Origin of the sequence: Amycolatopsis sp. SB7-3 (assembly GCF_041021335.1) — a bacterium.
GTDB lineage: Bacteria > Actinomycetota > Actinomycetes > Mycobacteriales > Pseudonocardiaceae > Amycolatopsis > Amycolatopsis japonica.
In genome coordinates this window covers 223,641-280,179 of sequence record NZ_JBFPJQ010000003.1, presented here as the reverse complement: position 1 = coordinate 280,179, position 56,539 = coordinate 223,641, and the positions used below count along the sequence as shown (strand labels likewise).

At 67.5% G+C, this 56,539-nt stretch carries 52 protein-coding genes, 1 tRNA gene and 1 pseudogene (2 of these 54 only partly in view); 23 read left to right on the top strand and 31 right to left on the bottom strand.

Annotation, left to right across the window (positions count from 1 at the left end; translation table 11 throughout):
- Positions 1–591, bottom strand: partial view of an Lrp/AsnC family transcriptional regulator gene (locus tag AB8M46_RS25920; protein WP_394361913.1) — the 5' portion only. The gene continues 315 nt to the left of window position 1, outside the view; 591 of the gene's 906 nt are visible here — the first part of the coding sequence; it begins with the start codon at positions 589–591; the stop codon falls past the left edge of the window.
- Positions 592–802: 211 nt separating this feature from the next.
- On the opposite strand from AB8M46_RS25920, the gene AB8M46_RS25915 reads away from it, so the two are divergent.
- Positions 803–2,464 carry an amidohydrolase gene (locus tag AB8M46_RS25915; protein ID WP_394361912.1) on the top strand — a complete coding sequence of 554 codons (1,662 nt, stop codon included), beginning with the start codon at positions 803–805 and terminating at the stop codon, positions 2,462–2,464.
- The gene (locus tag AB8M46_RS25910) at positions 2,461–3,741 is read left to right on the top strand and encodes an MFS transporter (RefSeq protein WP_394361911.1); all 1,281 of its coding nucleotides are present in this window, start codon (positions 2,461–2,463) and stop codon (positions 3,739–3,741) included. Before AB8M46_RS25915 ends, AB8M46_RS25910 begins: the two co-directional genes overlap by 4 nt.
- Here the strand turns inward: AB8M46_RS25910 and AB8M46_RS25905 are convergent.
- The 5 genes from AB8M46_RS25905 to AB8M46_RS25885 all read right to left on the bottom strand — a co-directional run bounded on the left by AB8M46_RS25905 (position 3,738) and on the right by AB8M46_RS25885 (position 10,276).
- Positions 3,738–5,312, bottom strand: a complete 1,575-nt coding sequence (locus tag AB8M46_RS25905) for a succinic semialdehyde dehydrogenase (protein ID WP_394361910.1) — start codon at positions 5,310–5,312, stop codon at positions 3,738–3,740. The two genes, AB8M46_RS25910 and AB8M46_RS25905, sit on opposite strands and share 4 nt — an antisense overlap.
- A 14-nt stretch (positions 5,313–5,326) precedes the next feature.
- Entirely contained in the window at positions 5,327–6,955 is a 1,629-nt protein-coding gene (locus AB8M46_RS25900; protein ID WP_125737151.1) for a GMC family oxidoreductase, read from the bottom strand.
- A 116-nt stretch (positions 6,956–7,071) separates the two neighbouring features.
- On the bottom strand, positions 7,072–7,911 hold the full coding sequence (locus AB8M46_RS25895) for an LLM class F420-dependent oxidoreductase (protein WP_394361909.1): 840 nt from the start codon (positions 7,909–7,911) through the stop codon (positions 7,072–7,074).
- Between the two features lie 44 nt (positions 7,912–7,955).
- Positions 7,956–9,122 (bottom strand): CaiB/BaiF CoA transferase family protein, encoded by a 1,167-nt coding sequence (locus tag AB8M46_RS25890; protein ID WP_394361908.1) that lies wholly within the window; start codon positions 9,120–9,122, stop codon positions 7,956–7,958.
- Complete coding sequence (locus tag AB8M46_RS25885) at positions 9,119–10,276, bottom strand: acyl-CoA dehydrogenase family protein (protein ID WP_394361907.1); 1,158 nt, start codon at positions 10,274–10,276, stop codon at positions 9,119–9,121. The genes AB8M46_RS25890 and AB8M46_RS25885 overlap by 4 nt, the downstream gene beginning before the upstream one ends.
- Before the next feature lie 101 nt (positions 10,277–10,377).
- Here AB8M46_RS25885 and AB8M46_RS25880 point away from each other — a divergent pair, with 101 nt between their 5' ends.
- Both AB8M46_RS25880 and AB8M46_RS25875 read left to right on the top strand, forming a co-directional pair.
- A complete protein-coding gene (locus AB8M46_RS25880; RefSeq protein WP_038514918.1) occupies positions 10,378–10,722 on the top strand; it encodes a hypothetical protein in 345 nt (114 codons plus the stop codon).
- Positions 10,723–10,783: 61 nt separating this feature from the next.
- Positions 10,784–12,157 (top strand): DUF6351 family protein, encoded by a 1,374-nt coding sequence (locus AB8M46_RS25875; protein WP_394361906.1) that lies wholly within the window; start codon positions 10,784–10,786, stop codon positions 12,155–12,157.
- Here AB8M46_RS25875 and AB8M46_RS25870 read toward each other — a convergent pair.
- Positions 12,154–12,813, bottom strand: coding sequence for a S1 family peptidase (locus AB8M46_RS25870; RefSeq protein WP_378422622.1), 660 nt, complete (start codon positions 12,811–12,813; stop codon positions 12,154–12,156). The genes AB8M46_RS25875 and AB8M46_RS25870 overlap by 4 nt on opposite strands.
- A gap of 76 nt (positions 12,814–12,889) precedes the next feature.
- Positions 12,890–13,912, bottom strand: coding sequence for an LLM class flavin-dependent oxidoreductase (locus tag AB8M46_RS25865; RefSeq protein ID WP_037336569.1), 1,023 nt, complete (start codon positions 13,910–13,912; stop codon positions 12,890–12,892).
- A 220-nt stretch (positions 13,913–14,132) separates the two neighbouring features.
- Here AB8M46_RS25865 and AB8M46_RS25860 point away from each other — a divergent pair.
- Positions 14,133–14,216, top strand: a tRNA-Leu gene (locus AB8M46_RS25860).
- Here the strand turns inward: AB8M46_RS25860 and AB8M46_RS25855 are convergent.
- The 3 genes from AB8M46_RS25855 to AB8M46_RS25845 form a co-directional block, all read right to left on the bottom strand.
- On the bottom strand, positions 14,198–14,698 hold the full coding sequence (locus AB8M46_RS25855) for a hypothetical protein (RefSeq protein WP_394361905.1): 501 nt from the start codon (positions 14,696–14,698) through the stop codon (positions 14,198–14,200). The genes AB8M46_RS25860 and AB8M46_RS25855 overlap by 19 nt on opposite strands.
- A gap of 1,000 nt (positions 14,699–15,698) precedes the next feature.
- Complete coding sequence (locus tag AB8M46_RS25850; protein ID WP_394361904.1) at positions 15,699–20,315, bottom strand: caspase family protein; 4,617 nt, start codon at positions 20,313–20,315, stop codon at positions 15,699–15,701.
- A complete protein-coding gene (locus AB8M46_RS25845; RefSeq protein WP_394361903.1) occupies positions 20,312–20,647 on the bottom strand; it encodes a hypothetical protein in 336 nt (111 codons plus the stop codon). The genes AB8M46_RS25850 and AB8M46_RS25845 overlap by 4 nt, the downstream gene beginning before the upstream one ends.
- Positions 20,648–20,948: 301 nt before the next feature.
- On the opposite strand from AB8M46_RS25845, the gene AB8M46_RS25840 reads away from it, so the two are divergent.
- Entirely contained in the window at positions 20,949–21,098 is a 150-nt protein-coding gene (locus AB8M46_RS25840; protein WP_394361902.1) for a 3-deoxy-7-phosphoheptulonate synthase, read from the top strand.
- 17 nt (positions 21,099–21,115) lie between these two features.
- On the opposite strand, the gene AB8M46_RS25835 is transcribed toward AB8M46_RS25840, so the two are convergent.
- Complete coding sequence (locus AB8M46_RS25835) at positions 21,116–21,679, bottom strand: MarR family winged helix-turn-helix transcriptional regulator (protein WP_394361901.1); 564 nt, start codon at positions 21,677–21,679, stop codon at positions 21,116–21,118.
- Positions 21,680–21,773: 94 nt separating this feature from the next.
- Here AB8M46_RS25835 and AB8M46_RS25830 point away from each other — a divergent pair.
- Both AB8M46_RS25830 and AB8M46_RS25825 read left to right on the top strand, forming a co-directional pair.
- Positions 21,774–22,499 (top strand): annotated as a pseudogene (locus tag AB8M46_RS25830) (SDR family NAD(P)-dependent oxidoreductase).
- A gap of 75 nt (positions 22,500–22,574) precedes the next feature.
- The gene (locus tag AB8M46_RS25825; protein ID WP_394361900.1) at positions 22,575–23,504 is read left to right on the top strand and encodes an MFS transporter; all 930 of its coding nucleotides are present in this window, start codon (positions 22,575–22,577) and stop codon (positions 23,502–23,504) included.
- 62 nt (positions 23,505–23,566) lie between these two features.
- Here the strand turns inward: AB8M46_RS25825 and AB8M46_RS25820 are convergent, their stop codons facing one another.
- The 9 genes from AB8M46_RS25820 to AB8M46_RS25780 are packed head-to-tail and all read right to left on the bottom strand — an operon-like array spanning position 23,567 to position 29,165.
- The gene (locus AB8M46_RS25820) at positions 23,567–23,935 is read right to left on the bottom strand and encodes a holo-ACP synthase (RefSeq protein WP_394361899.1); all 369 of its coding nucleotides are present in this window, start codon (positions 23,933–23,935) and stop codon (positions 23,567–23,569) included.
- A 4-nt stretch (positions 23,936–23,939) separates the two neighbouring features.
- Positions 23,940–24,734, bottom strand: coding sequence for a hypothetical protein (locus tag AB8M46_RS25815; RefSeq protein ID WP_394361898.1), 795 nt, complete (start codon positions 24,732–24,734; stop codon positions 23,940–23,942).
- Entirely contained in the window at positions 24,731–25,000 is a 270-nt protein-coding gene (locus AB8M46_RS25810; protein WP_394361897.1) for an acyl carrier protein, read from the bottom strand. Before AB8M46_RS25810 ends, AB8M46_RS25815 begins: the two co-directional genes overlap by 4 nt.
- Positions 24,997–25,956: a 3-oxoacyl-[acyl-carrier-protein] synthase III C-terminal domain-containing protein gene (locus tag AB8M46_RS25805; RefSeq protein WP_394361896.1), complete on the bottom strand. Its 960-nt coding sequence runs from the start codon at positions 25,954–25,956 to the stop codon at positions 24,997–24,999. Before AB8M46_RS25805 ends, AB8M46_RS25810 begins: the two co-directional genes overlap by 4 nt.
- Positions 25,956–26,780 (bottom strand): SAM-dependent methyltransferase, encoded by an 825-nt coding sequence (locus tag AB8M46_RS25800; protein WP_037348319.1) that lies wholly within the window; start codon positions 26,778–26,780, stop codon positions 25,956–25,958. The genes AB8M46_RS25805 and AB8M46_RS25800 overlap by 1 nt, the downstream gene beginning before the upstream one ends.
- Positions 26,780–27,028, bottom strand: a complete 249-nt coding sequence (locus AB8M46_RS25795) for a hypothetical protein (RefSeq protein WP_037348320.1) — start codon at positions 27,026–27,028, stop codon at positions 26,780–26,782. The genes AB8M46_RS25800 and AB8M46_RS25795 overlap by 1 nt, the downstream gene beginning before the upstream one ends.
- 27 nt (positions 27,029–27,055) lie before the next feature.
- Positions 27,056–27,439: a holo-ACP synthase gene (locus AB8M46_RS25790; RefSeq protein ID WP_125737616.1), complete on the bottom strand. Its 384-nt coding sequence runs from the start codon at positions 27,437–27,439 to the stop codon at positions 27,056–27,058.
- A gap of 2 nt (positions 27,440–27,441) precedes the next feature.
- Positions 27,442–28,284, bottom strand: a complete 843-nt coding sequence (locus AB8M46_RS25785; RefSeq protein WP_037348323.1) for a hypothetical protein — start codon at positions 28,282–28,284, stop codon at positions 27,442–27,444.
- Complete coding sequence (locus AB8M46_RS25780) at positions 28,281–29,165, bottom strand: diiron oxygenase (RefSeq protein ID WP_394361895.1); 885 nt, start codon at positions 29,163–29,165, stop codon at positions 28,281–28,283. Before AB8M46_RS25780 ends, AB8M46_RS25785 begins: the two co-directional genes overlap by 4 nt.
- Positions 29,166–29,345: 180 nt before the next feature.
- On the opposite strand from AB8M46_RS25780, the gene AB8M46_RS25775 reads away from it, so the two are divergent.
- Positions 29,346–29,711: a holo-ACP synthase gene (locus tag AB8M46_RS25775; RefSeq protein WP_394361894.1), complete on the top strand. Its 366-nt coding sequence runs from the start codon at positions 29,346–29,348 to the stop codon at positions 29,709–29,711.
- Between the two features lie 3 nt (positions 29,712–29,714).
- Here the strand turns inward: AB8M46_RS25775 and AB8M46_RS25770 are convergent, their stop codons facing one another.
- Positions 29,715–32,945 carry a BTAD domain-containing putative transcriptional regulator gene (locus AB8M46_RS25770; RefSeq protein ID WP_394361893.1) on the bottom strand — a complete coding sequence of 1,077 codons (3,231 nt, stop codon included), beginning with the start codon at positions 32,943–32,945 and terminating at the stop codon, positions 29,715–29,717.
- A gap of 251 nt (positions 32,946–33,196) precedes the next feature.
- Here AB8M46_RS25770 and AB8M46_RS25765 point away from each other — a divergent pair, with 251 nt between their 5' ends.
- The 8 genes from AB8M46_RS25765 (at position 33,197) to AB8M46_RS25730 (ending at position 42,571) form a co-directional block, all read left to right on the top strand.
- Positions 33,197–33,754: a helix-turn-helix transcriptional regulator gene (locus AB8M46_RS25765; protein WP_052121340.1), complete on the top strand. Its 558-nt coding sequence runs from the start codon at positions 33,197–33,199 to the stop codon at positions 33,752–33,754.
- 186 nt (positions 33,755–33,940) lie between these two features.
- A complete protein-coding gene (locus AB8M46_RS25760; RefSeq protein WP_394361892.1) occupies positions 33,941–35,644 on the top strand; it encodes a hypothetical protein in 1,704 nt (567 codons plus the stop codon).
- A complete protein-coding gene (locus AB8M46_RS25755; protein WP_394361891.1) occupies positions 35,641–36,435 on the top strand; it encodes a protein phosphatase 2C domain-containing protein in 795 nt (264 codons plus the stop codon). The genes AB8M46_RS25760 and AB8M46_RS25755 overlap by 4 nt, the downstream gene beginning before the upstream one ends.
- Positions 36,432–38,153, top strand: coding sequence for a condensation domain-containing protein (locus AB8M46_RS25750; protein ID WP_394361890.1), 1,722 nt, complete (start codon positions 36,432–36,434; stop codon positions 38,151–38,153). The genes AB8M46_RS25755 and AB8M46_RS25750 overlap by 4 nt, the downstream gene beginning before the upstream one ends.
- Positions 38,150–39,388, top strand: a complete 1,239-nt coding sequence (locus tag AB8M46_RS25745; protein ID WP_037348328.1) for an MFS transporter — start codon at positions 38,150–38,152, stop codon at positions 39,386–39,388. Before AB8M46_RS25750 ends, AB8M46_RS25745 begins: the two co-directional genes overlap by 4 nt.
- Positions 39,389–39,432: 44 nt before the next feature.
- Complete coding sequence (locus AB8M46_RS25740) at positions 39,433–40,656, top strand: glycoside hydrolase family 18 protein (protein WP_394361889.1); 1,224 nt, start codon at positions 39,433–39,435, stop codon at positions 40,654–40,656.
- A gap of 158 nt (positions 40,657–40,814) precedes the next feature.
- Positions 40,815–41,618, top strand: coding sequence for an SDR family oxidoreductase (locus AB8M46_RS25735; protein WP_394361888.1), 804 nt, complete (start codon positions 40,815–40,817; stop codon positions 41,616–41,618).
- Positions 41,619–41,671: 53 nt separating this feature from the next.
- Entirely contained in the window at positions 41,672–42,571 is a 900-nt protein-coding gene (locus AB8M46_RS25730; protein ID WP_394361887.1) for a helix-turn-helix transcriptional regulator, read from the top strand.
- Here the strand turns inward: AB8M46_RS25730 and AB8M46_RS25725 are convergent.
- Entirely contained in the window at positions 42,540–42,947 is a 408-nt protein-coding gene (locus AB8M46_RS25725) for an SRPBCC family protein (RefSeq protein WP_125737628.1), read from the bottom strand. The two genes, AB8M46_RS25730 and AB8M46_RS25725, sit on opposite strands and share 32 nt — an antisense overlap.
- Before the next feature lie 82 nt (positions 42,948–43,029).
- Here AB8M46_RS25725 and AB8M46_RS25720 point away from each other — a divergent pair, with 82 nt between their 5' ends.
- The gene (locus AB8M46_RS25720) at positions 43,030–43,857 is read left to right on the top strand and encodes a helix-turn-helix transcriptional regulator (protein WP_394361886.1); all 828 of its coding nucleotides are present in this window, start codon (positions 43,030–43,032) and stop codon (positions 43,855–43,857) included.
- Between the two features lie 244 nt (positions 43,858–44,101).
- Complete coding sequence (locus tag AB8M46_RS25715) at positions 44,102–45,163, top strand: family 43 glycosylhydrolase (protein WP_233629981.1); 1,062 nt, start codon at positions 44,102–44,104, stop codon at positions 45,161–45,163.
- 111 nt (positions 45,164–45,274) lie between these two features.
- Here the strand turns inward: AB8M46_RS25715 and AB8M46_RS25710 are convergent, their stop codons facing one another.
- A complete protein-coding gene (locus AB8M46_RS25710; protein WP_037348338.1) occupies positions 45,275–45,919 on the bottom strand; it encodes a lytic polysaccharide monooxygenase in 645 nt (214 codons plus the stop codon).
- A 211-nt stretch (positions 45,920–46,130) separates the two neighbouring features.
- Between AB8M46_RS25710 and AB8M46_RS25705 the strand changes: the two genes are divergently transcribed.
- Positions 46,131–46,994: an aminoglycoside phosphotransferase family protein gene (locus AB8M46_RS25705; RefSeq protein WP_394362147.1), complete on the top strand. Its 864-nt coding sequence runs from the start codon at positions 46,131–46,133 to the stop codon at positions 46,992–46,994.
- Here AB8M46_RS25705 and AB8M46_RS25700 read toward each other — a convergent pair.
- Genes AB8M46_RS25700 through AB8M46_RS25690 form a run of 3 tightly spaced genes read right to left on the bottom strand, consistent with a single transcriptional unit; the run spans position 46,972 to position 50,188 of the window.
- Positions 46,972–47,709 (bottom strand): SDR family NAD(P)-dependent oxidoreductase, encoded by a 738-nt coding sequence (locus tag AB8M46_RS25700; protein ID WP_394361885.1) that lies wholly within the window; start codon positions 47,707–47,709, stop codon positions 46,972–46,974. The two genes, AB8M46_RS25705 and AB8M46_RS25700, sit on opposite strands and share 23 nt — an antisense overlap.
- Positions 47,706–48,845, bottom strand: a complete 1,140-nt coding sequence (locus AB8M46_RS25695; protein ID WP_394361884.1) for an ROK family protein — start codon at positions 48,843–48,845, stop codon at positions 47,706–47,708. Before AB8M46_RS25695 ends, AB8M46_RS25700 begins: the two co-directional genes overlap by 4 nt.
- Positions 48,842–50,188: an MFS transporter gene (locus AB8M46_RS25690; protein WP_394361883.1), complete on the bottom strand. Its 1,347-nt coding sequence runs from the start codon at positions 50,186–50,188 to the stop codon at positions 48,842–48,844. Before AB8M46_RS25690 ends, AB8M46_RS25695 begins: the two co-directional genes overlap by 4 nt.
- Before the next feature lie 216 nt (positions 50,189–50,404).
- Here AB8M46_RS25690 and AB8M46_RS25685 point away from each other — a divergent pair, with 216 nt between their 5' ends.
- Complete coding sequence (locus AB8M46_RS25685) at positions 50,405–50,770, top strand: hypothetical protein (RefSeq protein WP_037348342.1); 366 nt, start codon at positions 50,405–50,407, stop codon at positions 50,768–50,770.
- Between the two features lie 135 nt (positions 50,771–50,905).
- Here the strand turns inward: AB8M46_RS25685 and AB8M46_RS25680 are convergent, their stop codons facing one another.
- Positions 50,906–51,043, bottom strand: coding sequence for a hypothetical protein (locus tag AB8M46_RS25680; protein WP_394361882.1), 138 nt, complete (start codon positions 51,041–51,043; stop codon positions 50,906–50,908).
- A 271-nt stretch (positions 51,044–51,314) separates the two neighbouring features.
- Positions 51,315–52,406 (bottom strand): FAD-dependent oxidoreductase, encoded by a 1,092-nt coding sequence (locus AB8M46_RS25675; protein WP_394361881.1) that lies wholly within the window; start codon positions 52,404–52,406, stop codon positions 51,315–51,317.
- 83 nt (positions 52,407–52,489) lie between these two features.
- Here AB8M46_RS25675 and AB8M46_RS25670 point away from each other — a divergent pair, with 83 nt between their 5' ends.
- Complete coding sequence (locus AB8M46_RS25670; RefSeq protein WP_394361880.1) at positions 52,490–53,089, top strand: TetR/AcrR family transcriptional regulator; 600 nt, start codon at positions 52,490–52,492, stop codon at positions 53,087–53,089.
- A 99-nt stretch (positions 53,090–53,188) separates the two neighbouring features.
- Here AB8M46_RS25670 and AB8M46_RS25665 read toward each other — a convergent pair whose 3' ends face one another.
- Positions 53,189–54,526 (bottom strand): MFS transporter, encoded by a 1,338-nt coding sequence (locus AB8M46_RS25665; protein ID WP_378421777.1) that lies wholly within the window; start codon positions 54,524–54,526, stop codon positions 53,189–53,191.
- Positions 54,523–55,749 carry a M20 family metallopeptidase gene (locus AB8M46_RS25660; protein ID WP_394361879.1) on the bottom strand — a complete coding sequence of 409 codons (1,227 nt, stop codon included), beginning with the start codon at positions 55,747–55,749 and terminating at the stop codon, positions 54,523–54,525. Before AB8M46_RS25660 ends, AB8M46_RS25665 begins: the two co-directional genes overlap by 4 nt.
- A gap of 116 nt (positions 55,750–55,865) precedes the next feature.
- Here AB8M46_RS25660 and AB8M46_RS25655 point away from each other — a divergent pair, with 116 nt between their 5' ends.
- Positions 55,866–56,539: the 5' portion of an Lrp/AsnC family transcriptional regulator gene (locus tag AB8M46_RS25655; protein ID WP_037348353.1), read on the top strand. It continues 358 nt past the right edge of the window; only the first 674 of its 1,032 coding nucleotides appear in the window; its start codon is at positions 55,866–55,868; the stop codon falls past the right edge of the window.

Genomic DNA, 56,539 nt, shown 5'->3' with positions numbered 1-56,539 from the left:
GATGCGGATGACGTCGTGTTCGACCAGGAAGCGCACGCGGGTGCGGGTGGCCGACGGCGACAGCCCGACGTGCTCGGCGATACGCGCGTAGGCTTCCCGCCCGTCGGCCTGCAGCCGCAGCATGATCGCGAGATCGCGATCGTCGAGCCGCAACCAGGGCGGCAGCGGGCGGCCGGGCATGAACAGGCCTTTGACCACGTCCACGTAGACGAGCGTGTTGACCTGCTCCACCTCCGGCAGGCCGCGGATGTCGGCCACCGTGCGATAGAGCTCGGGCGAGTCGGGCAGGCGCAGTTCGGCGACGGTCTGGTGATCCCCGCTCACCGCGGAGACGAACGCCGCGGCGGGCAAGGCCGCGATGGCGTCCGTCGTCGCCTGCGAGCGGCCCGAAGTGCGGATCGCGAGATGCGCGTACGCGGTCAGGCCGAGGAACTCGGGGTGGACCGCCGCGACCACGTTCAGCGAGCCGTCGGCCTTCAGTTGCTCCAGCCGGGCCGACACGGCCGACCTCGAAGCCCCGACGCGTTTGGCCAGATCGGCGACGCTCATCCGGCCGTCCGTGCGCAAAGCCGCGACCAGCGCGTCGTCCACGACGATTCTCCTCTGCTGAATTTCCGACGGCGAGACGCACCATATCACCAGCGGAAACCCGGCAAAGACAGCCGAGATTGCGCGTTGTGTTCATGATCGCGCGCAGATCGATCGTGAACACCATCCGTACACGACCGATCTGATTGCGCCGACGGTTTTCGTCGCTTACCTTCGCCCCACTTCACCGTCGAAAACCCCAGGAGTCCGCCCGATGCGCCTGTTGCCCCTCGATCGTTCAGTCCTCGACGCGCGAGCGACGATCCTGCTTCCCGATGAGCTGGTGACCGTCGACGACGCCACCGAAGGCGCCGAAGCGGTCCTCGTGTTCGGCGAGGAGATCGCCGCGGTCGGTTCGGTGGACGAATGCCGTGCCCGCGCCGCGAGCCTCGGCCGTCCCGATCCGGAGGTGCGGCGGCTGCCGGGCACGCTCCTGCCGGGATTCGTCGATCCGCACGCGCATCCCTTGATGTACGGGCAGATGATGACCTGGGTCGACTGCGGCCCCGAACGCGCGTCGACCATTCCCGCCATCGTCGCGCTGCTGCGTGAGGCGGCCGAAAGCACCCCGGCGGGAAGGCCCGTCCGCGGTTACGGCTACGAACACCGCAACCTCGCCGAGAAACGCCATCCCCGCAAAGAGGAACTCGACGCGGTCGCCGGCGATCGCGAGGTCTACCTCATGAACGCCAGCGGGCACGGCGGCGTGGTGAACAGCTTCACGTTGCGGCGCAACGGCGTCACCCGGGACACCCCGGATCCCGACGGCGGGGTGTTCTTCCGCGACGAGCACGGCGAACTGACCGGGGAGCTCTCGGACGCCGCGTGCAACATCCTCACCGGGGTCACCGGGGTGAAGGTCGGACGGCACGGGCCGAACTTCCACCTCGAGGACGAGCCGGAGGAGCACGCGCGGCAGCTGGCCGCGGCGCAGGAGAAGTTCCTCGCCGCCGGGGTCACCGCGATCGGCGACGCCCAGGTCACGCGCCGCGAGTTCGACATGTACCTGCGACTGGACGAGGCCGGGCGGCTCAAGACGCGCGTCCACATGTACCTGCTGTCCCATCTGCTCGACCAGGCCTTGGAAATGGGGCTGCACGGCGCTTTCGGCACCACCCGCCTCGCTTTCGCGGGGATCAAGTTCTACGCCGACGGCACGCTCGGCGGCTGGACCGCGTACTTCCCGGACGGCTACGTCGGCGATCCCTGCCGCACCGGGCAGCTCTACCACGACCCGAAGGACTACGCCGCGCTCATCGGCAAGGCCCACGAAGCCGGGCTCCAGACCGCGACCCACGCCCAGTCCCCCGACGCGATCGCCATGGTGCTCGACGCCATCGACGACGCGCAGCAGCGCAATCCCCGGCCGGACGCGCGGCACCGCATCGAGCACTGCGGGCTGCCGTCCCCGGAGCAGATCGAGCGGATGGCCGCGCTCGGCGTCCATCCGGTCAACCAGCCACAGCACTACTACAACTGGGGCGAAGGCGTCACCGACGCCGTCGGGACCCCCGGCGAGCGGTTCAATCCGCTCGGCGAGTTCCAGGCCGCGGGCGTGCCGGTCACGCTGAGCTCGGACGCCCCGGTCGCGGAACCGAATCCACTCGAAGCCATCCAGACCGCGGTGACCAGGACGACCCGCCGCGGCCACCGGCTCGGCGGGGACGACCTGCTGATCGACGTCCGGTCGGCCGTCGCCGCGCATACGATCGCCGGAGCCCGGGTGCTCGGCAGGGAACGCGACCTCGGCTCGATCACCCCTGGCAAACGCGCGGATTTCGTGCTGCTGGACGAGAATCCCCTGACCTGCGACCCGAGCCGGATCGCGGGCATCGGCGTGCTGGAAACCTGGATCGACGGCGAGGTGGCCCGATGACCGTCCGAACCGACACACAGTCGCTCCGCCGGGCCCGCCGGGCCGGGCTCGCGGCCTTCGTCGGCACCACGATCGAGTGGTACGACTTCTACATCTACGCCACGGCCGCGAGCCTCGTCTTCGGCACCGTGTTCTTCCCCGCCACCGGCGACCGGCTGACCGGTGTCGCGGCGGCCTTCGCGACGTACGCCGTCGGGTTCTTCGCGCGGCCGCTCGGCGGCATCGTGTTCGGGCACGTCGGCGACCGGGTCGGCCGCAAGACCGCGCTCGTGGTCACGCTGACCATGATGGGCGCGGCGACGTTCCTGGTCGGCTGCCTCCCCGGCTACGGCCAGATCGGCACGTGGGCGCCGATCCTGCTCGTGGTGCTCAGGTTCGTCCAAGGCCTCGCCGTCGGCGGTGAGTGGGGCGGCGCCGTGCTCATGGCCGTCGAACACGCGCCACCGGACAAGAAGACGTTCTACGGCGCGTTCGCGCAGGCGGGCAACCCCGCGGGCGCGCTGCTGGCCACCGGCCTGTTCAGTCTCCTGAGCACCGGCGGCACGGAATGGCTCGCCACCTGGGGCTGGCGGATCCCCTTCTTCGCGTCCGTCCTGCTCATCGGCGTCGGCCTCATCGTGCGGCTGAAGGTCGAAGAGTCACCGGTCTTCGAGGAAACCGTCGAAGAAACCGGCGTGCCCATCCTGTACGCGGTGCGGACGAACTGGAAGCCGATCCTGCTGGGCATCTGTGTGCTGCCCGTCGCGGTCGGCGGCTACTACCTCGTCACCACCTTCGCGACGGCGTACGCGACCGATCCGGCCGTCGGCGTCTCCGAATCGCTGGTGCTCAACGCGCTCACCATCGCCGCCTTCGTCGAACTGGTCGTCAGTTTCGGCGCGGCCTGGCTCGGCGATCGCTTCGGCCGGGTGCGGGTGGTCGTCATCGGCCTGGTCGGGGTCGCCGTGCTCGCGGCGCCGCAGTTCCTGGTGCTCTCGACCAAGAACGCGGTGCTGATCATCGCGGCGTTCGTCGCGATGCGCCTGGCGATGACGGCGACCTACAGCCCGATCGCCGCCATCCTGTCGCAGATGTTCCGCCCACGGGCGCGCTACACCAGCATCTCGCTGTCCTATCAGCTCGCGGGCGCGCTGTTCGGCGGCCTCTCGCCGTTGGTGTCGACGCTGCTGTTCCAGGCGACCGGCAGTGTCTGGCCGGCGATCGGCCTGCTGATCGGGATGTGCGTGCTGAGCATCGCCTGTGTGCTGGCCGCGCCTCAGCACACAGACGAGGTTTAGCGGATGCGCAGCCGCCGCATGAGTTTCAGCCCGGAAAGCATCCCTTCGACGTACTTCTCGTAGGTCTGGCCGCCGCGGGGGCCCATGACCTGCTTCTTGAGCACCGCGACGTTCTTCACGTCCGTGTACTTGAGCAGGCCCTGGTCCCCGTGGCGGGCACCGACGCCGGAGTTCTTGACCCCGCCGGACGGCGTCCCCTTCGAGGCGTACGCGGTGGCCAGGATGTCGTTGATGTTGACGTTGCCGGACTCGATCCGCGCGGCCACGGCCCGGGCGGCGCCGATGTCACCGCCCCAGACGGAGGCGTTGAGGCCGTACTCGGTGTCGTTGGCGAGCGCGACGGCCTCGTCGACCGTACGGTACTTGTGCAGTGCGACAACGGGTCCGAAGGTTTCGGTGACGCCGCAGAGCATGTCCTTCGTGACACCTTCGAGGACCGTCGGCTCGAAGAACGCCGGACCGAGATCCGGCCGCGGCTTTCCTCCACAAAGGACGGTCGCGCCTTTGGCGACGGCGTCGTCCACATGGGATTTGACCCGGCTCATGTGGTCGACGGAGACGAGCGAGCCCATGTCCGGGCCGAAGTCGTACGCGGCGCGGACGTCGAGGGCCTTGGTCTTGGCCACGTACGCCTTCTTGAACTCCTCGTAGCGGGACTCCGGCAGGTAGATCCGCTCGATGTGCATGCAGATCTGCCCGGTGTTGCCGAAAGCGCCGAAGATCGCGCCCTGCACGGTCTCGTCCAGATCGGCGTCTTCGAGCACGATCATCGGGTTCTTTCCGCCGAGTTCGAGACAGCAGCCGATGAGGTTGCGGCCCGCCTGTTCGCCGATCACCCGGCCGGTGGCGGTGGAACCGGTGAACATCACGTAGTTCGCTTGGCCGATGAGCGTGGGGCCGACGTCGGGGCCCTCACCGCACACCACCTGGAACAGCCCCTTCGGCAGCCCGGCCTGCTCCAGCAGCTCGACACCGTAGAGCGGGGAGAGCGCGGTCTTGTTGTCGGGTTTCAGCACCACCGCGTTCCCGGCCATCAGCGCCGGGACTGCGTCGGAAATGCCGGTGGCGAACGGGAAGTTCCACGGCGCGATGATCCCGACCACGCCCTTGGGCTGCCGGATCTCCGTTGACGTCGTCAGGAACGGGACCGGTCCCCCACGTTTCGCCGGCGCCAGCAGTTTGGCGGCCCGCGTGAGGTAATGGCTCATCACCATCGCCGGATCGCAGGTCTCCTCGATCGCCATCCGGCGGTTCTTGCCGCTCTCGACCTGGATGAGGTCGGTGACGGCCGGCGCGTTGTCGACGAAGAGCGTGTGCGCGCGTTTGAACACCTCCAGGCGCTGTTTGAGCGGGGTGGCGGCCCACTTCTCCTGCGCGGCGCGAGCCGTGGTGAACGCCTGCTCGATGTCGGCGGGGGTCGACTGGGGCAGCTCGACGAGCACCTCGCCGGTGTAGACCTCGGTGAGTTTCCAGGTCGCGCCGGACGAGCCCGGCACGCGGGCGACGAGCCGTCGGAGGAACGCGTCGGTCACCGACGCCGGACGGGTGAGCGCGAGCGGTGTGACGGTCATGGCCCTCTTCTCCGTCAGTTGTCCGACAAGACCAGCTGCGCACCCATCTCGCCGATCATGATGGCGGGCGCGTTGGTGTTGCCGCCGGTGATCGACGGCATGATCGAGGCGTCGCAGACCCGCAGGCCCTCGACCCCGCGAACCTTGAGGTCGGGACTCACGACCGCGAGCTCGTCCACGCCCATCCGGCAGGTGCCGACGCCGTGGTACACCGAGGTCGCCCGGTTCAGGATCGCGTCGCGCAGTTCCTGTCCCTGCAACGCTTTGCCGGGGTGCAGCTCCTCCTTGATCGAGCCGTTGAACGCCTTCGACGCGAAGATCTCGCGGACCATTTCCGAACCCTCGCCGAGCACCTCGAGATCGCCCGGATCGGACAGGTACTGCGGATCGATGAGCGGCGCCGCCGTGGGATCGGCCGAAGCGAGGCGCAGTGTGCCGCGGCTCCTCGGGTAGATCAGCGTCGTGAGCACGGTGAGCGCGGGCCGTTTGTCGACGTCGTGCCGGATGGGCGCGTCCTGGTTCGGCGTCACGTACGCCCACGGCAGGAGATGCAGCTGGAGGTCGGGCACTTCGGCGGCCTGGGAGGTCTTGAGGAAGGCGACGGCCTCGAACACCGAGTTCGCCAGGAACGTCGTGCCGGGCCGCATCAGTTCGCTGACGAGGCCACGCGCGAAGTACGGCGGCGTGCCCCTGTTCTTGCTCGACGACGCGCGGAAGGTCAGCGCGTGGAACATGTGGTCGTGCAGGTTGTCCCCGACCGGCAGATCCGCGACGACGTCGATGCCGTGTTCCTTCAGGTGCTCGGCGTGCCCGATCCCGGACAGCATCAGCAGCTGCGCGGATCCGACGAAGCCCGCCGAGAGGATGACCTCCTTGCCCGCCCGCAGGATGCGCTGGCCGCCGTTCGCGTCGACGACCTCGACACCGACCGCGCGGCCGTTCTCGATGACCACCTTCTTCGCCAGCACGCCGGACTGGACCTGCAGCGTGGCGGGCGCGAGATGGTGGATGTAGCCGCGTGAGGCGCTGTAGCGCAGGCCGTCCGCGGCGTTCTGCTGCATCCGGCTGACGCCCTCTTGGGACTCGGCGTTGTAGTCGTCGAGGATGTCGCAGCCGATCGCGTCGGCGGTCGCCTGGAGGAACTGGAGCGTGCCCTCCTGCGGGGTCTTGTTGCGGGTGACCCGGATCGGCCCGCCCGCACCGCGGAAGTCGTTCTCGCCGTCCTCGAAGTCCTCCATCCGCTTGTACGCGGCGTTGACACTGTCGGCGTCCCAGCCCTTGTTGCCCTCGGCGGCCCAGGAGTCGAAGTTGGCGCGGTTGCCGCGCACGTAGACCATCCCGTTGATGGAGCTGGAACCGCCGACCACCTTGCCGCGCGGCACCGGCATCCGGCGATCGAGAACGTGTTTCTGCGGCACCGAGTAGTAGCCCCAGTCGAAGGGCTTCTTGAGCTGCGGCACCGCGTGCATCGGGCCGACCAGCCCCGGCTTCTTGACGAGCATCTTCTCGTCCGTCTTACCCGCTTCGAGGACGATCACGCTGGCCCCGGCCTCCGCCAGCCTGCCGGCGATCGCGGCGCCCGAGCTGCCCGATCCGACGACCACGTAGTCGGCCTCGTCGCCGCGCGCAGCCCTGTTCGCCATGTCCGCTCCTCGGTCGCCCACCGTGCAGAACTGTAACCTGTTCTAGTTCTGTCACCGTATAGCGAGACCGGCCGGTTCCGCAACGGGCCATCGCTCCCCGGCCGGCCTCCGAGACCTCAGCGCAGCGATTCGAGCGCCTTCGCGAGCGGCTCCAGCACGGCGGGGGTGTGCGGCGGCGGCAGGTAGATGATCGCCAGGTCGAGCCCCACTTCACCGAGTGCTTCGGCCTCTGCGGCAACCTTCGCGTAGTCGCCGTCCGCGCCGAGGCGGACGTGCGAGGACAGCGTGATCTCCTTCGGATCCCGGCCGATGTCCGCGCAGTGCCGGTGCAGCACCTCGCGCTTGTGCGCGAACTCCTCCGGCGTGCCTCCGACGAAGTTCCAGTGCTGGGCGTACTTCGCGGTCGTGCGCAGGGTGCGCTTCTCGCCGCTGCCACCGATACAGATCGGCGGATGCGGCTTCTGCACGCCCTTGGGTTCACAGCGGGCGTCGGTCAGCTGGTAGTGCGCACCCTGGAAGGTGGTGGTCTCCTGGGTCAGCAGGCCGACGAGGACCTCACAGGCCTCCTCGAACCGGTCGCTGCGCTCCTTGACGGTGCCCAGTTCCATGCCGTACGCGCCGGATTCCTCTTCGTTCCAGCCCGCGCCGACACCGATCTCCAGCCGTCCACCGGAAACGATGTCCAGTGTCGCGGCCATGTTCGCGAGCAGCGCGGGGTGGCGGTAGTGGATCCCGCTGACCAGCGTGCCCACCCGGAGCCGTTTCGTGGCCTGCGCGAGCGCGGTGAGGGTCACCCACCCTTCCAGGCAGGGGCCGGTCGAATCCGAGAAAATGGGATAGAAGTGATCGAAGGTCCAGCCCGATTCGAAGAGTTCGATCTCGTCGGCGGCCTGCCAGACGGCGAGCATGTCGGACCAAACGGTGTCCTGCGGCGAAGTCTTGATGGCGAATCGCATGATCTTGATCGTAAACCTGGAGTTCCTCCAGTCGCTTCCGAAATTCAGCGGGCGATGCCACGGCGAAGATAATCGTCGGCGTCCACTCCGGACTCGACGAGCAACGCGTGCGTGTGCTCTCCCAACGCCGGGACGTCGCCCATGCACGCCTCGAAATCGTCGAACGTCACCGGCGGCAGCAGCGCGTCGATCCGGGCGAATTCGGTGCCGACCTTGCGCCAGCGATCGCGCGCCCGGAGCTGAGGATGGTCGGCGACCTGGCCGACGTCCTTGAGTTGGGCGGCGGGCACCCCGGCCGCGGCGAGCCGGTCGTCGAGTTCGCTGTTGGACCACAGCGAGGTCTTCGCGGCGACGGCGGCGTCGCATTCCGCGCGGTGGGCGACCCGCTGGACGTTGGTGATGAAGCGCGGATCGTCGGCGAGTTCGGGCGCATCGAGGACGTCGGTGACGAGCGTGCGCCAACCCGAGTCGTTCTGGACGCCGATGAGCATCTGACCGTCGCGCGTGGGGAAGGCGTCGTACGGCGCGATCGAACTGTGGCTCAGTCCCATCCGCTCGGGCTCGGTGCCGGCGTACATCCGGGTGTTGAGCGCATATCCCATCCATTCGACGGTGGCTTCCAGCATCGAGACCTCGATCGTCGCGCCCTCGCCGGTGCGCCAGCGGCGCAGCAACGCCGCCAGCACCGCCTGCGCGCAGTACATGCCCGACGCGATGTCAGCGGTCGGGATACCGGTCTTCGCCGGAGCGTCCGGGGTGCCGGTGATCGCGATGAGCCCGGCCTCGGCCTGGATCAGCATGTCGTAAGCCTTGCGCCGCTCCATCGGCCCGCCCGCGCCGAACCCGGACAGGTTCACCACGACCAGCTCGGGATGATCCGCCCGCAGATCACCGAAACCGAGCCGCTCCGCCGCGCCGGGCGCGAGGTTCTGCACGAACACGTCGGCCTTCGCGGCCAGCCGCTGGACGACGTCACGGCCCTCGTCGGTCTTGAGGTCGACGGCGAGCGATTCCTTGCCCCGGTTGAGCCAGACGAAATGCGCGCCGCTGCCGTGGACGGCGTGGTCGTACGCGCGGGCGAAATCCCCGCCGTCGACGCGTTCGACCTTGATCACCCGCGCGCCGAGGTCGGCGAGGTTGCGGGTGGCCAGCGGTACGGCCACGGCCTGTTCTACGGCGACGACGGTGACCCCGTCGAGTGGCCGCGTCACGCTTTCTTCTTCTCGGCCCGCACCAGCCCGCCGCCGATGATCAACCGCTGGATCTCGCTCGTGCCCTCGTACAGCCGCATCAACCGGACGTCCCGGTAGATCCGCTCGACCGCGACCTCGCGCAGGTAGCCGCTCCCGCCGTGGACCTGCACCGCGAGATCCGCGGCCTTGCCCGCCATCTCGGTGCAGAACAGCTTCGCCGCCGACGGCGCGATCCGCCGGTCCTCCCCCGTCACATACGCCCGCGCCGCCTCACGGGCGAGCGCGCGACCGGCGAGCACACCGGTCTGCTGATCGGCCAGCATCGCTTGCACCAGCTGGAAATCCCCGATCGGCGTGCCACCCTGGGTCGCCGACGCGGCATACGCGACGGACTCGTCCAGCGCCCGCTGCGCCGTCCCGACGGCGAGGCCCGCCATGTGGATCCGGCCGCGCGCCAACGACGTCATCGCCGCCTTGTAGCCGACATCGCCGTCTCCGCCGACCAGCGCCTCGGGCCCGACGCGGACCTGCGAGAACGTCACGTCCGCGGTCCGCGAACCTTCCTGTCCCATCTTCGCGTCCTTCGCCCCGACCGTGATGCCCGGCGCGTCGGCGGGCACGAGGAACACCGCGATCCCGGTGTCCGTCCGCGCGAACACCACGAACAGTCCGGCCTCGGTGGCATTGGTGATGAACTGCTTCCCACCGTCGATCACCCAGCCGTCACCGTCCGGCTTCGCGCTGGTCCGCAAGCCAGCGGGATTCGACCCCGCGCCCGGCTCGGTCAGCGCGAACGACGCGACGACCTCACCCGACGCGATCCCCGGCAACCACCGGGCCTGTTGTTCCTGCGTGCCGAAACCGACCAGCACCTGCCCGGCGATCCCGTTGTTCGTGCCGAACATCGACCGCAACGCCAGCGACGTGTACCCCAGCGCCATCGCGACCTCGACGTCCTGCACCAGGTCGAGGCCGAGCCCGCCCCACTCCTGGGGGATCGCGTACCCGAACAGTCCCATCTCCGCGGCCTGCGCCCGCAGATCGGCCGGAATGGCGTCCGTGTTCATGATCTCCAGCTCCCGGGGCATCACCCGGGTGCGCACGAAATCGTCGATCTGGCCGAGAACGTCCGCGAACACGTCGTCGGGGACGTCGGGGTTGCCGGTGTACATGCCCTCACTATCGATCACCGTCCGGACTCCGGTCCACTCCCCCGAGTGGATTTGACCGCGAGACCTACCGGCGATGTTGATCACCGTCCTAACGTCGAAGCATGCGTACACGAACCGCTTTCCTTTCCCTTGTCAGCGCCGTCGCCCTGTGCTTCACGATTCCGGCGGTGGCCTCAGCGGCCGACGGCGAATTCACCTACCGCTACTACGACGAAGACGAAGAAATCCAGGTCGGCACCCTGGTGGATCCGGACGACGGCGAATGCATCGAAATACCCGAAATAGCCGACTGGGACGTCGACGCGTTCCGTCCGCGGAACGACACCGACTCGACCGCCGTGGTGTTCCTGGACGACGACTGCTCGAGTGACTCCTACTTCTCGCTTCGCCCGAACGGCGGCCGGGGCTCGGACAGACTTCTCTTCCGCTCGGTCATCTTCAGTTAGGCCGAGCAGCCGTCGACAGCGCGATCCGCGCGGCGAAAGATGAGCCGCGGGGGTGGTCGTCGTGGCACGACGTGGACTTGTCTTCCTGGCCCTGCTCACGATCTTTCTGGGGCTGATGGTCCCTCGTGCCTCGGCCGACGGCCCGGTCGCCAGGTACGAGGGCGACCTCGAAGGCGCACGCTATCTGGTGCTGGTGCCGGAAAACTGGAACGGCACGCTCGTGCTGTGGAGCCACGGGATGTACTCCGTGGCGTATCCGGAACCCGATCGGATCGCGCTGACGTCACAGCCCGCGACCGAGTCTTTCCTGCTGGAGCACGGATACGCCTTGGCCGCGTCCCAGTATCGGACCGTGCGTGGCTGGTCGATCGAGGAGGCCCTGACCGACCAGACCCGGTTGCACGACTGGTTCACCCACACGATCGGCCCGCCGCGACGCACCATCGCGGCGGGCGAATCGGTGGGCGCGATCACCGCGACCCTGCTCGCCGAACGGAACCCGCGCCGGTTCGACGGCCTGATGACCTTCTGCGGCACCCTCGCCGGCGGGGCCGCGCACTGGAATTCGTCGCTCGATGTCGGGTACGCGCTGAACACGCTGCTCGACGCACGGCTGCAACTGGTGCGGATCACCGATCCCGCGGCCAACGTGGGCAGATTCGTCGACGTGGTGCAGGCCGCCACCGCGAATCCGGGAGGCAGGGCGCGGCTCGCGCTGGCGAACGCGCTGGCCGAGATCCCAGGCTGGCTGGACGCCACGCAACCACGTCCGCCGGACGTCGCGGATCAGGTTTTCTGGCAGGGCGTCTGGGATCGCTTCTACCGCGCCGGCGCGTTCGGTGTCGACCGGGTCGCGCTGGAACAGCGAGCGGGCGGCAACCCGAGCTGGAACGTGGGCGTCGACTACCGGCGGATCCTGGCGAAGTCCGGCGAACGGACGCTGGTGGAACGCGCCTACGCGGAGGCGGGGCTCGACCTCGGTGCGGACCTCGACCGGCTCGCGAAGGCGCCCCGAATCGCTCCGGATCCGGCCGCGTCCGCCTATCTGGCCCGCTTCGGGCTGCCGTTGGGTCGCACGCCGGTCCCGGTGCTGACCATGCACACCGTCGCGGACGGCACCGCGCCCGCGGCGCACGAACGCGCCTACGCCGACCGAGTGGGGCCGGGCGACGAACTCCGTCAGCTGTTCGTGAACCGCGCAGGTCACTGTGTGTTCACCGCGTCCGAGGAGATCACCGCGCTGCGCACGCTGGAGCGGCGGCTGGACCGCGGGCGCTGGCCGTCGACCGGTGCCACCGCGCTGAACTCCGAAGCAGGCTCGCTCACCCCGGAACACCAGACGATCTTCGACATCGTCCGGGAAACCCGCGTGACGACCACGCCGGCGTTCGCGCGGCATTCCCCTCCCCCGTATCCGAGGGCGCTGCCGTTCTAGGCGCCGGCGAGGATCGTCAGCCCGTAGGCCGACAGGATCCGGTTGACCGGGACGAAGTAGGTGGAGCCGCCGCTCGAGCAGTTGCCGCTGCCACCGACCAGCACGCCCTGCGCCTGCGTCCCGCTGACGAACGGCCCACCGTTGTCCCCCGGCTCGGCGCAGACGGAAGTCCGGGTCAAACCGGTCAGTGTTCCGTCCGGGAAGGTGATCGACACGTTCTTCGCCTGGATGGTGCCGCAGTGCCAGCCAGTGGTCGCGCCGTACCTGCACACCGACGCGCCGACCGGGGCTTCGACCGACCCGGTGATCGTCACGCGGGGTGCGGTGGGCGGGATCGAGCCCACCAGCCGCCAGTCGGTCGTGTTGGTCACCCGGATGACGATCGCGCCCGTCGGCGGGGTCTGGGCGCCCACGACCACGCCGACCACCCGGCCGGCGCTGCGGATCGTGTCACCGGGCTTGCCGCAAGCCGAACTCGCGATCAGGTAGCCAGTATTCCCCGAGACGGCGGCGAACCCGGCCGTGCACCGCGTCGCGGCGCCGCTCTGCAACACGCTCCCGCCGCCGAGCGGAGCGGGAGCGCTCGCTTGCGCGGTCGACGGCAGGGCCAGGCCGAGGGCCAGGACCAGGCAGGACAGGGATCGGGGCAGTCTCACGGGATCCTCCGATGGCCGGGGATGTCCCGATCGTAACGAGCGGAACACCCCGGCCCATCCGCCGAACCGCGCATTCTCAGCGCCAGCCGAGCTCCGGCGCCACATGGGTGAGGATGCTCTCCAGCACGTGCGCGTTGTACTCGACGCCGAGCTGGTTCGGGATGGTGAGCAGCAGGGTGTCCGCGGCCTCGATCGCCTCGTCCTCCTTGAGCGCCCGCACCAGCTCGTCCGGCTCGGCGGCGTACGACCGGCCGAAGATCGCCCTGGTCGTCTCGTCGATCATGCCGACCTGGTCCCGCGAGTCCCGGTCACGGCCGAAATACGCCCGGTCCAGGTCGTTGGTCAACGCGAAGATGCTGCGGCTGACCGACACCCGCGGCTCACGCGAGTGTCCGGCCTCCTTCCAGGCTTCGCGATAGGCCTCGATCTGCTTGCGCTGCTGGACGTGCAGCGGCTCACCCGTCTCGTCGTCCTTGAGCGTGGAACTCTGCAGGTTCATGCCCTGCTCCGCCGCCCACACCGCGGTCGCGTTGGAGCTGGATCCCCACCAGATCCGCTCGCGCAACCCCTCCGAATACGGCTCGAGCCGCAGCAACCCCGGCGGATTGGCGAACATCGGCCGCGGGTTCGGCTGCGCGAACCCCTCGCCCTCGAGCAGCTTGAGGAAGACCTCGGTGCGCTGACGGGCCATGTCCGCCGCGGTCTGCCCCTCCGCCGGCCCGTACCCGAAGTACCGCCAGCCATCGATGACCTGCTCCGGGGATCCCCGGCTGACCCCGAGCTGAAGCCTGCCGCGGGAGATGAGGTCGGCGGCGCCCGCCTCCTCGGCCATGTACATCGGGTTCTCGTACCGCATGTCGATCACGCCGGTACCGATCTCGATCTTCGACGTCCGGGCCCCGATCGCCGACAGCAACGGGAACGGACTCCCCGCCTGCCGCGCGAAGTGATGCACCCGGAAGTACGCGCCGTCCACGCCGAGCTCCTCGGCCGCGACCGCCAAGTCGATCGACTGATGCAGGAAGTCGGCCGCGGACCGCGTCTCGGAGTGCGCGCTCGGTGACCAATGGCCGAAGGACAGGAAACCAATCTTCTTCACGCCCGTGTAAGCGCCCCGCCCCCGACTTTGATTCCCCACCCTCCGTAGCCGCCGGTCACACTACGCACTTTCAGCCTTCGACCTGGGGGAACGCGCCCCTCTGACACCGCGGGAGCTGTCGGAGGGTAACCGATCATCGTCTCAATGTAGGTCTGCGTGACTATACGTACCCCCCTGATTGAGGCCCTTCAGGCGACGTATACTCTTCTCACATCAGCAAGTCCGAGTGGCGGAATGGCAGACGCGCTAGCTTGAGGTGCTAGTGTCCTTAACGGACGTGGGGGTTCAAGTCCCCCCTCGGACACCCGCATTAACCCTACGGGGTGGGCGGATGGTCACATCGACCGTCCGCTCTTTTGCGTTATAGACCATCTCCAGGCCGATCTCGCCGTAGAGCTCCTGAAGTCTTCCCGGGCTCGCGTTCCCGACCTGACGTCCCAGTTCGCCGAACGCATCGACCATCGCTTCGAGTTCGGCTCTGCCGATCGACTCCTCAGCCGGAGCACGCGCCAGATCCTCCTCAGCGGCGTCGCGCTCCTCCTTCGCCCGGTTCAACGGTTCGATCAGCGCTCCAGGGTCCGCAACCGCTTCGATCGCCTCCCGAAGTCTTGTGAGTCGCGTCTTGGCCTGGGAGAGCGGCCGCCGCGCTTCCTCCGATCGCTCCGGATTCACAGCAACCTCACCAGCCACTCCGAGCATCGCAAGCACTGTCTTCTCGCGTTGCTCTGGGGAGAAGACCTGGCTGATGTACCCGTTGACCGGCTCGATGACGGCGGCCTCGGGCATGTACCCGTTCTTTGGGTGCTCCGCAAGAGCCGGCGAGCCTGGTACGAGTGTCCGCGCCGCGCACCGGTCGTAGATCCGGCTCTCGCGGGGCGTCCCTTCCATCTCGCGTAGACAGTGCCCGCATCGAACCCGACCGCGGAACGCATACACCCACTTCGTGGCCGCGGTCCGCGCTCCAGCTTTCGGCGAGCAACCAGGCCGCCCGCCGCCCGTCACCGCCTGAGCAACAGGACTTCAATGAAATAGTGACGCGCAGCAAGCGCAACTTACGGCCACCCCGCCTCCACGTTTGCTGGTATCGCTGCGTAGCTGACGGTCGGCCGCCGAACCAAGTTTCGCCTCACCGCATTTGGAGTCGGCAGACCGACCGGGCACGTCACGCACTCCAGAACGTCGCCGCCGCAGCCGTCCAGCTCGTCGACGCACAGCGCGCCGACCTCTGCCCGTCGCTGTGACGGCGTCTCGCCGACAACACAAACTGGCCTCCCGACGACTGTTCGCGACAGCTGCGCCAGGTTCCAACTCAAGCCGTCACAACCTTCATGCACGATCTATTCCCAGGTCAAGACCACGTCTCAGGTGTCACAGCACCCCTAAGGGTGTGACGGCACGCAAGACAAGGTGTGACGGGTAGCTCCATGCCGAATTTCGTAACGGCAGGCACGCCCGCGGCCAAGTCCCGAAATACGCGATGAAGTCTTCGGAGGTACCGAGTGGCCGGACCGACCTGCGGAACGGTGCTGGCCCGTCCCCGCGGGCACGGACCTACACTGGCCTACCACGGCATGGTACGCCGTCAACGCGCCGCCGTGCCCGGCTGACTGCTGGTCCCCCTCTCGCCAACCTCTCACCTTGCTAGACCAGGAAAGTCAAGCCGTAGCTACTGCTCGCCGGTCCGTCGTCTTCGGCAACGATCCGGTGGACGCGCTTGCAGAGTTGACAGCTCCCGTCGAACTGGCAAACGCCAGTCAAACGACATCAGGCCGTTCCTCCAGAAGAGCTAAATATTCTGCTTATTCAGTACCTCAAGAAAAGGTGGCAGCTGGAACCCGAGTTTCACAAGGCGACTAGCGACCTGCCCCACTGGTCGGCCCAATAGAGTCGAAATCAGAAGAATATGCCTAGCGGAAACTGCATGTTCGGCGGATAGCCAGCGAGAATCCGAATTGACTTCCACTGAAGCCAGCAGTCGAATATCACTCCGTTCCACAGGAACGGATACCTTAATTGGAGCAACCTCAAATCCAAATCGAGACAGGCGACGCCTGACATCTTCCGGCGAATATCCCAGCTCCGCAGCCGCAGCAAGAACATGCCCCGCAGAAACCGGCTCATCAAGTTCAAGCCAGGGGCTAGTACGATCCAAATTCCTGCTGATCAAAAGTGCATCATTACGATCAAAATCTTGCCACCAAGTGTATTCGGGTACGTTCATCCCTAGGTCGGCGAGAAGCCCTGCTACACGTTCGGGTGAGCTTCCAAGCTCACCGGCCGCAGCAAAAACGTGGCCAATTTCCACCGACTCGGCGGGCCTTAACCAAGGCCCAGAACGATCGAGGTCGCGACTCAGAATCGTTGCGAGTTCCTGTTGACTTAACGAGAGGCTTACCAGGCTCGGGACGGCGAACCCAAGCTCCACTAAACGGTCTCGAACCTTTTCAGGCGTCCAGTCGAGCTGGAAGGATAGGAGGAAGATGCTACTCAATCGAATGTTCTCACCTGGTGTCAACCAGGGCCTCGCTCGATCGAGATCTTTACTGAAAAGCATGATATCATCGCGGTCAAATACTAGCGACCAATCAAAATCAGCTACCGCTAAATCAAAACTCGTCAGACGGTCGATAATCTCTTTGACGGGCCGATCCATCTGGAGCGCTGCTGCTATTACATGTCCGGCCGGGACCAAATTACTTGCGACCAGCCACGGTGGCTTGTTATCCAGGTTCTCGCTAAGTATCGTGGTGTCCGTGCGATCAAAATCGCGAGACCAGTCAAACTCAGTAACGGTAAAGCCGAATTCAACCAGTCGTCGAACAATGTCAACAGGAGAACACTGAAGATCTTCGGCGGCCGCCACAATGTGCCCAATCGGAACAATTTTGCTTGAATCGAGCCACGGGGAATTTCGATTTAGATTCTTGCTAAGTAAGGTAGCATCCGTGCGATCAAAATCGCGAGACCAGTCAAACTCAGTAACAGTAAAGCCGAATTCAGTCAACCGAGCGACAATATCACGTGGTGACCATTGAAGTTGTTCCGCGGCCGCCAGCACGTGGCCGAGCGGCACGGGTCTATCCAACGCTAGCCAAGAAACAATCCCAGGCGGAAGATCGTCATCGATTTCGATCGTATCCAGCCTTTTGGGCCCGTCCCGCGAGTAGCTTCGAGTCAGTAAATAGAGGTCTGACGGGCGGGCTACTGGAAACGAATCGCTCGAACTAGACGTCACACCTGTGAGCAACCCGGCGCTTGCCCAGGCGTTCAAGCGCCACCCGAAGATCCAGTCTGGTCCACGTTCCCTTAATCTCATCCAGGCCTGTCTGCTTCCGGACTTATCCCTTCCAAATATCGCGTTATCAAGAGGAAAATAGCCAATCGTCGGCAACCCTACTTGACTGTCGGCGATAAACCACTTAACCGTATCATCTGCAGTAGCTCGCTCGATGATCTCATCTGCAATTTCAGGGTTATCCTTCGCGACTTTCCAAATCCATGGATGAGTTCGTAATGCACCTTCTTCGTCATTAAAGAGCCTATCGATCTCACCGGCAAGCAACCGGTTCACTTCTCGAGTGTCGTAGTCGACGATCTGGCGGCGATCCACGGTAAGTTTCGGGGCAACGTCTCCGGTAAGATTAACAATTGCACCAAATAGTTGCTTCCCAACCCAGAGACCGTCGGCGAGGATCCCTCCTGTCGAATTGCACCACCATACTGCCGGCGTCGAAGTGCTCAGCGCCGATGCTGAAGACTTTCGTTGCGCGTCGGGCTCAAACGGATTTCGAGAACCAATGGGAGCAACAGGTGATAATTTGTTTGGCTCCCAAACTGCGCGCTCCTCATTATCTCTGGCGACAACCTCATACTCGGATATCCACAGCACTCGAGAAAGTATGCGCACGCACGAAACAGAAAGATCGTCATCGCGAAGTATTAGACGGACAACTGTTCCAGCACTATTGCTAGGTCCAAGGTCTTGGATCCGGCTAACGGCTCCGGGGCCAGGTATATTTACCTTGAGCTGCCTGCCAGGTTGTCCAGTTCGAGTCAACCGGCAAGTGGTAACGACAATCTCGTCAGCAATCATGAAGTAGCTAAGAACGCCAACACCGAAGGCACTGTTTTCATGAAAGGAAATGCCAAGTTCTTTCCACTTCGCTTTCTCTTCAATAAATTCTGGAAGATCCGCAAAACGGACACCGGCATTCGAAAAGACGTCGGTAAGTTCGCGACGCCCCATTCCTATCCCATTATCGATGCAATCCAGGTAGCGCCGACCGGAAATATCTGTTCCTTGTTCAAAAGCGATCTCGCCATGCCACTCAGGCAGTTGCACGTTGGTTCGCCTAAGATACTCGGTTCTCGCGGTGCGGTACCTACATGCATCAAGCGCGTTCTGATACAGCTCACGGACAGCTAGGGCCGGATCACCATATAGCTGTTCACCCATAAGCAACTCTTGGATGCGGTCGTCAGCTAGCCGAAAACGAAATCCTTGACCATCATAAATGGCCCCACCTCCTGGCTTAAACGCTGATCGAACTTCGTCTGCCGATGCGTGCGTTGGAAGATCGGACAGTGGGGCCAAGTCAGCAATTTCGGATGCGAGAGTGTCAATTTGCTGTAGAACATTTGTTACCTCGATGGCGTGTTCGTTGAGAGCGACATCAACAGCTTGATGCGTACATTCAGCATTTAATACTCGGGTGCGTCCACGCGGTCGCCACGACGCTCGACGGATTGTTTCGAGAAGGTCCTCTAAATTGACCGGGTCGGCGATTCCGATATGTTCGGCCACAACGACTGAGATGCTTGCCGGCTCAATCGCGAGTAGATGGGAAATTATTAGAAGCAGCCCGATAACCTGCTCACGCAGCTCTTGCTCCTGGGGAGTTGCCATTGCAATGGATCTTGATAACGCTAAGGCGCGAGGGTTGTCAGATCTAGTTGCCTCAATGGCCGTCATTCGCATGCTGCGAATAAGGGACCCTAGGTGTTGTGCATCGAAGACCTCAGCCAAGAATCGACTGCCGTGTTCTACATCGTCTAACAGCAAGCTATCTAACTTAAGAAGCATTTTGACTGTTTGAGTTTCATAAAGAGATATTCTCCGGATTTGCCATCGATGAAACAGCCACCAACGAATATCTCTGGAGGCACGACTGTTATTCGCATAGACACTAGCTTGATTTAGTCTTCCAGCTCGACGAGCCAGTCGAGGATATCTCTGGGTAAATCTTTCAAAGTCCGCGCTCGCAGCTGCATCTCCTACCACTTTCTCGTCGACGACTTCACGAAGTTTCACAGTTGCTCGCGCCCAAAATGTGGCGTGAACAACCGGGAATGCGGCCAGCAATGCTGCCTCGCTGGCAGTCAAAGCTGGCCCCCCAGGTTCCTGAGCTAGCTTTTCACTGTTTAATACACGGGTAAGCAACCAGTTCAGACGATCATTGGTTCGAGTTGCCAACTGCTCGTCCCACCATGGGTCATCGGCGAGGTTATCCTTGCAATCTTCAACTAGTTCTGCGCAATGCTTTACAAGCCTAACAGCATCTTGCTTTAGCGCAGCGTCGTCGACAGCTAGTTTCCAGGCTTCATGTTCATTAACGGCACGTATCCATGAGTGCTCCGCACTGTTCGCTGAATTATTGCCCTTTCGCTTTCCGAATAGAGTAACTTCTTTTGTCTGTGATACATCACCGACTAGTTGTATTCGCTGGCGCGGAAGGGAGTTTTGGGACGTTATATCCTCCACGTTGATTCTGACTGCAGCCACTACAGAATCTAACGTACTAGGGCCGGATTCGTCCATGGCAACCATATTGAATGCTCTTGAGAGCACACTATATGATCCAATTTCAGACTTGACATACCGAGCCCATTCTCCTTCAGAGCAGGCATACAGATAGGACACTATCCGATTTCCAACGTAGGCCTGCTTTTGGCGGGACCAGCCAATCGAATACGAACCCTTTTCTTGCAGATGAACACCTTCTCGGCAGGCGTCCACAACTATTAGCACATTGCCGCACGTGCTATCTTCGATATATTCCTTGAACCCGATTTCGAGACATCGGCTCGCAAAACGCTTGCTTCTAGTGTCAGCACTGGACGGAATCAGGTAGTCGACGCCGTTTCGGTGCATTCCATGTCCACTCAAGAATATGAGTAGAAGCTGGCCAGCTTCAGCGGACCTGCAGAAATTCTCAATTGCCCGATCAATTCGATCCCGGTCGGTTTGATGCTGGTCATGTAACTCGACCTCATATCCCGCGCCGACAAGCGTCCGATTTAGCTCAGTTAAATCGCTCTCAATAAAAGGCAAGTTGTCAATGTTGACGTCGTCATAGTAGGGGACACCAATAAGGAGCGCTCGGAAGCGTGCCACCGGCGTCACCGCCCGAACAGAATCTTGATGCCGCCTTTGCCGGCAGTTTCGGCGCTAGTTCCAAGTAGGGCGACTCTTCCTTTAGCTGTCACCTCGAAGGAAATTTCTACCTCCTTAAGAGGTAGATCCGTGCCTACCTGTGTAATGCCTTCAAACAGCTCCGCTAGGCCGTTCAAAGTATCTTGGAGATTGCGTCTCAGGATAGCTAGATTTACCGACTTTGCGACCGGTTCGGTCTTGACTGAGCCGAAGATTCCTTTCTCATTTCTATCAGTCAAGTCTTCGTCAATCGCAACGATGAACGTCAAGGTCTGATTTTCAGAGGTCTTGGGACCAGTCATCGGATTCCTCTATGCTTGCGGGTCGTCACGTGGCCAGTGCTGTTAGCAGATCGCCTTATTCCGGCTCAGCGTTACGCCGCACCTGCGGCACACAGACAACTCCGGGGCCATCCCTACTCAAACCACCTTTCAGCGACATATACATAACGGTTTGGTTACGTTTTCGAGTCCATGGCGGTGTGACCTATTTGGCGCACCACTTCAGTGCTACCGAGCAGCGCTGCTATGTCGGGCTGCAGAACAGCTACGAGTGTCTCAGCTTGTGACGAATACGAACGGTCTCGCCTGACTCCACCTCGACGTGAGCCCCGACCCGGTGACCGAATGCGTGGACACGGTGGCGGAGTTGTCCGGCGCCCTCGACTTGAACAGGTACGAGTCGGCCTGCGACCCCCGGCTGACCCCGGAGCAGGCGCAGCGGGTCGTCCTGCATTTCACCCGATCGCTCTGATCCGCCCGCGGCGGGGTTCAGAGCACCGAACCGACATCACCGACATGCGAAACACCGTGATCGTTGCAGCGGCCCTGGACCTCGCCGAGGAGCACCCGGAGCAGTGAGGAGAGCTGGGCGCGCTGCTCGTCGCTCAGCCCGGAGATCAGTTCGAGTTCCCGCTCCAGCACGCGATCGACCGTCTGCTCCACCAGGGCGTGCCCGGCCGGGGTCAGGGTCACGTACACGCTGCGGCCGCGCGGTTCGGTGTGCCGCTCGACCAGCCCCTCGCGTTCCGCGCGGGCCACCCGCTGCGAGATCGCCCCCGCGGTGACCAGGGTCAGCCTCGCCAGTTCCCTGGTCGTCAGTGAGTACGGCGGTGAGCTGCGCCGGAGCATGCTGAGCAGGTCCAGCGTGGCCGAATCGACGTCGGAATCCAGCAGGACGCGGCGCCGGTCCTCACCGAACAGCTTCGCCAGCTGCCACACCCGGGTCACGATGCCGATGGACTCGGTCGACGTGCCGGGCCGTTCGCGCTGCCATGCCGCCTCGATCTCGTCCGCGGCGTCCGGCGTGGGGTCCTTTTCGGACGCTGCACTCATCCCAGACCTCCACCGCGGTTGTCGGCTGCACGACGCACAGCCTATCATTTAGGCCTAAACGTGAGTTAGGACCGGCGAACACGAAGGAGGCTAGATGACCCGGACGATCCTGGTCACCGGCGGGGGCACCGGCATCGGCAGGGCCGTGGCGGCGAGATTCGCGGCGTCCGACGCCGTCGTACACATCACCGGCCGCCGCAAGGACGTACTGGTCTAGGCGGCGGCCGACCTCGGCTCGTCGGTCCGGCCGCTCGTCTGCGACGCCACCGATCCCGAACAGGTGACCGCCGCGCTGGACTCGCTGGACGGGCCGATCGACGTACTGGTCAACAACGCGGGCGGCAACACCGACTTCGACCTCCCCGAGCAGGACGGGCTCGCCGGGGTCCTCGCGCGCTGGCGGGCCAACCTGGACGCCAATCTGATCAGCGCGGTGCTGACCACCACCGCTGCCCAGGACAAGCTGGCCGAAGGCGGATCGGTGATCCACATCGGATCCATCGCCGCGGACCAGGGCGCCGGATCGTACGGCGCGGCCAAGGCGGGACTCGCGTCGTGGAACGTCGACCTGGCCAAGCAGCTCGGGGCCCGCAAGATCACCGCGAACGTGGTTTCGCCGGGCTACATCCGCGAGACCGAGTTCTTCCGGGACAAGCTCCCCGCCGAGCGGGCCGAGCAGCTGATCGGCGCGACCAGCACCGGCCGCGCCGGGATTCCCGCCGACATCGCCGAAACGGTGTACTTCCTCGCTTCCGCCGGCGCCCGGCACATCTCCGGGCAGACCTTCGGTGTCAACGGCGGCGCCCACCCGACCAGGTAAGGACGAGAATGGTTGCCGTCGCGGAAACATCGCCCTCGACCGTGCCCGGTCCTCCGTGACTGGGCGGGGATTGGGGTGGTGCTGCTGGCCACGTTCATGGGCCAGATCGACATGTTCATCGTGAACGTGGCCAGCCCGCCGATCCAAGCGGATCTGGGCGCAAGCTTCGGCCAGATCCAGTTCGTCATCGACGGCTACGTGATCGCCTACGCGGCGGGCATGGTGACCGGCGGCAAGCTCGGCGACCGGTTCGGCCGCAAGAAGGTGTTCCAGTACGGGGTGGCGGCGTTCACCGTCGCCTCGTTGCTGTGCGCGCTGTGTCCCACGGCGAATCTGCTGATCGTGGCGCGGGTCGTGCAGGGCGCTGCGGCGGCCGTCCTGATGCCGCAGGTGCTGTCGATCATCCAGGGCACCTTCGCCCGGCCGCGGGACCGGCAGCGCGCGATCGGCGCGTACGGCTCGGTGATCGGGCTCGGGGTCGTCGCCGGGCTGATCGGCGGCGGGCTGCTCCTGAACATGGACGTCGCCGGGCTGGAATGGCGGACGGTCTTCCTGATCAACGTCCCGATCGGGTTGCTCATCCTGCTGACCGCGCCGTCGACGGTCCGGGAGAGCCGGAGCGAGGTCACCGCGCCGCTGGACATGGTGGGCACGGTGCTCACCGCGTCCGTGCTGCCGATCCTGCTGATCCCGTTGTCGCTCGGGCCGGAACACGGCTGGCCACCGTGGATCTGGGGCTGCTGCGCCGCCGCGGCGCTGCTGACGGCGGGTCTGTTCCGGTACGAGAACAGGCTCGCCGCACGCGGCGGGGATCCACTGCTGCCGGCCCGGGTCCTGCGCAGGCGCGGTTTCCCGGCCAGCATGGCGACGGTGACGGTGTTCTTCGCCGGCAACGCGGGCTACTTCCTGGTGCTGACCTACTACCTCCAGTCCGCGCTGCACCTGGACCCGCTGGCCACCGGTGTGGTGTTCGTGCCGCTGGCCTCGGCGTCGCGCTGGAATTGATCGTTCTCGCCCTCATCCTCCGGTACGCCTGGACCTGGCCCCGCACCGCGCGGTGATCTCGTCTACGCCGCGAGCGCGACCGCCAGGACCAGGTCCGCCTTGTGCGTGATCGACACCTGAACCTCCACGACCCCGAGCGCGGCGGCGCGCGCGGCCGCCGCGTCGGTGAGCGTCACCAGTGCCGCGCCGGAATCGGCTCGTTCGACGGCGATCTGGCGCGGCGCGACGCCGTCGGCGAAACCGGTGCCGAGAGCCTTCGCGACGGCTTCCTTCGCGGCGAAGCGGCCCGCCAGGAATTCGCGGCATCGATCGGGGCCGAACCCGGCTGCGGTGGCGAGTTCGGACTCGGCGTAGACGTAGGCACGGAACCACGGCCGTGCCAGCAGCCGGTCCAGTTCGCCGACGTACAGCAGGTCGGCCCCGATCCGCATCGGGCTACCCCGCCGGGAAGGTGAAGACCGCGGCGTGACTGCGACCGCTCACCGGATCGGTGTCGCAGAGCACGACCTTCCGGTACGTCTCCTGCCACGCCGGCCAGTTTCCCGCCAGGGCGAGCCACACACTGGTGCAGTACGAGCCGGGCGCGACCCGGTGGACGTCCTCCGCCTCGACGGTTTCCGTCACCCACGGGCCGAGGACCACGAGCGTGCCGGGCTCCCGATGGGGTTCGAGCAGCTCCCCCACCGACCCGCCGGACGACACCGACGCCAGCCGTGGTCCTGGACCGGTGCCGAGGACCAGGGCGGCACCCGAGTCGACCAGCCCACCGTCGTCGACCAGCGGATGCGGGGTCGGGAGCGTCGTCTGCTCCAGTACCGCGACGACCGCCTCCTCGCATCGTCCCGACCGCTGATACGCCGCCACGATGCGCAGGGCCGTGAAAGGCGCGGCCAAACCCTGCTGGGCCACGGAGAACGTGGTCGCCGTGACGTCGAGCCGGTGGGCGAGATACGGCGCCACGGCGGTGAACGGCAGGACGTCGGGAAGGGCGTGGGTCACGATGATCAGCTGCGGGCGACTCGTGCGCACGCCCTCGGCTTCCAGCAACCGGTCGGTCAGCGCCTTGTGCGAGACGTGCGCGCCGCGTTGCCAGCGTTCTTCGTCCACTTTGGACCCGAACGGTTCGACGAGATCCGCGAGGAACCTCGAGACCGCTGCGTCCTCCTGGTAGCCGGGACCCGGCGGTGAGATCACCGCGCTCGTGCCGCGCAGGGTCGGTTCACCGCTCATGACACTCCTTCCCCGATGGCCTGCCTGGATTCGACGTAGTCGGCGAACGAACGGACGGTGCGGAGGCGATCGATGTCGAGATCGTCCGGATCCACCGTGATGTCGACGGCCATCTCCACCAGCATCAGCAGTTCCAAGACCTTCGACGAGTCCAGCCGCAGGTCGTCGAACAGCCGCGTGTCTTCGGTCAGCCCGGTGATCTCCCGTTCCAGGACGTCCCCGAGCGCGTCCGCTATGGCCGACACCACTTCGTCGCGACCCGTCACGTCCCGCTCCCCCGCGTCCGATGGGTGATCACCATGGCGCCGAACGTCGCACCGAGACCGACCGTCACGAGCACGTAGCGGGCACCGTCGACGAGCCGGCCGCTCTCCCGCAAGGTCGTGTAGTTCAGGAACACGTCCGACGAGAAGCAATGGCTGAGCTTGGGGATGTTCTCCAGGAAGAACTTCTCCGACGGCGCCTCCAGCGCCTTCACCGTCTGCCGCCAGGCGAGGGCGTTGACGTTGTGCGGGATCACCAGCTCGATGTCGTCGAACCCGCATCCCGCCTCGGCCACCGCCGCCAGGATCACCTCGGCCAGCCGCGGCCCGTAGAGCTCGCCGAATTCGGTGTTCTGTTCCGGGGTCAGCGCCAGCCATTCCGCGTACTGCCCCAGCGTCTTCGTGACGAAGGAATGCACGACGTCGCCGTCGCCGTCCACCGCCAGCAGGCACGCCGAGGCCGCGTCCGCCATGATCGCGGTGTTGGGGATCAGCTGCACGATCGGCGAGAACGCCCGCTCGCCGGTCACCATCAGCGCGTAACCGCCGGTCCCGCCCTCGGCCCGCAGCAGTTCGGCCGCGACGTCGATGGCACCCAGGCTGCTCACACACGCCTGGTGGGACAACGCGAACGCCTCGACGTCCACCAGTCCCAGCCGCCGCACGAGCTCCTGGGCGATGTCGACGTCGGCCGGCGCGAGCGCCTGGGTCGTATGCGCGAACACCAGCCTGTCGATCCTCCGGCCGGCGGGCAGCGCCGCCAGCGCCCGCTTCGCGGCGGGCAACAGCAGGTCGAACAGGTCCATCCCGGGATCGAACCGGAGGGTGTCGAGGCCGTAGAACTTCCGGAACACGCCGAGTTCCGCCCGGCGCAGCCCGAGGTGCTCGCCGAGCTCCTCGATGCGGACGCTGCGCTCGGGTACGAACGATTCGACGCGTTCCAGGGTGGTCGCGCCCATCAGCCCTCCAGGTATTCGGCCTGCAACAGCCAGAGCCGGTTGGCGCCGCGGCGTTCCGGCGGCTGTACCTCGTACGGCCAGCGGCCCTCACCCGCGCCGGGCTGGCCAGGTTCCTTGATCTCGTCGACCTTCCAGCCGTGGGCCAGCAGGAACTCCTCGGGCTCGTCGGTGCCGAAGATCCACGGTGTCCCGTCGTCGGCCAGCCGGTCGAGGAACGGCTTCGAGAACGGGCTGCGCAGCAGGGCACGGCCGAGGATGTCCAGCGCCAGCCTGCTTCCCGGCGCCGACACCGAGCCCAGTGTCTCCAGCAGACCACCCGCCTGCTCCTCGGTCAGGAAGAAGGTCAGCGCCTCGGCCACCCACAACGTCGGGCGGGCCGGGTCGAAGCCCGCCTTCTCCAGTTCGGGCAGCCATTCACGGGTCAGGTCGGCGGGTACGACCCGGCGATCGACACGCGGCTCGGCGCCCAGTTCGGTCAGCCGTCGCTGCTTCTCCACCAGCAGCGGCTCGTGGTCGACCTCGAAGACGACGGTGTCTTCGGGCCAGTCCAGCCGGAACGCCCTGGTGTCCATCCCCGCGGCGATCAGCACCACCTGGCGGATGGAGGGATCCGACCGCAGCTCGCCGATCGCGTCGTCGAGGAACCTGGTCCGGATGCTGATGAACGGCAGCAGCCCGCCACCGGCGTAGCGTTCGATCAGCCGGAACCCGTCCGGCGCGGCGAGGGCGCTCGCCAGCGGGTCGACGTACAGCGCGTCCTCGCGTTCGGACTCGAGCGAACGAGCCGCCGCCATCCACTGCGCGGTATAGGAAACGGCGTGCATCAGCTGACTCCCGCTCCGGCGAAGAACGCCTTCTCGATGGCCGACAGGGTTTTGAAGTCCGCGATGTCGATGTTGTCGAAGTCGACCTCGACCCCGCTCGCGTCCTCGATCACGTAGACCAGCTCGACGAACGACAGCGAGTCGACCAAGCGGCTTTCGATCAGGTCCTCTTCGAACGCCAGCTCGGTGCGTTCGGGGTGCCTGCCGAGAATCCAGTCACTGACCTTTTCGATACCAGGGGCGGGCATGTCTTCTCCTTCGAGGTTGTTTCCTTCTCAGTCCGCGGCGGACACCGCGACCGCGATGGCGTACGCGTCGTCGTGGGTGATGCTGATTTCGATCTCGCCGAGCCCGGCTTCCCGGGCCAGCCGCGCGGCGCGTCCGGTGAGCCGGACCACCGGCCAGCCGCCGTCGCTCTTGAGCACTTCGGTCGAGAGCCAGGGCACGGGCTGCCCGCCGACGTGGAAGAGTTTGAACACCGCTTCCTTGGCGGCGAGGCGTCCCGCGATACCGGCCAGGTCCGGACCGTCCGGAGTGGACGAACTCAGCAGTTCGGCGGAAGAGAGCATTCGGCGCAACGCGGGTTCCGCGTCCTGGGCGACGAGCTCGCGCACCCGGCTGAGCGGGACGACGTCGATGCCGATCCGTCTCGCGGGCATGGTCACCCGGCCCGGTCCGCCGCCGCTCGCACGGCCGCCAGCGCCGCCGGGAGATCGCCGTGGTGGACCTCGGTGAGCACGGCGAGCCAGCGCTCCAGGCCGAACGCCACACAACTGGTGTAGGCGAACTCCTTGCCGTCTCCGAAGCGGATGTCGCATCGTTCGCCGAAGAAGTTCCGATGGGTGTTGACCGAAGCGATCGCGAGGGTGCCGTGCTGGAACTCGTATTTGACCGGGCTCAGCTTCTGCAGGAGGGCGCGGGCGCCGTCGTTCTGGAAGAACGGATCGATCGCGGCCTCCTTCTCCAGGCCGAGGCCGAGTTCGCCGGAGAACGCCAGGATCCGTTCGGTGAAGCGGGAAACGACTTCCTGCGTGTGCTCGAACGAGCCGAGGGCGACGATCTCACGCATCTGGAAGCTCGCCAGCCGCCGCAACCCGCTGTAGTGGTCTTCGCTGCGGAAACAGCGGTTGACGAGCGTCACGATCTCCGTCTCGGACACCTTCGTGCCCTCGTAGAAGAGGTAAGCCCCGTAACAGGTCGCGTGCGGCAGACCGTAGCGGCCGTCCTGCAGATCGCCGCCGGCGAACCGGCCGTCGACCGGCTTTCCCTCCCGGCCGGCCAGATCCAGTGGACCGGCCACGAACGCCAGATGCGGGAAGTTCGCGTAGACGTCGAATTTTTCCAGGTCGGTGACCGGGTACAGGGGCGGCGGGCTGATCTCCCGCGCCCCGGCGGTGCCGGCCCAGCCGAGGAAGGTCCGGTCGAGTTCCTGGACGAGAGCGGTCTCGTCGGGACCGAGGATCGCCAGCGCTTCGGCGCCGTCCACTCCGGTGGTTCGGGTCATCGGAGGATCCCCGTTCGCTCCAGGTACTTCAAGGTCTTGCGGAACACCTGTTGCTCGGTGGCCGGCCGGTTGGGCGCGTCGAGCAGCGCGCGCCGGAGCTCCAGCGGGTTCTCGATGCCGGCGTCGCGGTAGACCTGCGGGTTGTACAGCGACTCGAAACTGTAGGTGAGATAGCGGCGGAGATAGGCCGAGACCTCGACGAGTTCCTCTTCGGTCGCCGTCTTCTTGAGGTCTCCGTAGAGATGCTCGACCAGCTCCCGGCCGAACGCGATATGCCGTGATTCGTCCTGATGATGGATGCGGTTGATCGCGCGGATCGTCTCGTGCAGGCGTTCGTCCCGCGCCATCAGCGAGTTGTAGTGGTCCACCAGTTCCTCGAAGATCAGGATCCTCGCGAACACCAGCAGACTCTCCACTTTGGATGAAGAGGCCGGTGGGATGGTGACGCCGGCACCCGGGGCGCGATAGATCTTCCCGCCGTAGCGCAGGCAGAATTCGGCGAAGAACCACATGTGTTCGTTCTCTTCGCCGATGAAGTGGTGGAAGAACTCCGACGGCGTCTCGAAACCCGCCGTGTGGATACGTGCGACGACCTCGATGAGCAGCTCGCGGATCCCGTGCACGTTGAGGCTGTAGAAGTTGATGCTCTCGTACCGCGACAGGGCGAAGAGCTGGTCTTCGCTCAGTGTCGTGGCGAACTCGGTGCCGTGGGTGGTGGTGAGCTCGGGGCTCATCCACCACATCCGTTCGGGCAGGCTGTCCGGCCACTCGAACATCTGATAGGGGTTGTAGTAGTCGTCGATCGACTTCGACGAGAGGCGATCGAGCAGGCCGCGAAACCGTTCGTCCGCGTCGATGATGTCGCTGATGTCACTGGCCACGAAGGTCTCCTCCGTTCTTCCGGACTCGATTCGACGCTACGGCAAGGAATCCGCGCGATTCAACGTCCGCAAGCGGTCTGGCCGACACCGGCCAGAACCCTGGTTTCCCGGTGTGGTGGCGATCTAGGGTGGCCGCATGGCGAGGACGCAGGGCGTCAGGCGCGAAGGGACCGGGAACGTATGACCACGCTCGTCGGAGTGGACGCGCTGCGCGTGGCCGAACTCGATCTGCTCGCGCGGCGCGGCTGGTTCCTGAAGTTCCTGTTCTCCCCAGAGGAAATCGACGAACTCGCGACGGCGGGCAGCGTCTGCCTCGCTTGCCGGTTCGCCGCGAAGGAGGCGGTGCTGAAGATGCTCAGGACCTGCCTGTCCGGTTCCGTCCCGCCGGCCCAGATCGTGATCCGGCGGTCCGGAGCGGGCGCGACGTCGGTGGAGTTGCGCGGTGCGGCGTCCGAACGTGCTCGCGCGCTGGGTATCGCGCGGGTCGACGTCTCCATTTCCTGTGAGCGGGGGCTCGTGATCGCGGTCGCGCTGGGGACGGCCTGACCCTCAGGTCGCGAGCAGGTCCGCCACCCGGAATCGTTCCACCGAACCGCAGTCGGCGAGGATGTCGTGCGCCTTCCGCAGAAGTCCCTGCCCGGCACCGGGATCCCGTTTCGCGGTGACTTCGCCGAGGACGGCGAGCGCGTGCCCCTCGCCGATCCGGTTGCCGGTGCGGCGATGCAGGGTCAGCGCGCGCTCGGCGCATTCGGCCGCCTGTTCCCGGTCGCCGCGGTCGCGGCGGGTGGTGGCCAGCACCATCTGTGCCCGGGCCGCGAGGAGCAGGAAGTCCCGCCGGGTGGCCAGTTCCGCGGCCGCGTCCGCATGCGTGACGGCGTCGTCGAGCCGCCCGCCGCGACGACACACCTCGGCCAGCGCCAGCAGGCCGACGATCTCCGCTCGCGTGTAATGGATCTTGTGGGCGAGTTCGACCGCCTGTCCGGCCAAGATCTCGGGAGCCACGGGCAACTCGGTCCGGCCGGCGAGTTCGGCCAGCGCCGCGAGCGCGTTCGCCTCCGCCCGGCGATCGCCGGTTTCCCGGGCCAGTTCCAGCATCGCCTCGGCGTGCTCGGCCGCTTCGGCGAATTCCCCGGTTTCGGCGCACAACGCAGCCAAGGAGCAGAGTGCGGTCGTCTCGCCGTAACGAGCGCCGTTCTCCCGGTGCAGGGAAACACTTTTCGTCAGCGACTCGCGCGCTTCGGTCAGTCTGCCGAGGTCGAGATAGACCTCGCCGAGGGTGGTGTACACATGCGCGGCGCCGTCGCGATTGCCGGCGCGTTCGATGAGCGAAAGGGCCTGGGCCAGCCGCTGAATGGCTTCCTGTGGCTTGCCCAGCTCCCGCAGCAGTGTCCCGATGTTGTGCAGGTTGGCCGAAAGTCCCGCTTCCCAGCCCATCCGGCTGTTCAGTTCGATCGCGCGGTCGAGTTCCGCGACCGCCTCGTCGAGCGCGCCGAGCTCCCAGTGGACTCCGGCGAGATTGCCGCGCGCGGCGGCTTCCGCCTCCGGCCACCGTTCGGCGGTGGCCAGCTCCAGCGCCTTGGTGTAATGCGTGATGGCGGACGCGTAATCGCCCAGCCCGCGATACACCTGCGCGAGACTCTGCCGGGCGGCGATCCGGCCGCGCGGCTCACCGTCCACGACCGCCGCGGCGAGCCCGGCCTTCGCGACGGCGACCCAGTCCACGGAATGCCTTCTGAGCCAGAAGAAACCGCGCAGGGCGTCCGCCAGTAACCAGACGACCCGGTGCGGGCCCTGCGCGGCGGCGTCGTGGATGACGGCCATGAGGGCGGCACGTTCCGCTTCGAGCCATTCCAATGCCTCGGTGTCGTCATCGAAGACGACGTCGGTCTCGCCGAATTCGGCTCCTTCACGAAGCCGGAGGATCTGCGGCGTGATCCGCGTGACCGCGACGGTCACCGTCGCGAGATACCAGCCGAACAGCCGGAGCCTGGCCGCGTCGCGGTCGGCCGCGTCGTCCTCGGCCCGCGCGCGTTCGGTCGCGTACAGCCGAAGGAGATCGTGGCACTGGTACCGGCCGTCTGCGCCCCTGGAGACGAGATGCGCACGCTCCAGTTCGGCGAGAGCCTGGGACACGCTCTCGGGGTCCTGCCCGGCGAGCGCGGCTATCGACCGCGCGGTGAAATCCGGCACCTGGACCACGCCGAGCAACCGGAACAAACCCTGCGCGGCCGGACCGAGCCGCCGGTACGAGAGCGCGAACGCGGCCCGGACCGCGGCCGACGGGTCGCCGTCGATCCCGAGCCGGTCCAGCCGGTCGGCCCGCAACAACCCGTCGACCACGGCACCGATCGGCCGGTCCCGGCCGATGCCGATGTCCGCGGCCGCGATCCGCAACGCGAGCGGCAGCCCGGCGCACAACCGGACCAGTTTCGCCGCCGCCCGGCGTTCCTCCTTGACCCGCTGCGCGCCGACGAGCCTGGCGAGCAGCTTGAGCCCCTCCTCTTCGGTCAGCAGGTCGAGCCGGACGGCACCGGCGTCGTGCAGGACGACGAGCCCGGGCAGTTCCTGCCTGCCGGTCACCACGACGAGGCTGCCGGGACGGCCGGGCAGCAGCGGCCGCACCTGATCCGCCGTACCGGCGTTGTCGAGCACCACGAGCATCCGTTTGCCCGCGAGCTCGGAGCGGTAGAGCGCGGCCAGTTCGTCGGGGTCCACCGGTATCCGGTCGGGCGGGACACCCAGCGAGCGCACGAGCCGCACCAGTGCTTCGGCCGCGGTCACCGTGGCCGACCGCGCGCAGCCGTGCAGATTCAGGTAGAGCTGGCCGTCGGGGAACCGGTCGAGCGCGCCGTGTGCCCATTGCAGTGCCAGCGCGGTCTTGCCCACCCCCGCGGTGCCGCTGACGACCACCACCGGTGCGCCGCCGGCGACCAGTGCGTCGATCCTGCGCAGCTGCGCGGTGCGGCCGGTGAACGTCGGCACCGCGGCGGGCAGCTGCCTCGGCCCGGCGGAAACCGGCTGTTCGGCGGCGGGCAGGTCCAGAGCCGGATCGGTGCGCAGGATGGCCTGGGCGAGGTCGGTCAGCTCCGCCCCCGGTTCGAGCCCGAGCTCGCCGGTGAGCAGGGCGCGTGCCCGGCGATAGACCCCGAGCGCCTCGGCTTGGCGCCCCGATCGGTAGAGCGCGAGCATGAGCTGGGCCTGGAAATGTTCCCGCAACGGATGTTCCCAGACGAGCTCGGTGAGTTCGGCGACGACGTCCGCGTGCCTGCCGAGCGCCAGATCCGCGTCGATGCGCTGCCCCAGCAGGACCAGCCGTCGTTCCTGCAGCCGGTCCGCCTCGACCTGGAGCGCGGCACTGCTGTCGGCCAGCCCGCCGAAGGGAGGACCCTGCCAGACCGCGAGTGCCTGCCGCGCCAGGCTTCCGGCGACGACCGCGTTCCGCCGCTCGTGTGCCGTACGCGCTTGGTCGGCGAGATCCTCGAACCGCCGGACGTCCAGTTCGCCGGGATTCACCACCAGCAGATAGCCGGGTCTGCGGTGCACCACGCGATCCGGGTCCATCAGCGCGCGGCGGAGCTGGAGGACGTAGAGCTGGAGGTTCTTCGCCGCGGTGCGTGGCGGGCGGCCCGCCCACAGGCCCTCGACCAGCGCGCTCACCGGGACCACCTCGCCCGCGCGATGGAGCAGCAGTGCCAGCAGACGGCGGACTTTCGGCGCGCCCAGCTCGAGTTCGGTATTTCCGTCGCGGACACCGAGCGGCCCGAGAATCGTGAACTCCATATGCCCCCACTCACCTCGCCGGAATAATCGCGAAGCACTCGCGACCTTTGCGATTAGTGGTCCATACCAAATTTATACCGGCTCTCCGCATGCTTCGGAACAAGAATTCAGCTGGCGGGAAAACAAAGTGCGATCGTGTAGGACGAACACGCCTGGGGGCAAGGTCAGTGTCTGCGTCATCCGCTCCGAACCCGACCGACGGAACGAGCCTGTCGACTGTACTCGATCTGGTTTCCACCGCAAGACGGGAAGTGCTGACCACCGCGACGGGCGGTTCGCCGTGGTTCGGCGGGACCGTCACCGCGGCCGCGCGCCGCGGCGCCTTTCCGCCGCACGTCCGGGTGCGGCTGCTGTGCACGACACCGGCGGAACACGCGCGCGGCGAGATCACCGAGGCGGTGCGGCACGGGCTCCGGGTCAAGGTCACCGATCGGGCGATCGAAGAATCCCTTTTGATAGACCGCAGACTGGCGCTGGTCCCTTCGGGTGGCGACGACGCCAAAAGCTTGCTCATGGTGACCACGCCGACGTTGATCAGCGCTCTCGCCGAGGCCTTCGACCCTCGCTGGGAGGAGGCGACGCCCTGGGAGATGACGTCCGCTCGGCCGGACGAGTTCGAACAGGCGATCCTGCGCTGCCTGGTCGACGGACTGACCGATGAAGCGGTCGCGAACCGGCTGGGGGTATCCGCGAGGACCGTTCGGCGGTACGTCAACGTCCTCATGGCCCGCGTCGGCGCGAGGAGCCGGTTCGAACTCGGGTTCCGGGCGGCGGAATGCGGGTGGCTGCCCGACGGCACGGCCGACTGAAGTGCTTGTCCGGTAGCGGCCGCATTCTCCGTCCATTGTGGATTGATCATTACCCGAGTCGCCGATCGGGATCGCTTTCTCCGGTCGCCGAGTCCGGTTTCGGCCAAATTCTGGTGGCCCCCGCGGGGCCCGACCTAGATTCCGTTCCGGATCGTCTCGAATTCACGTCCTGATTGGACCAGCCACGTGACCACTCCGCCTCCCTGCCACGACATAGTGCTCACCGGTGCCGTCATGACCCATCCGCGGCGGCCGGGACTCACCGGCCGCCTGCTGGCCGCCGCGCCCGCCGGGGCGCTGCGACCGGTCGCCGATCCGGAGCCCGGCGGACCGCCGACCGCCCTGCGTACCGCGATCCGGGCCTGGTCCGCGATCGCCGAAGGCACGACCCACCACCTGGTCCTCCAGGACGACGCCGTTCCCGTCGACGGCTTCTTCGACCACGCCCGGGCCGCCGTCGCGGCCGCCCCCGAGGCCGCGATCGCCTTCTACACCAACTGGAACTCCCGCAACGGCGCCGCCGTGCGGATCGCCGCGCTGGCCGGGGCGAGATGGGTCACCGCGACCCACGAGTACACCCCGACGGTCGCGCTGGCGCTGCCCGCCCGGATCGCGGCCGGTTTCGCGGATTTCGCCGAAGCGCACGGCTCGACCTGGCCCGACGACGTCGTCATGTCCCGGTACCTGCGCGCGGCCGGGGTCCCGGTTCTGCTGGTCGCTCCGAATCTCGTCGAGCACGCGGACGAACCCAGCGTCCTCCGCAACGACTCGCACGGCTCACGGCGGTCGGCGTGCTTCGCCGCCCCGCCCGGCGACGACTGGTCACTCGGCGCGGGTCCGCTCGATCCCGACGTCATCCCGTTCTTCAAACACGGGATCGCCCAGTGCGTCGTGCGTGAGGACGGAAGACGGACGACCATCGACGCCGAACGGTACTTCGGCCGGGCGGGCTGGGATTTCGACGCCTGCCAGAAGCAACGGCTCGAAGTCACCGGGTCGGTGTTCGGCGCTCTCGCCGATCTGGAACGGCATCTCGACGAAGAAGCCATCGAAGGACTCTGGACCACGGCCTACCTCCTCGGCGCCCTCGGGCCCCGCGGCCGGCTCGACCGGGTCGGCTCCCTCGCGCTGGGCACGATCGGCGCGGGCGGGGTGTGCACCACCGTCGGCGCTTCCACGCTCCGGACGCTGCGGCCCGCCATGTCGGAGTTGGCCCGTCTCGGCCACGAAGCCGGTGCCCGGGCACGACTTTCGCCCGCGCCCCGGCGGGAACGCGTCTTCGTCACCACCACCCACCGCCCGCTCGGCCGGGAGATCGCGCGTCATCTGGCCGATCGCGGGTACGAGGTCCTGGCCGGGAACGACGGGCCGGACGTCGACGCCGTGGTCCACGTCGCCGAACCCGGTTCCACGCTCCCGTCCGTGACGGCGCGGCACGTGGTGCAGGTCTGCCCTCCCGGCGCGCCCGTCCCCACCGCCGCGCCGGGCACCAGCGTCCTGCGGACCGGTTCGCCGTACGGGCCCGGTATCGAGGGCTATTCCGTCCTGGAGACGTTCACCCGGCAAGCCCTGCTGGCACAACCGATCCAGGCCGACGTCCCGGCCCAGGCGACCCACCGGCCCGCCTACATCCGGGACATCGCGCTCGCCGTGCACCACCTCCTGCACCAGCCGGCGCCGCGGCGGACCGTCGCGACGCCGTCTCCGCTGACCAGCCGGGAACTGGCCGACGCAGTCGCCCGCACCGTCCGGCGGGTTCCGGTCAGCTGGCCGTCGTCGCCCCACGGCCCTTCCGCCCCTCGTCTCGTCGCCGACGAACCGGCGACGGAACTCGATCAAGGCATCCGCGCACTCGCCCAATGGCTCGCCTACGAAAAGGACGAAGCATGAAAGTCGATCGTCTCTCCCAGCCGGGTGACGGCCTGGTCAACGAGGATCTGGTGCTCTCAGGCCGGTATCACGCACTGGTCATCGACGGCGCGACGGCGGAACCGGGCGCGGAGACCGGCTGCGTGCACGACGTCCGCTGGCTGGTGGCGAGGCTCGGCACCTCGCTGGACCGGCTCCTCGTCGAACGTCCCGCCGATGACCTGCGTGCCGTCCTCCGCGCGGCCATCGAGTCGGTCCGCGACGCCCACTCCGGTACCTGCGATCTCGGCAATCCCTGCGGTCCGACGGCGACCGTGGCGATCCTGCGCGAACGGGACGGCTTCGCCGACTACCTGGTGCTCAGCGATTCGGCGGTGGTGCTCGAACGGCTCGACGGCACCGTCGAGGCCGTCATCGACGACCGGATCGACCGGCTGCTGCACCTGTCCTGGCAGGAGGTCCGGCCCCTGCGCAACGCGCCCGGCGGGTTCTGGGTCGCGGGCAGTGATCCGGCCGCCGCCGCCCAGGCCCGCACCGGCACCGTGGAACTCTCGCGACTGCGGCGCGCCGCGCTCCTCACCGACGGCGCGTACCGGCTCGTCGAACGGTACGGCTGGACCTGGCACCAGCTGCTCGACGTCGCCGAGCTCGACGGCCCGGCCGCCGTCGTCCACGAGACCCGCCGCGCCGAACTCCGTACCGCGCCGGGCCACTTCGCCGGGAAACACCACGACGACGCGACAGTCGCCTTCTGCCGGTTCGAGACCACCGCCGCTCCCCTGACCCGCCCGACCCACGAGGTGACGAAATGACCCGGTTCCAGGTCCGTTTCACCGGCAAGACGGCTCGTTCCGGTCCGCTGGCGTTCGGCCACGCGAACATCGTCCGCGCCATCACCCTCGACGACGATCCGACGCGGCTCAACCTCGCGATGGTGTTCGACGTACCCGGCGCGCCGGTGGACCAGGTCGCCGCCTGGCTCCGGGTGCTGCTCGAACGCCACGAGTCGCTGCGGACGACGTACTCGTTCGGCGATCGGCCCCTCCAGCACGTGCTCGCGGAAGGCGAGGTGGAGGTCGAGGTCGTCGAGAGCGACGGCGACGTCCTCCGGACGGCCGAGAGCACCGCGCGGGCCCTGCGGTCCCGGGTCTTCGATCTGACCGCGGAGCTGCCACTGCGTCTCGCCGTGGTGACCGAGAACGCCGTCCCCCGCCGGCTCGTCTGGGTGGTGAGCCACGCCGCGATGGACGTCGCCACCTGCGAGCTCCTCCTCGGCGAATGGACCGAGCTGGCCGCCGGGCACGAGCTGCCCGTGGACGACTCGCCGCAGCCGCTCGACGTCGTCGAACTCGAGAAGACGCCCGCGGTGCAGCGGCTGGGACAAGCGGCGACGCGGTACTGGGAAAGCAAGCTGCGCACCGTTCCGCAGGCGATGTTCCCCGTGCCCGCCACCGGAACCGGCTTCCTCCGGCCCGGGCTGCGGGTCCGTTCACGGGCCGCGATGGGCCATATCGCGGCGATCGCCGAGCGGACCAGCGCGAGCCCTTCCGCCATCGCCCTCGCCGCGCTCAACGCGCTGATCGCGCACTGGACCGCGCAAGCCTCCTGCGTGACGACGTCCTTGTCCGGCAACCGGGTGCTCAAGCAGTTGCGCCGCTTCTTCGGTTCGATGGCGCAGGACGCGCTGCTCCCGGTCACCATCCCGGAGACGTTCGACGAACTGGTCCACGCCGTCCGCGCCGCTTCCGTGCCCGCGTACCGGCACAGCTGGTTCGAAGCCGACGCAATCTGGGAAGTGATCACCCGCGTCACCCACGAACGGGGCTTCTCCTTCGCCAGGGATCTCGTGTTCAACGACATGAGCGCGCTGGGCGACGCGGTGGTCGGCGAGCCGCCTCGCGCCGCGTACGGCAGGCTGCCGTCGGTGTGGCTGCCGGGCGGACCGGACGTCGAAGACGACCCCGAAATCGGTGGCACGCTGGAGCTGCTGCCGCAGGAGGACATCCCGACCCGCTTCTTCGGCTGCCTGTACCGCCTCGACACGGAACTGGATCTGACGCTGTGGGTCGACCCCGGTTGTCTCGACACCGCCGAGGTGACCGAGTTCGGCCGCGGTCTCCTGGCGTTGTTGCGTGCGGCGGCCGAGGCGGATCTTCCGGTGAAGGAACTGCATTCGCTCACCACGCTCGCCCCCATCGAACGCGGGGAAGGCTGGTACCTCTCCGACTCGTGCTGGGTCGAGCTGGACGCCGTCCGGGAACTGGTCTCCGACGTCCTCGGTGACCGGCCGCATCTGGTGACCGCGGAGCCCGACGACGTCCTGGGTCACCGGCTGGTGTGCCACCTGACCGGCCCGGCGACGGCCGCGGACCTGCACGCCCGCGTACTGGCCGCGCTGCCGGGGCGGCCGACCGCGCTGGCGCCGCACCACTACGTGATCTGTGCCGAGCCTCCCGCCGATCCGCTGGATCCGGTCGCCTGGACGGCCACGGCCATCGACTCCTCAAGCGGGCGGGAGCTGCCGGTATGAGTCACGACACCGAAACCCTGACCGGTGAAGGAAAACCGGCCGCCGGACGGCTCTGGTCCGGCAACTTCAAGCTGTACCTCACCGCGCGCAGCGGGTCGATGCTGGGCGACGCGATGCTGCCCGTCGCACTCTCGATCGCCGTGCTGGCCGCGGGTCACGGGATCGACGGCGTCGGCTACGCCCTCGGCGCGTGGATGGGCGCGCTCGCGTTGTTCATGCTGTTCGGCGGCGTACTCGCGGACCGGTTCACGCCGCGCCGGATGATGATCATCGCGGACCTCGTCCGGCTGGTCGTCCAGGGCGGGATGGCGGTCGCCTTCGCCGTCGGAACTCCGTCGCTGCCGGCGATCGTCGTCCTGCAGTTCCTCAGCGGCGCCGCCACCGCGCTGTTCCAGCCCGGTGTGGCGAGCATGGTCCCGCAGGTCGCGGAGGACGTCCAGGGCGCGAACGGCATCCTGCGGATCTCCGAGGCGATCTCGGGCGTACTCGGCCCGGCGCTCGCCGGTGTGCTGGTCGCCGTCGCCGGAGCCGGGACCGTGTTCGGGATCTATGCCGCGACGTACGGGATCAGCGCCCTCTGCCTGTTCGCCCTGCGGCTCACGCCGGTCAAGTCCACTGAGGACAGTGAACCGTCGTTCTGGCGTCAGCTGGTCGAAGGCTGGCGGGAGTTCGCCGCCCGCGGCTGGCTCTGGGGCGTGATCGCGATCCACCTGGTGTACGGCTGTTTCGTGGCGGGTGTGTCGCTGCCGGTCGGCGCGGACCTGGTCGTCTCGGACTACGGTTCGACCGCGCTGGGTATCGGAATGGCCGCCTTCGGCGCGGGCGGAGTCGCGGGCGGCGCGGTGGCCATGCGCGTCCGCCCGAGCCGTCCGCTGCTGTCCGGGGCGATCGGCTGGGCGTTGTTCGCGCTGTACCCGATCACGCCCGCGGTGGGACTTCCGGTCGCCTTGCTCGTCGCCGGCTGGACGCTGGCCGGTTTCGGCCTCGCCTACTGGGGTGTCCTGTGGTCCACCACGGTCCAGACGCAGATTCCCGCGGAACTCCTGAACCGGGTCTACGCCTACGACGTCTCGGGGTCGCTGCTCGCGTTGGTGCTGGGCAGGTCGCTCGCCGGGCCGATGGCGAGCCTTTTCGGCGCACGGCCACTGATGATCCTCGCGACCGTGCTCGGGCTCGCCTGTACCGTGCTGCTGCTCGCGGTCCGCTCGATCAGGGACCTGCGAAGTGCTCAGTGACCGCCACCGCCACTCGTACCCATTCCCACTAGGAAGGATTTTCCATGCGACCGAAGAATCTGGCGTTGCGGCTCGGGCTGTGCCTCGCCGCGGTCCTGGCACTGCTTCCCGCCTCCCCCGCTTCCGGGACACCGGGGATCGAGGCCGCCCCGCCACCGGATCGGCCGATCCTGGAGGCGTTCTGGGGTGGTACACCGCCCGCCGATCAGGTCCCCTGGGAAATGCTGAACACCATCAGCTACTGGTTCGCCTCGCCGGCGGGCGGCCGGTGCAGCACCCCGGACGCCAAGCAGCGCAAGGACATCGAAAGCCTCGCGGCGGTGAAACGTGAGCACCCCGGCCTGACCGTGCTGATCTCCATCGGCGGCTGGGCCGCGCCGGGATTCGGCGCCGGCGCCGCGACCGCCGAATCCCGGCGCGCCTTCGTGAAGTCCTGTGTGGACAAATGGCTGAGCGCGTTCCCGGCCGGGCTGGTCGACGGATTCGACGTCGACTGGGAGTTCCCGGTCTCGGGAGGGCTGCCCAGTATCGGCAACTCGCCGGCCGACCGCGCGAACTTCACCTTGCTGCTCAAGGAGTTCCGGTCCCAGTTGCAACGCTATGCCCGCGACCACGGCAGGCCTGGCCGCGCCATGAAGCTGTCCGCGGACATCCCCGCGGGCCGTGTCCAGGACGACGGCACCGGAACCGGGGGCGCGCCCTACGACGCGTCCAACAGTTTCGACCTGCGTGAAGTCGGCAGACTCGTCGACATCTTCAACCTGATGACCTACGACTTCTGCACGGGCTACTCGAAGTTCTCCTGCTTCAACGACCCGCTGGTCAAGCGGCCCGGTGACCCGAACGACGAGTACAACAACAACGTCGGCGCGCTGAAGTACATGACCGACCACGGTGTCCCGCGCGAGAAGATCGTCCTCGGCGTTCCCTTCTACGGCCGGGCGTTCACCGTCACTTCGACCGCCAACGACGGCCTCTACCAGCCGTACACGGCCATGCAGTTCCTCGACTACAAGGTCCTCATGGGCCCGGAGTGGGCCGGTGACCCCGGATTCCGCAAGGGCTGGGACCCGATCGTGCGGTCGCCGTACCTCTGGAACCCGGAGAAGAAGATCTGGGTGAGCTACGAGAACCCACGGTCCATTCAGGACCGCTCGCTGTTCGCGAAACGCCACCGCCTGGCGGGCATGATGATGTGGGAGCTGGGCGCCGACGATCCGCAGCACAGCCTGCTCGCCGCGATGACCGGGCCCTGGCTCCGGCCCTGATGGAACGGCCGGCGGTCGCCCGACGTGGGAACCGCCGGCCTCCGCGGTCCCGGGCAAGGGGGCTCTCGCAGTACCTGTATCGCCAGGATCTCCCCGACGTCCAGCACGCCTGTCAGCCTGTTCGAGTCGGCTTCACACGACAGAACGGACGAAGACTCATGGCGGGCGACCGGTTCACCACTCACTCAGGACTTTTCGATCTGAGTGGGAAGTACGCACTTGTCACTGGCGGAACCAGGGGCATCGGGATGATGATCGCGCGCGGCCTCCTGCAGGCGGGCGCCCGCGTCATCGTCAGCTCACGCAAGGCGGATGCGTGCGCGGAGGCGCAGCGTCTGCTCTCCGAATTCGGCGATGTCCGAGCGATCCCCGCCGACCTGTCCAGGTACGACGAGTGTCAGCGCCTCGCTGATGTCGTCAAGGCCGACTGGGAACGTCTGGACATCCTCGTCAACAACGCCGGAGCGATGTGGCGCGAGCCGCTGGAGACGTTCCCCGCCGAGGCCTGGGACGCGGTGATCGACCTCAACCTCAAGTCACCGTTCTGGCTGGTGCAGGCGCTGCTGCCCGCGCTGCGCGGGGCGGGAACCGCCGATGATCCCGCGCGGATCATCAACATCGGCAGTATCGCCGCCATCCACGTCGCCGAGGCTCCGAACTACTCGTACGCAGGCAGCAAGGCGGCACTCCATCAGCTCACCAGGGTGCTCGCCAGGGAACTGGGCCCACAGCACGTCACGGTGAACGCGATAGCCCCAGGAGTCTTCCCGTCGCGGATGATGGCGGCCACGATCGACGCCATCGGCGACACGATCGCGGCGAAGACACCTCTGCGCCGCATCGGCCGTGACGACGACATGGCAGGCACCGCCGTGTTCCTCGCCGGCCGGGCGGGGTCCTACTTGACGGGCGCCATCGTCCCGGTCGACGGCGGCATCGCGACGACCGCGTCGGGTACTTAGGGGGTACCAGCAGTACCTCCCTTCGCCTGTGGACACCGGCCTACAGTGAAAAGGTGGCCACGATCGACCTGCGCACCGAGATCAAGGAATTCCTGAGTTCGCGGCGCGCGCGGATCACGCCGGAGCGGGCCGGACTGTCCGCTTACGGCGGCAACCGCCGGGTCAAAGGCCTGCGTCGCGAAGAGGTAGCTCTCCTGGCCGGGGTATCGGTCGACTACTACGTGCGGATGGAGCGCGGCAGCCTCTCCGGCGCCTCCGACGGGGTGCTCGGCGCGTTGGCCTCCGCCTTGCACCTCGACGAGGCCGAGCGCGATCACCTGTTCCACCTGGCACGGCGATCCAAGGCGCCCGCTCGCCGACGCCGGCCCGCCGTGACGGTGCGTCCCGCGCTTCAGCAGGTTCTCGACGCCATCACCGACGCGCCGGCGTGGATCTGCAACGGCCGTTATGACGTGCTGGCCATGAATCACCTTGCCCTCGCGCTGTATGCACCCGTGCTGGCCGACCCGCGACGACCGGCGAACACCGCGCGGTTCGTGTATCTGGATCCCGAGGCGGCGAAAACGTTCTTTGTCGACTATGACCGGATCGTCCGTGACGTGGCAGCGAAGCTACGCATGGAAGCCGGCCGCGATCCGCACGACGAGGAGCTGATCGCCCTGGTCGGTGAGTTGTCGACGCGCAGTCAGCGGTTTCGGCGGCGGTGGGCGTCTCAGGACGTTCAGCTCCACCGGTCCGGACGTAAACGTCTGCACCATCCCGTGGTGGGCAGGCTCGACCTGGACGTCGAGTCGATGGCGCTGCCCGCCGAACCCGGCCTGCTCCTGACCGTCTACACCGCACCCGCCGGGACGGCGACCGCGGACGGCCTGGCGCTCTTGGCGTCGTGGGCGGCCGGCCAGGAGAACCCGGCGACCGAGATTACCGCCCGGGCTCATCGAGGGTCCGCTTGATGACCTCCAAACCGCGCGACATCGCCTCGGCCATCGGCGCGGCCAAGGCGTCGGGGAGGACGTCGCGGGCCCACACCAGCCGGCACCGCCGTTCGCCGTCGGCGAAGACCTGCATGGAGGCGTTGTCGTGGTCCGGTCGAACGGTGCCGCCGATCACCGCGTAGACGATCCGGCGCGTGTCGTGGTCGACGGTGACGCATCGCTCCCGGACCACCGTGCCGTCGGCGAAGGTGACGACCCGGCAGCCGTCCTCGATCCGGGTGTCCACCACGAACCCCGGTGCCATCCGCGAAGGACCCGTGCTGAAGTCGCCGATCACCTCCCACACCGCTTCGGCGCTGGACTCGACCATGATTTCGTTGCTGAGGGAAGCCATATCCCCCAACTTGCCCCGAACCAGTCCCCCAGGTCTTGAAGATCCTTGCGGAACTGTCGGACCCTCCACATAGCCTCCGTGGGTGCTTTCCTTCCTCGGGCTAGCGGCCCGCCCGGAGTTCGCCATCGCGGACGTGGACTGCCGGGACGACCATCGCGGCTGGTCGGCCGAGCGACCACGCGAGGACGTGCGGCTCGTGCTCGTGCGCCGCGGCGGGTTCCGCCGCCGGGTCCGTGGCGTCCACGTGGACCTCGACCGCACCGTCGGCTACCTCGGAATGCCCGGTGAGGAGGAGTACTTCGCCCATCCGGCCGGCGGCGACAGGTGCACCTCGATCAGCCTGACCTCCGCGTTCTGGCGTGCGATGGCCGGCGACACACCACGGCTGGAACGCACGTCGCTGTACGTCGACGGCCGGCTCGACCTCGCCCACCGGCGGCTCCTGGCCGCCTCCCGCGCCGCCGACACGGACTACGCGGCGACCGAAGGACTGGTCAGCCTGGTGACCGAGGCCGTCCGGCAGGTCGTGACCACGACTGTCCCGGGGAGCGATCCGGCGGGCGCCGGTGACCGGACGCTGGTAGCCCGAGCCCGAAGTCTGATCGGCGAGGGTCATCCCGCCGCGGCGGGCCTGGTCCCGCTCGCCACCCTGCTGGGTGTCTCGCCGTACCGGCTCAGCCGGGCCTTCACCCGAGAACTGGGGGTTTCCCTGACCCGCTACCGCAACCGCGTACGCGTCGCCCAAGCGCTGGACCGGCTGGAGGCGGGTGAGCCCAGCCTGGCCACCCTCGCCGCCGAACTCCGGTTCTCCGACCAGGCGCACTTGTGCCGGACCGTGCGCGAACATCTGGGGCACACCCCCACCGCGCTACGCAGGCTGCTCACCACCGTCGAACGACAGCACCGATAGGCCGTACGGATGCATCGAGCGGCAGTTTCCGCGCTTTCTGTCCCGTTGGCGAGTGAGGTCACATAGTTTGCAACCGGCGCACTTGTCCGTCCACAAGTAACCGGGGAGAGCAGCCGGACACCCCGGCGAATCTCGCCCGGCATCGCGGCCGCAAGGCTTCCCACCCCGACCGTGGGTGGCCGGGTGCTCCTCTTGACCGACATCACTCTTCTTGCCCAGTAAGGGATTCAGCATGCGCAAGTGGATGACCAGATTACTCGTGGCCGGCGTGCTCGCCACGACCGCCACGGCCACCGTCACGGCGGTCGGCACGGCAGGCGCGGCCGACGGTGTCTCGACCGCGGCCGCCGAGTCGACGTTCCCCCTCGCCGACCCGGACACCGTCCAGGCGAAGGACGGCTCGTACGTCACCTACGGCACCACGGTCGGCGCCGGTGTCGGCGAGCGGTGCGGCGTGACCGGGAAACTGTTCGTGCCGGTGCTCGTGCACGGCTCCGGCAACACCGTCGGTGTGGGCACGTGCGCGTCGGCCGACGCACTGCCCAACGGGCCGGGCAGCTGGGCGGAGGGCAACGTCTGGGCGCCCGGCGTCGTCCGCTTCGGCGACACCTACTTCATGTACTACACCGCGTCCAAGCGGGGCTCCGGCCAGAAATGCCTCGGCCGCGCCGTCTCGGGCAGTGCGCGAGGACCGTTCACCAACCCCGTCGAGTGGGCCTGCCCGGGCAACGGCCGCTGGGCCATCGACGCGAACCCGTTCGTCTCGGGCGGCTCCATGTACGTCGCCTACCGGGACGACGCGATCACCTCGTACCCGGAGACCGGTATCTCGGTCGTGCGCACCCAGTCCAACGGCATGGCGGACTGGGACACCCGCCGGGACGCGTTGAAGAGCACCGACATCGGCTGGGAGACCATCCGGATGAGCGGCGGCACGCACGTGATCGAGAACCCGTCGATGTTCAAATCCGCCGACGGCTATTGGTACCTGGCCTACTCCGGCAACAACTGGGACAGCGCACGGTACGCGACCGGCATCGCCCGGTGCGGCACCGGACCGATCCCGTCGACGCGCTGCACACCGCGGCAGAACGGGGCTGAGCGGCCCTACTTCGGGTACACCGGCACCGGCGGCCTCAACCCCTACCGCGGCCTGCCCGGCAACCACCCTGGCCCGGGCGGGATGGACTTCTTCCAGGCGGCCAACGGCCAGTACCACGCCGTTTACCACTGGTGGAACGGCACTCGCCGGTTCCCGATCGTCGCGACGGTCCTCCGCAACGACGGCGGCTTCTACCTCAGTTAAAGGCCCGACTGTCCACAAGGGACACTCGACCGCTCCTCGCGGACCACCCGGACCCCTGCCCGGCCCGGCCGACATCGGTCTTCGCCACCTTTGTCGGCCGGGCCGCGGAAGTCAGGTGAAGATGACGTCCGAGCAGGAGTAGAAGGCCTCGCCGGAATCGGGCCAGTGGCGTTGCCAGATCGAGTAGATCAAATGCCTGCCGGTCCGCCCGCCGGGCAGGTTCGCCTTCAACTGGTAGGCGTTGCCGGCGATCGGCGGGTTGTTCTGCTTGTAGAACGGGGTGTCTTCCAGGTCGGACCACTTGAGCGGTTTCGTCGGGTCGTAACCCGGCTTGGTGACATACAGCTCGAAGGTGCCCGGGTGCGCGGCGGTCAGCTGATACCGCAAGGTGTACGGACCACTGGCCGGCATCGTGGTCGCCGGCCAGTCGGCACGGGCCAGATCGAGCCCCTTGTACTTGTCCCGGCCGGCACTGCACAGCTTGCCGTCCGGGATGATCTCGCGGCTACGGCCACTGGCGTCACCGATGTTGACCTCGTCCCAGTCGTAAATCGGCCAGCTGTCGCCCACCGCGATGGCGGCCTTGCACGCGGCGGACCGCGGATTCTCCGGTCCTTCCTGGAAACAGCGCATGATCCGGCTGATCGGAGTGCCCATCGAGCCATGCGCGAGCGCGGGAACGGCGGTGAACACCGAAACCGCGCCGAACACCGCGGTCAATACCGCGACTTTCACCACAGAGCGGGAAAACTTCATCGCACGAGTCCTCTCATGAGAGGTCTAGACCATGTCACGGTAGGCGCCCGGCACACCGCCGAGTAGGCCCGAAAGTCGGGTTCGGGCTCCGGTCACGTCGATTTCCCGGAAGGCGAGCGCCCAGTTCACGGGCGGGCTCGGCAAATCGGTTGATCGCCGGGCAGAGACCATGACACGCTGCCACCGCCGACCGCAGGAGCCGCTCTTGACCGTGAAAACCACCCCGGTGATCGACATCGCGTTGGCGAGGCGTCTGATCGACACGCAGTTCCCGCAATGGGCCGGGTTGCCGCTGCTTCCGTACGCCCCGGCGGGCTCGGATCATGTGATCTACCGGCTGGGCGAGAACCTGTCCGTGCGGCTACCTCGCCACGACGGCGCCATCGAGCAGGCGCCGAAGGAAGCCGAGTGGTTGCCCCGGCTGGCCCCGCACCTGCCGCTGGCCGTACCCACACTGGTGGGAGTGGGAACGGCGGACTTCGGCTATCCGTGGCCATGGGCGGTGTCGCGATGGCTGGACGGCGAGGTGGCGACCGTGGACGCCCTGTCCGGCTCGCACGAAGCCGCAGTGGCGCTGGCCGGGTTCCTGACCGCGCTCCACCGGATCGACGCCGGAACGACCGAGGATCTCACCGGTCGTCCGCTCGCCACTCGGGATAAAGCGACGCGGCTCGCCATCGCGAAAGTCGGCGATGCCTTCGACACCGCGGCGATGACCGACCTGTGGGACAACGCCCTCGCCGCCCCCGGCTGGGCCGGTCCGCCGGTCTGGTTCCACGGCGATTTCCACACCGGCAACCTGTTGACGACCAACGGCCGCCTCAGCGCCGTCCTCGACTTCGGGGAACTCGGCGTCGGCGATCCGGCTCGCGATCTGATCATCGCCTTCACCCTCATGTCAGCCGAAACGCGAGCCACCTTCCGCACCGCGCTCGATGTGGACGACGCGACCTGGACCCGCGGTCGTGGTTGGGCCTTGGCCACCGGTTTGAACGCCTATGTCACCTACGCCGCCGTGAACCCCCATGTCGCCGCGCAGACCACCCGCCAGATCACCCAGGCCCTCCTCGGTTGAAAGACGGCGGCGGCTCGGGCAGCACGGCGGTCATCGCGCCGTCCACGGTGACGGTCTCGCCGGAGACGAACCTGGCCCGATCGCCGAGTAGGAAGGCGATCACGCTCGCGACGTCGTCCGGTCCGGCGAGCTCGCCGGACGGCTGAAGCCCGGACAAGGCTTCGCGGGTACCCGCGTCCCGCCAGCGATGCGCGTTCCGCGGCACCATGACGAACCCCGGCCGGACGGTGTTGCACCGCAACCCGCGCGGTCCGAGTTCCACGGCGGCCGCGCGGCCCAGCGCCTCCAACGCGGCCTTGGCCATCGCGTACGGGGCCTGTCCGCCCCAGGCCAGACCGGCGTGGATCGAACTGACGAGCACGGCGGCACACGGCCTTCCCCCGGCACGGGCGACCAACTGCTGCAACGGTTCCAGCGCAGATACCGCGCCGATGTCCAACACTTTGCGCAGCGCGTCCGCCGTCTGTTCGGTGAAGGGGGCGCGATGCTCGCTCAGCAGGCAATGCACCAGCCCGGTCACCTCGCCGAGTGCGTCGAACGCGGCACCGATCACGGCCGGATCGCTCGCGCCACCACGGATCCACGGCACGCCGGTGTGTTCCGATGGCGGTGGCGCGACGTCCACCACCGCCACCGGCCGTCCCTCCGCCAGGAAAGCGCGGACCACGGCCGAGCCGATACCGCCCGCGCCGCCGAGTACCACCACACCGCTCATGACCACTCCCCACTGGTGAAGAAGGCACGCACGACGAGCCCCGCCGCCGCGACGACCAACGGATTGCCCCGCGCCAGTGGCCGGACCAGCGCGTGCGGCGGGGCCGTCTCGACGCGAGCGCGCACCGCGTCGAGCCATCGGTCCGACGGCGCGCCGCTGCCGCCGAGGACGATCAGGTCCGGCCGCATCAGGTCGTACACCGTGTCGGCCACCAGGGCCACCTGCGCGCTGCGTCCCTCGAGCAGCCTCGCCGCGGCGGGATCCGTGTCCGCCAGGCGGATCAGCTCCGCCAGCGAGGTCGCCGCGACCCCGGCGGACCGGGCGGCGGCGAGCAACGCCACGTCCGTCCCGCATTCGCCGAAGCGCCGGTGACCGCCGCCGTCGAGCTCGGGTACGAGGAGGCGGCCGAAGTCGCCTTGGACGATGCCGTTCGAGCAGGTACCCGCCGGACGGCTGAGGAACCCCGTCTCCGTGACGTTGCCGATGAACAGATACGACACGTCGTGCCCGCCGAGCCCCGCGCCGAAGGTGAGTTCGGCACCCAGCAGGGCGGCCACGTTGCCGTCCACCACGACGTCGAGCCCGGTCCGCTCGCGTAACACGTCGGAGACCCGGACGTCGGTCCAGCCCAGTACGTCGTTGCGCACGACCCGGCCGGTCGCCCGGTCCACTTCACCGCCGGCGGTGACACCGATGCCCAGCACCGGTCCCGGCGCGGCGTCCGCCACCCCCGCCGCCAGTTCCGCGGCATGCCGCAGAGTGCCGGCGACGTCCGCCGGATCGCGCTTCTCGGAGTGTGTCTTGACGCAGTGCCCGGACAGGTCGATCAGCCCGAGCGTGGTCCGTTCGAGACCCAAGTGCACACCGACCGCGTACCGGCTGGACGAATCGATCTCCACCGGCACCCGGGGCCTGCCGACCCGGGCGCCGGTGGACCGCTCGGCGAGTTCGCGGACGACACCTGCGGACAGCAAGGGCTCGATGATCCGGCTGACGCTGCCGTGGTTGAGGGACAGTTCCTTCGCGATGTCGCCGCGCGCCAGCGGACCGCTCCGGACGAGCAACTGGAGCACGGCGGCCGTGTTGGCCTGCCGGGCTTGGCGCGGCCGGCTTCCGGTGTGACCAGGGTGGCTCATCGCGACTCCGGTTTCCCGGACTCGACACCGTTGGTCTCCTCGAGTTCGACACCGGTGGTGGCCAGCCACGGCGACAGCAGCACGATCACCGCGCTCACCAGGAACGCGCAGGCGTACCACGCGACGACCGTGATGCCGTGCTTCTGCGCCAGCATGGGTGCCAGGAACACGTTGAGCGCGATCGCGAGCCGGGTCACGCACTGCGCGATACCGGAACCCAGGCCCCGCAAGGAGGTGGGGAACGCCTCGGTACTCCACACCCAGGACAGCACGCCCGGGCCGAACCAGGTCAGCATGGCGTACACGACCCAGAAGGCCACCAGGCCGACACCGGCGCGCTCGCCGGTGAACGCGATTCCCAGCCCGGCGCCGAACACCCCGAGACACGTCCACACGCCCAGCCAGCGCCGGTTGACGCGGTCGATGATCGCGGCGCCCGCGACCACGGCGATCAGCCCCACCACGAAACCCAGCAGGGAGAAGTACAGGGTGTTGGAGACCCCGATGCCGGTGCTGCTGATGATCAACGGTCCGGCGACCGTCGCCACCGCGCCACCGAAGGCCTGGATGGCGAAGAAGGCCGTGACCGTCGCCAGCCGCCGCCACGCACGGCCGGACACCAGCATCCGGTAGCTCCGCCGCTCCGGGACCTCGTGTTTCGGCGGTTCCAACCCGAGCGCGTCGTAGATCCGCCGCGCCTCCTCCACACGACCACGCGCGCTCAGCCAACGGGGTGACTCCGGCAGGAACTGCCTCGCCACCAGGACCGCGGCCGCGGGCAGCGCGGCCAGCCCGAACAGCCACCGCCAGGTGTCGTCGCCGAACAACGGCTGGAGCGCGAGCGCGAGCAACACCGACGTGACGGCACCACCCAGCCACATCATGTTCGGCAAACTGCCCGCGATCCGTCCTCGGCGGGATTTGGGCGCGATCTCGGTGAGGAAGGCGTGGGAGGTCGGGATGTCCATCCCCACCGCGACACCGAGCACGAACCTGGCCGCGACCAGTTGCCACACGTCCTGGACGAACGCCGCGGCGAGGGAGGCCACCACGAACACCGCCAGGTTGATCATGAAGATCAGCCTGCGGCCGAAGCGGTCGGACAGATCACCGAAGACCACGAGGCCGAGCGCCGTGCCCACGAACGCCGCCGCGGTCACGAGGCCGACCTGGGAGGCGGTGAGGTGGAACGACGGCTTGAGGAACAGGACCGCGGCGCCGATGACGAGCAGGTCGTAGCCATCGATGAACTCGCCGAACGCGACGAGCCTGCCGGTCCAGTTCCGCACGAACCGCGCCCGTCTCGGCGACATCGTCGACCGGCTCGCCATTCCCGACACCATCCGGATTCCTCCCCGCCCGATTTTTGTGCGACGAGCACCAAATTAGGAGCGGGCCCGGCGCCTCCGCCCTGATCCGGCGGCTTCCGGGACGATCGGTCCGCCGAGTCGGGCCGATCGGGCAAGCGGTCTGCCGATCCGCCGTTCCCGGATCCGCCCGGTCCGGTATGGTTCCGACAATTCGCCCTCGAGCGAAGACATCTGACTGGGGAGTCAAAAGTGAAGAAGATCGGAGCGGCCGCGATCGTGGCCGGAACCGTGCTGGGCACCGCGATCACCGGAGCGGGCGTGGCCGACGCCGCCGGCGGCGCGGGACCGAAAGACTGCTACACGACCACGAGCTGCTCACTGGCGTCGGGATTCTTCCCCGGCGGCACCATCCACGTCGACATCGACGCGATCGGGGCGCCCGGCTCGCCCGATCACTGGTTCAAGTGGACGATCGGCAACTGCTCGGGCGGCGGCTACATCCACGCGCCGGCCAAGACGGAATCCTGCGTTCTGCCCGCGAGTTTCTACACGCTGACAACCGGTCCGCTGCAGTACCCGGTGAACTGGCGGATCGGCATCCGCTGGGACCACTGACCTGCCGGGTAGGTCCGGCCACTTGCGCGATGCCTCGACCAGCAACACATGCTGGTCGAGGCATCGGCGGCCGCCCTCGGTGAGCGCGATCCAGTCACCGCAGCAGTGATCGGATCGCCCGGACGCCCGACCGAGCTATCCGTCATTCGTGGGGCGCCAGACGCCGAACCACTGCTCGGCGTCGTACTCTTCGAACCGCTCCACCTCGATGAATCCCAGCTTCGCCGCGAGCCGCATCGAGGGATCGTTCGCAGTCTGCGTGCAGAGCACCACCGGTTCACCGGGAAGCGCGCCGGCGAACCACTCGAGCGCTGCCGCGCACGCCTCCGCGGCAGGAACAGGTAGCCGAGTTCGGTCTCCCCGGCTTCCGGGCGAACGCGCCCCGGACGCTCGGCATCGCGCTTATCGAGGGCCACCGACGTAGGTACCCACCTCCGGCGACGCGAACAGCTCGATGAACGCCGCTCGGTCTTGATCAGGGCCGGTGGCCAGACGACGGATCCGCGCTCGGTCATAGCGGGCAAGCTAGCGCACGCCCATGCGGTCAGACGCTCCACCGCCAGGCGCGGGCCGCGAGATTTCGTGTCGCCAAGCCGATTCCGGTCTTCGGCACGAGCATGGCCGCGGTCATCTTGGCAGTACGCCGCGCGGGCCCGACCCGGGCGCGGTGCTCGGCCTCGTACTGGCCGAAACCGGCGGACGACGCCGACGTCAGAGCGGTGGCGAGGGTGTACGCGCCGGCGATCGCGAGGCTGGAGCCTTCACCGAGCAGGGAAACACAGGAGGCCGCGTCACCCACCAAGGCGATCCGGCCGTGTGACCATGACGGGAGGTCGACGACACTGACCGCGTCGAAGAAGACGTCGTCGGCCTCCTGCAGGCGTTCGAGCAGCTCGGGGACCCGCCAACCCGCATCGCCGTACACCGCGGTGACGATCCGCTTGTGCCGGGCCGTGTCCCGGTGGTCCACATTCTCGGCCTGGGCACGGAAGATGAACGCGACGCCGCCGTCGTCCCGTGACGGGTGAACAGCGACCAGCCTGCCCGGGGTGTTGTGGAGGAGGACTTCCTCGGGGTGGTCGACCGGGCCACCGAACGACGTGGTGGCGACAAAGATCCCTGTGGGGCGCACGAAAGAACGCTCGGCCCCGAAGATGAGCCGCCGGACCGCGGAGTGCAGGCCGTCCGCGCCGATCACGAAGCCGAAGCGCCGGGGTGAGGCCCGGTCGAAGGTGACGTCGACGCCGTGCTCGTCTTGGCGCAACCCGACGATCGTGTCGTCGAACAGGAACTCGGCGTCGCCACGGACCGCCTCGTGCAGCACGGTGACGAGATCCGATCGAGGGACTTCGAACTCCTCCCCCTTGCCCGCGGACAGGCCGACAGTGGCGATCCGACGGCCGTCTCCGCCGAGCAGACACACCCTTTTCGCACTCGTCGCGACGTCGCGTAGACGGCCTACGACGCCCATGGCCTGGACAACCGGCAGCGCGGGCCCACGAACGTCGACCGGGTTACCGCTGGAGCGCATGCCCGGGGCCCGCTCGACGACAGTGACCTTGAAACCGTTACGTGCCAACCAATAGGCGAGCGTCGAACCGGCGACTCCGGCGCCGCAGATCAACACGGTCTCCATGCCGGACGACGATATCAGCAGTGAGTGCAAATCGGCAATGACTGCATGTTTGCACTCACTGCTGCCGCGCGTATGCTCCCCGCATGTCCCTCCGTGATCGAAAGCGAGCCCGTACACGCCAAGCGCTCATCGACGCGGCGACGGAACTCTTCGAGCGCAAGGGCTACGACGAGACGACGATCGCCGACATCACGGCGGCCGCGGAGATCGGCGCGCGCACGTTCTTCAGCTACTTCGCCAGCAAGGAAGAGCTGCTGTTCCCGGACGCCGACGAGCGCGTACAGGCCGCCATCGACGCCATCGCCACTCGCGGACCGGCCGAAGGCCCGGCCGAGGTCCTGCTGCGAGCCCTGAGCCAGGTCACCGCGACCAGTGACGAACTGGTCAGCCCCTTGACGGCGTTGCGGCTCCGGATGATCCAGACCGTGCCCGCCGTCCGCGGCCGTGCGCTTCAGGAACAGCTGGCCGCGCAACGAGAAATCGCGAAACATCTGGCGGCCGCGTTCCCGGACCGGATCGACCCGGTGGGTGCGGCGGCGCTGACGGGGGCGTTCGTCGGCGCGGTCACCGGCGCGCTTCAGGCCCTGCTCGACGACACCGACGGAACGGACCCCGCCACGCTGCAGGCCGCGATGAGGACCGCGACCGAAGTCGCGCTCGCGCCCTGGCGACGATCGCCATGACCGGACACAGTCGCCCCAGTGTCGTGCGCCTGGCACGGGTGAAGGGCGCTTTACCGCATCGCATGCGGTGAAAGTCCCCTTCACCCGCCCCGAGTCCGCTCAGGCGGCGGTCCTCGCCTCGACGTCCACGTTCGTCTTCTCGTGCAGGTCGACACCCCGCGTTTCCGGGAGGGTGAAGACGACCAAGGCGCTGATGACCATCAGCACCATGCCGTAGACGACGAACAGCGACGGGTGGCCGTTCTTGGCGAGGAGCGTCTGCAGGTACGGCGCGGTGCCACCGAAGGCCGCGACCGCGATCGAGTACGGCACGCCGACGCCGATGGTGCGGATCCGGGTCGGGAAGATCTCCGCGTAGACCGCCGGGCCGATGGACGAGAACCCGGCCATGAAGACCAGGGCGATCGACATCGCCAAGAACAACTGCCAGGCCTGGTCGCCGACCATCGCGTTCAGCGGGAAGCTCAGCACCAGCAGACCCACGATCGCGATGAACAGCACCGGCTTCCTGCCGATGCGGTCGGACAGCCTTCCCCACAACGGCAACGCGATCAGGAAGATCACGTTCGCGAAAACGCCCGCCCACAGCGCGCCGGTCGGGTCGACGCCGCGCACGGTGATCGCGTACGACGGCGCGGCGACGGCCCACATGTAGTAGATGACCGTGGCCCCGACGGTCAGGCCGACGACCTGCACGAGCAGTTTCGGGTTCTGCTTGATCGTCTGCCAGATCCGGCCCTTCTCGGCCTTCTTCCCGGCGGCTTCGTCCTTGGCCGACTCGGCGAGGAAGACGCCGGTCTCCCGCATGCGCAGCCGCATGTAGAGCGAGTAGAGCCCGAAGACGCCACCGATCACGAACGGGATCCGCCAGCCGAAGGAGAGCATCTGATCGTGGCTCAGCACCCCGGAGAGGACCGCGCCCAGCAGCGTGCCGGCGAGCACGCCACAAGTGCCGGAGAAGTAGATCAGGCTCGACCACAACCCGCGACGGCCGGCCGGGGCGACCTCGGCGATGTAGGTCTGCGCCGAAGGCAGTTCACCGCCGTGCGCGAGGCCTTGACCCAGCCGTGCCACCACGAGGATCACCGACGCCCACACGCCGATTTGGCCGTACGTGGGGGAAAAGCCGATGACGAGGCTGCCACCGGCGGCGATCGCGACCGTCAGCGTCATCGACAGCTGACGGCCCTTGCGGTCGGCGATCCAGCCGAAGACCAAGCCGCCCAGGGGCCGGGCGGCGAAGCCGACCGCGAAGACCGCCAAGGTGCTCAGCAGCGCCGAAACCTCGTCGTGCGCGTTGAAGAACTGCGCGGCGAAGAACGAGGCGAAGGTCGCGTAGATGTTCCAGTCGAACCATTCCATCGCGTTGCCCGCGCCGAGGCCGAACAGGGTACGGCGGCGGTCCGGGATGGTGGCGGTGCCCGCGGTCGCGCTCATCGGGTGGCTCCTTCGGCGAAGCGGTCGAGACGGCGGACGGCGAGTTCGGCGTAGACGGTGGTGGCCCTGGCCAGCACGGACGGGTCGAAGTCGGCGTACGGGCTGTGGTTGTTGGGCGCGGTGTCCGGTTCGAGGCCGGGCATCAGCGCACCGAGACCGAGGAACGTGCCCGGCACTTCGGCGAGCACCCGGGAGAAGTCCTCGGATCCGGCCACTGGATTGGGCAGTTCGGTGTAGTACTGCTCCCCGATCGTTTCGCGCACGACCTCGGCGCCGAACGCGGTCTCGTCGACGTCGGTGACGGTGACCGGGTACTCGCTTTCGAACACGACGTCGGCGGTGACGCCGTGCGCCCGCGCGACGCCGTCGATCGTCTCGCGGATCGCCGTGTCGAGCAGCGCGCCGGCGGCGTCCGAGAAACAGCGGACGGTGGCCTCGAATTCGGCGGTGGCGGGGATGACGTTGCGTTTGGTGCCGCCGCGGATGACGCCGACCGTGATCACCGCCGGGTCGAAGATGTCCAGCCGCCGGGTGACCATCGTCTGCAGCGCGGTGATCATGGCCGCGGTGGCGGAGATCGGATCCTTGGCGCGGTGCGGCATCGACCCGTGGCCGCCTTCGCCGTGCACGGTGACGAGCAACCGGTACGACGCGGACATCAGCGTCCCGGGACGGCTGGCGAACTGCCCGCTGGGCAGCATCGACGAGAAGACGTGCAACCCGTAGGCGGCGTCGGCGCGCCTGCCCGCGGCGTCGAGCACGCCTTCCCGGAGCATCACGCCGGCGCCGTCCCAGCCCTCCTCGCCGGGCTGGAACATCAGGACGACGTCGCCGTTGAGGCGGTCGCGGTGGGTGTGCAGCAGCCGGGCCGCGCCGACCAGCGACGTGGTGTGCAGATCGTGGCCGCAGGCGTGCATCGCGCCGTTCGTGGCGGCGAAGTCCAGGCCGGTCGCTTCGGCCACCGGGAGTGCGTCCATGTCCGCGCGCAGCAGGACCGTCCGCGGCCGGGCCGAATCCCTGGCCGTACCCTCGCCGCGCAGCACCGCGGTCACCGAGGTCGTGTCGGTCCCGGTGGAGACCTCCAGGCCGAGCCCGTCGAGTTCACGCAGCACCCGTTCCTGCGTGCGGGGCAGGTCGAGACCGATCTCGGGCTCGCGGTGCAGGTCGCGCCGCAACCGGACCAGCTCGTCCTGCAGGCTTCGAGCGTCGTCGTGAAGGTCCACCGGTCGATCTCCTCTGCGTCGGACGTCGGCGTCTTGGTCGTCGAGTGTGCGAATCCACGTCCGATATCGGGCTAGAATTGTCGGAATCGCTCAACGATCGACCCCTGGAAGCGCAAATGGTGATCGGTTCGCTGGATGAGGAGGACTTTTCGCTCATTCACGCTCTGCAACTGCGGCCCCGCGCCTCCTGGGCGCAGCTGGGCGAAGCCCTCGGCTCGTCACCGGCGACGCTGACGCGGCGGTGGGAGCGGCTGCGCGACGGCGGCGGAGCCTGGGTGACGGCCTATCCGCGCGTGCCGGGACGGTCCCGGATCCAGGCCGCGTACGTCGAGATCCGCTGCGCGAGCGGCCAGGTGCGGGCACTGATCCGCGAGCTGTCCACCTGGCCGTCGGTGGTCAGCATCGAGGAGGCTTCGCGCGAGTACAGCCTGGTGCTGACGGTGTTCGGCCTCGGCATGCACGACCTGTCGACGCTGCTGCTCGACGCGATTCCAGGGCTTCCCGGTGTGCTCAACATCCGTTCGCATCTGGTGTCGCGCTTGCACGTCGAAGGCAGCTCGTGGCGGGTGGGCGCGCTGGACCGGGGGCGCGTGCAGGCGTTGTCCCAGCTGCCGCCGTCCGGTGGCGCGGGTGGACGGCAGACGGCGATGCGGCCGTGGCAGGAGCCGTACGCCTCACTGACCGCCGCGCTGGGGGAGGACGGCCGCCGCACGGCCGCCGACCTGGCCCGGCTCACCGGCCGTCCGGTGTCGACCGTCCGGCGGCAGCTCGGCCACCTGATCGCCGCGGA

What these genes read in the sequence shown, in the direction of transcription:
- AB8M46_RS25915 (WP_394361912.1), top strand. Translation starts at nt 803, where the DNA reads ATGCGCCTGTTGCCCCTCGATCGTTCAGTCCTCGACGCGCGAGCGACG.
- AB8M46_RS25910 (WP_394361911.1), top strand. Translation starts at nt 2,461, where the DNA reads ATGACCGTCCGAACCGACACACAGTCGCTCCGCCGGGCCCGCCGGGCC.
- AB8M46_RS25905 (WP_394361910.1), bottom strand. Translation starts at nt 5,312, where the DNA reads ATGACCGTCACACCGCTCGCGCTCACCCGTCCGGCGTCGGTGACCGAC.
- AB8M46_RS25900 (WP_125737151.1), bottom strand. Translation starts at nt 6,955, where the DNA reads ATGGCGAACAGGGCTGCGCGCGGCGACGAGGCCGACTACGTGGTCGTC.
- AB8M46_RS25895 (WP_394361909.1), bottom strand. Translation starts at nt 7,911, where the DNA reads ATGCGATTCGCCATCAAGACTTCGCCGCAGGACACCGTTTGGTCCGAC.
- AB8M46_RS25885 (WP_394361907.1), bottom strand. Translation starts at nt 10,276, where the DNA reads ATGTACACCGGCAACCCCGACGTCCCCGACGACGTGTTCGCGGACGTT.
- AB8M46_RS25880 (WP_038514918.1), top strand. Translation starts at nt 10,378, where the DNA reads ATGCGTACACGAACCGCTTTCCTTTCCCTTGTCAGCGCCGTCGCCCTG.
- AB8M46_RS25855 (WP_394361905.1), bottom strand. Translation starts at nt 14,698, where the DNA reads ATGCCCGAGGCCGCCGTCATCGAGCCGGTCAACGGGTACATCAGCCAG.
- AB8M46_RS25845 (WP_394361903.1), bottom strand. Translation starts at nt 20,647, where the DNA reads ATGACTGGTCCCAAGACCTCTGAAAATCAGACCTTGACGTTCATCGTT.
- AB8M46_RS25835 (WP_394361901.1), bottom strand. Translation starts at nt 21,679, where the DNA reads ATGAGTGCAGCGTCCGAAAAGGACCCCACGCCGGACGCCGCGGACGAG.
- AB8M46_RS25820 (WP_394361899.1), bottom strand. Translation starts at nt 23,935, where the DNA reads ATGCGGATCGGGGCCGACCTGCTGTACGTCGGCGAACTGGACCGGCTG.
- AB8M46_RS25815 (WP_394361898.1), bottom strand. Translation starts at nt 24,734, where the DNA reads ATGAGCGGTGAACCGACCCTGCGCGGCACGAGCGCGGTGATCTCACCG.
- AB8M46_RS25805 (WP_394361896.1), bottom strand. Translation starts at nt 25,956, where the DNA reads ATGGGCGCGACCACCCTGGAACGCGTCGAATCGTTCGTACCCGAGCGC.
- AB8M46_RS25800 (WP_037348319.1), bottom strand. Translation starts at nt 26,780, where the DNA reads ATGCACGCCGTTTCCTATACCGCGCAGTGGATGGCGGCGGCTCGTTCG.
- AB8M46_RS25795 (WP_037348320.1), bottom strand. Translation starts at nt 27,028, where the DNA reads ATGCCCGCCCCTGGTATCGAAAAGGTCAGTGACTGGATTCTCGGCAGG.
- AB8M46_RS25790 (WP_125737616.1), bottom strand. Translation starts at nt 27,439, where the DNA reads ATGCCCGCGAGACGGATCGGCATCGACGTCGTCCCGCTCAGCCGGGTG.
- AB8M46_RS25785 (WP_037348323.1), bottom strand. Translation starts at nt 28,284, where the DNA reads ATGACCCGAACCACCGGAGTGGACGGCGCCGAAGCGCTGGCGATCCTC.
- AB8M46_RS25775 (WP_394361894.1), top strand. Translation starts at nt 29,346, where the DNA reads ATGACCACGCTCGTCGGAGTGGACGCGCTGCGCGTGGCCGAACTCGAT.
- AB8M46_RS25770 (WP_394361893.1), bottom strand. Translation starts at nt 32,945, where the DNA reads ATGGAGTTCACGATTCTCGGGCCGCTCGGTGTCCGCGACGGAAATACC.
- AB8M46_RS25755 (WP_394361891.1), top strand. Translation starts at nt 35,641, where the DNA reads ATGAAAGTCGATCGTCTCTCCCAGCCGGGTGACGGCCTGGTCAACGAG.
- AB8M46_RS25750 (WP_394361890.1), top strand. Translation starts at nt 36,432, where the DNA reads ATGACCCGGTTCCAGGTCCGTTTCACCGGCAAGACGGCTCGTTCCGGT.
- AB8M46_RS25745 (WP_037348328.1), top strand. Translation starts at nt 38,150, where the DNA reads ATGAGTCACGACACCGAAACCCTGACCGGTGAAGGAAAACCGGCCGCC.
- AB8M46_RS25740 (WP_394361889.1), top strand. Translation starts at nt 39,433, where the DNA reads ATGCGACCGAAGAATCTGGCGTTGCGGCTCGGGCTGTGCCTCGCCGCG.
- AB8M46_RS25735 (WP_394361888.1), top strand. Translation starts at nt 40,815, where the DNA reads ATGGCGGGCGACCGGTTCACCACTCACTCAGGACTTTTCGATCTGAGT.
- AB8M46_RS25725 (WP_125737628.1), bottom strand. Translation starts at nt 42,947, where the DNA reads ATGGCTTCCCTCAGCAACGAAATCATGGTCGAGTCCAGCGCCGAAGCG.
- AB8M46_RS25715 (WP_233629981.1), top strand. Translation starts at nt 44,102, where the DNA reads ATGACCAGATTACTCGTGGCCGGCGTGCTCGCCACGACCGCCACGGCC.
- AB8M46_RS25710 (WP_037348338.1), bottom strand. Translation starts at nt 45,919, where the DNA reads ATGAAGTTTTCCCGCTCTGTGGTGAAAGTCGCGGTATTGACCGCGGTG.
- AB8M46_RS25700 (WP_394361885.1), bottom strand. Translation starts at nt 47,709, where the DNA reads ATGAGCGGTGTGGTGGTACTCGGCGGCGCGGGCGGTATCGGCTCGGCC.
- AB8M46_RS25695 (WP_394361884.1), bottom strand. Translation starts at nt 48,845, where the DNA reads ATGAGCCACCCTGGTCACACCGGAAGCCGGCCGCGCCAAGCCCGGCAG.
- AB8M46_RS25690 (WP_394361883.1), bottom strand. Translation starts at nt 50,188, where the DNA reads ATGGTGTCGGGAATGGCGAGCCGGTCGACGATGTCGCCGAGACGGGCG.
- AB8M46_RS25675 (WP_394361881.1), bottom strand. Translation starts at nt 52,406, where the DNA reads ATGGAGACCGTGTTGATCTGCGGCGCCGGAGTCGCCGGTTCGACGCTC.
- AB8M46_RS25670 (WP_394361880.1), top strand. Translation starts at nt 52,490, where the DNA reads ATGTCCCTCCGTGATCGAAAGCGAGCCCGTACACGCCAAGCGCTCATC.
- AB8M46_RS25665 (WP_378421777.1), bottom strand. Translation starts at nt 54,526, where the DNA reads ATGAGCGCGACCGCGGGCACCGCCACCATCCCGGACCGCCGCCGTACC.